The organism is Burkholderia sp. BCC1972, assembly GCF_905339605.1.
GTDB lineage: Bacteria > Pseudomonadota > Gammaproteobacteria > Burkholderiales > Burkholderiaceae > Burkholderia.
Genome location: NZ_CAJPGH010000011.1, coordinates 1 through 57,671 on the forward strand (window position 1 = coordinate 1; position 57,671 = coordinate 57,671).

General features: G+C 66.7%; 45 protein-coding genes, 2 tRNA genes and 2 pseudogenes (1 of these 49 running past the window's edge). 32 read left to right on the plus strand and 17 right to left on the minus strand.

The features are described from left to right. A pseudogene (locus U5798_RS17210) lies at window positions 1-313 on the plus strand (aspartate aminotransferase family protein); the annotation flags it as partial. A gap of 148 nt (window positions 314-461) precedes the next feature. Here the strand turns inward: U5798_RS17210 and U5798_RS17215 are convergent. From U5798_RS17215 to U5798_RS17225, 3 genes are all read right to left on the minus strand, one after another. Continuing rightward, complete coding sequence (locus U5798_RS17215; RefSeq protein ID WP_322082729.1) at window positions 462-1,004, minus strand: hypothetical protein; 543 nt, start codon at window positions 1,002-1,004, stop codon at window positions 462-464. Between the two features lie 507 nt (window positions 1,005-1,511). Next, window positions 1,512-1,586 (minus strand) — tRNA-Val (locus U5798_RS17220). 98 nt (window positions 1,587-1,684) lie between these two features. Beyond that, window positions 1,685-2,587, minus strand: coding sequence for a LysR family transcriptional regulator (locus U5798_RS17225; protein ID WP_322082730.1), 903 nt, complete (start codon window positions 2,585-2,587; stop codon window positions 1,685-1,687). 172 nt (window positions 2,588-2,759) lie between these two features. Here U5798_RS17225 and U5798_RS17230 point away from each other — a divergent pair, with 172 nt between their 5' ends. From U5798_RS17230 to U5798_RS17240, 3 genes are all read left to right on the plus strand, one after another. Continuing rightward, on the plus strand, window positions 2,760-4,511 hold the full coding sequence (locus tag U5798_RS17230; RefSeq protein ID WP_322082731.1) for an acyl-CoA dehydrogenase family protein: 1,752 nt from the start codon (window positions 2,760-2,762) through the stop codon (window positions 4,509-4,511). Next, window positions 4,508-5,728, plus strand: coding sequence for a CoA transferase (locus U5798_RS17235; RefSeq protein WP_322082732.1), 1,221 nt, complete (start codon window positions 4,508-4,510; stop codon window positions 5,726-5,728). Before U5798_RS17230 ends, U5798_RS17235 begins: the two co-directional genes overlap by 4 nt. Before the next feature lie 176 nt (window positions 5,729-5,904). Then, entirely contained in the window at window positions 5,905-7,317 is a 1,413-nt protein-coding gene (locus U5798_RS17240; RefSeq protein WP_322082733.1) for an MFS transporter, read from the plus strand. Between the two features lie 201 nt (window positions 7,318-7,518). On the opposite strand, the gene U5798_RS17245 is transcribed toward U5798_RS17240, so the two are convergent. Both U5798_RS17245 and argA read right to left on the minus strand, forming a co-directional pair. Next, on the minus strand, window positions 7,519-7,794 hold the full coding sequence (locus U5798_RS17245; RefSeq protein WP_006478357.1) for an oxidative damage protection protein: 276 nt from the start codon (window positions 7,792-7,794) through the stop codon (window positions 7,519-7,521). A 50-nt stretch (window positions 7,795-7,844) separates the two neighbouring features. Continuing rightward, window positions 7,845-9,224, minus strand: a complete 1,380-nt coding sequence (gene argA, locus U5798_RS17250) for an amino-acid N-acetyltransferase (protein ID WP_014896599.1) — start codon at window positions 9,222-9,224, stop codon at window positions 7,845-7,847. A 23-nt stretch (window positions 9,225-9,247) separates the two neighbouring features. On the opposite strand from argA, the gene hrpA reads away from it, so the two are divergent. The 5 genes from hrpA (at window position 9,248) to U5798_RS17275 (ending at window position 17,376) form a co-directional block, all read left to right on the plus strand. Beyond that, window positions 9,248-13,465: an ATP-dependent RNA helicase HrpA gene (gene hrpA / locus U5798_RS17255; protein WP_322082734.1), complete on the plus strand. Its 4,218-nt coding sequence runs from the start codon at window positions 9,248-9,250 to the stop codon at window positions 13,463-13,465. Between the two features lie 179 nt (window positions 13,466-13,644). Next, window positions 13,645-14,634, plus strand: coding sequence for a beta-propeller fold lactonase family protein (locus tag U5798_RS17260; protein WP_124455475.1), 990 nt, complete (start codon window positions 13,645-13,647; stop codon window positions 14,632-14,634). Window positions 14,635-14,650: 16 nt separating this feature from the next. Continuing rightward, the gene (locus U5798_RS17265) at window positions 14,651-15,625 is read left to right on the plus strand and encodes a sterol desaturase family protein (RefSeq protein WP_124455474.1); all 975 of its coding nucleotides are present in this window, start codon (window positions 14,651-14,653) and stop codon (window positions 15,623-15,625) included. 111 nt (window positions 15,626-15,736) lie between these two features. Then, entirely contained in the window at window positions 15,737-16,564 is an 828-nt protein-coding gene (locus tag U5798_RS17270) for an EI24 domain-containing protein (RefSeq protein WP_322082735.1), read from the plus strand. Beyond that, window positions 16,561-17,376: a competence/damage-inducible protein A gene (locus U5798_RS17275; protein ID WP_322082736.1), complete on the plus strand. Its 816-nt coding sequence runs from the start codon at window positions 16,561-16,563 to the stop codon at window positions 17,374-17,376. The genes U5798_RS17270 and U5798_RS17275 overlap by 4 nt, the downstream gene beginning before the upstream one ends. A gap of 115 nt (window positions 17,377-17,491) precedes the next feature. Here the strand turns inward: U5798_RS17275 and U5798_RS17280 are convergent, their stop codons facing one another. Beyond that, window positions 17,492-17,956 carry a rhodanese-like domain-containing protein gene (locus U5798_RS17280; RefSeq protein ID WP_124455471.1) on the minus strand — a complete coding sequence of 155 codons (465 nt, stop codon included), beginning with the start codon at window positions 17,954-17,956 and terminating at the stop codon, window positions 17,492-17,494. A gap of 407 nt (window positions 17,957-18,363) precedes the next feature. Here U5798_RS17280 and glnA point away from each other — a divergent pair, with 407 nt between their 5' ends. From glnA to U5798_RS17300, 4 genes are all read left to right on the plus strand, one after another. Continuing rightward, complete coding sequence (gene glnA, locus U5798_RS17285) at window positions 18,364-19,779, plus strand: type I glutamate--ammonia ligase (protein WP_124455470.1); 1,416 nt, start codon at window positions 18,364-18,366, stop codon at window positions 19,777-19,779. 160 nt (window positions 19,780-19,939) lie between these two features. Further along, the gene (gene glnL, locus U5798_RS17290) at window positions 19,940-21,082 is read left to right on the plus strand and encodes a nitrogen regulation protein NR(II) (RefSeq protein WP_031399495.1); all 1,143 of its coding nucleotides are present in this window, start codon (window positions 19,940-19,942) and stop codon (window positions 21,080-21,082) included. Window positions 21,083-21,127: 45 nt separating this feature from the next. After that, complete coding sequence (ntrC, locus tag U5798_RS17295) at window positions 21,128-22,645, plus strand: nitrogen regulation protein NR(I) (RefSeq protein WP_322082737.1); 1,518 nt, start codon at window positions 21,128-21,130, stop codon at window positions 22,643-22,645. An 89-nt stretch (window positions 22,646-22,734) separates the two neighbouring features. Continuing rightward, window positions 22,735-24,843 (plus strand): prolyl oligopeptidase family serine peptidase, encoded by a 2,109-nt coding sequence (locus U5798_RS17300; RefSeq protein ID WP_322082738.1) that lies wholly within the window; start codon window positions 22,735-22,737, stop codon window positions 24,841-24,843. A 19-nt stretch (window positions 24,844-24,862) separates the two neighbouring features. Here the strand turns inward: U5798_RS17300 and xth are convergent, their stop codons facing one another. Continuing rightward, the gene (gene xth / locus U5798_RS17305; RefSeq protein WP_124455467.1) at window positions 24,863-25,639 is read right to left on the minus strand and encodes an exodeoxyribonuclease III; all 777 of its coding nucleotides are present in this window, start codon (window positions 25,637-25,639) and stop codon (window positions 24,863-24,865) included. Between the two features lie 183 nt (window positions 25,640-25,822). Here xth and U5798_RS17310 point away from each other — a divergent pair. Beyond that, a tRNA-Met gene (locus U5798_RS17310) sits at window positions 25,823-25,899 on the plus strand. A 108-nt stretch (window positions 25,900-26,007) separates the two neighbouring features. Here U5798_RS17310 and U5798_RS17315 read toward each other — a convergent pair. Further along, window positions 26,008-26,700 (minus strand): aspartate/glutamate racemase family protein, encoded by a 693-nt coding sequence (locus U5798_RS17315; RefSeq protein ID WP_124455466.1) that lies wholly within the window; start codon window positions 26,698-26,700, stop codon window positions 26,008-26,010. Window positions 26,701-26,851: 151 nt separating this feature from the next. Here U5798_RS17315 and dinB point away from each other — a divergent pair, with 151 nt between their 5' ends. Further along, window positions 26,852-28,015, plus strand: coding sequence for a DNA polymerase IV (gene dinB, locus U5798_RS17320; protein WP_124455465.1), 1,164 nt, complete (start codon window positions 26,852-26,854; stop codon window positions 28,013-28,015). 58 nt (window positions 28,016-28,073) lie between these two features. On the opposite strand, the gene U5798_RS17325 is transcribed toward dinB, so the two are convergent. The 4 genes from U5798_RS17325 to fixL form a co-directional block, all read right to left on the minus strand. Further along, complete coding sequence (locus U5798_RS17325) at window positions 28,074-30,161, minus strand: M3 family metallopeptidase (protein ID WP_124455464.1); 2,088 nt, start codon at window positions 30,159-30,161, stop codon at window positions 28,074-28,076. A 262-nt stretch (window positions 30,162-30,423) separates the two neighbouring features. Then, window positions 30,424-31,284: a bifunctional methylenetetrahydrofolate dehydrogenase/methenyltetrahydrofolate cyclohydrolase FolD gene (folD, locus tag U5798_RS17330; RefSeq protein ID WP_124455463.1), complete on the minus strand. Its 861-nt coding sequence runs from the start codon at window positions 31,282-31,284 to the stop codon at window positions 30,424-30,426. A 246-nt stretch (window positions 31,285-31,530) separates the two neighbouring features. Then, the gene (gene fixJ, locus U5798_RS17335; protein ID WP_006493245.1) at window positions 31,531-32,169 is read right to left on the minus strand and encodes an oxygen response regulator transcription factor FixJ; all 639 of its coding nucleotides are present in this window, start codon (window positions 32,167-32,169) and stop codon (window positions 31,531-31,533) included. Beyond that, entirely contained in the window at window positions 32,166-34,682 is a 2,517-nt protein-coding gene (gene fixL / locus U5798_RS17340; RefSeq protein ID WP_124455462.1) for an oxygen sensor histidine kinase FixL, read from the minus strand. Before fixL ends, fixJ begins: the two co-directional genes overlap by 4 nt. On the opposite strand from fixL, the pseudogene U5798_RS37135 reads away from it, so the two are divergent. The 4 genes and pseudogenes from U5798_RS37135 to lpdA form a co-directional block, all read left to right on the plus strand. Then, window positions 34,602-34,819, plus strand: a pseudogene (locus U5798_RS37135) (hypothetical protein); the annotation flags it as partial. The gene fixL and the pseudogene U5798_RS37135 overlap by 81 nt on opposite strands. A 136-nt stretch (window positions 34,820-34,955) precedes the next feature. Then, a complete protein-coding gene (gene aceE / locus U5798_RS17345; RefSeq protein WP_322082739.1) occupies window positions 34,956-37,652 on the plus strand; it encodes a pyruvate dehydrogenase (acetyl-transferring), homodimeric type in 2,697 nt (898 codons plus the stop codon). 68 nt (window positions 37,653-37,720) lie between these two features. Next, window positions 37,721-39,370, plus strand: coding sequence for a dihydrolipoyllysine-residue acetyltransferase (gene aceF / locus U5798_RS17350; protein ID WP_322082740.1), 1,650 nt, complete (start codon window positions 37,721-37,723; stop codon window positions 39,368-39,370). 281 nt (window positions 39,371-39,651) lie between these two features. Next, on the plus strand, window positions 39,652-41,424 hold the full coding sequence (gene lpdA / locus U5798_RS17355; protein WP_322082741.1) for a dihydrolipoyl dehydrogenase: 1,773 nt from the start codon (window positions 39,652-39,654) through the stop codon (window positions 41,422-41,424). Between the two features lie 206 nt (window positions 41,425-41,630). Here lpdA and U5798_RS17360 read toward each other — a convergent pair whose 3' ends face one another. Next, window positions 41,631-42,197 carry a phasin family protein gene (locus U5798_RS17360; protein ID WP_006481973.1) on the minus strand — a complete coding sequence of 189 codons (567 nt, stop codon included), beginning with the start codon at window positions 42,195-42,197 and terminating at the stop codon, window positions 41,631-41,633. Window positions 42,198-42,851: 654 nt separating this feature from the next. Between U5798_RS17360 and pbpG the strand changes: the two genes are divergently transcribed. Then, a complete protein-coding gene (gene pbpG, locus U5798_RS17365) occupies window positions 42,852-44,021 on the plus strand; it encodes a D-alanyl-D-alanine endopeptidase (RefSeq protein WP_322082742.1) in 1,170 nt (389 codons plus the stop codon). Window positions 44,022-44,127: 106 nt separating this feature from the next. Here pbpG and U5798_RS17370 read toward each other — a convergent pair whose 3' ends face one another. After that, window positions 44,128-44,937, minus strand: a complete 810-nt coding sequence (locus U5798_RS17370) for an IclR family transcriptional regulator (protein WP_059233713.1) — start codon at window positions 44,935-44,937, stop codon at window positions 44,128-44,130. Between the two features lie 183 nt (window positions 44,938-45,120). On the opposite strand from U5798_RS17370, the gene U5798_RS17375 reads away from it, so the two are divergent. The 12 genes from U5798_RS17375 to iscX all read left to right on the plus strand — a co-directional run bounded on the left by U5798_RS17375 (window position 45,121) and on the right by iscX (window position 54,249). Then, window positions 45,121-45,843: a (Fe-S)-binding protein gene (locus tag U5798_RS17375; RefSeq protein WP_322082743.1), complete on the plus strand. Its 723-nt coding sequence runs from the start codon at window positions 45,121-45,123 to the stop codon at window positions 45,841-45,843. A gap of 35 nt (window positions 45,844-45,878) precedes the next feature. Then, window positions 45,879-47,291 carry a lactate utilization protein B gene (locus U5798_RS17380; protein WP_124455454.1) on the plus strand — a complete coding sequence of 471 codons (1,413 nt, stop codon included), beginning with the start codon at window positions 45,879-45,881 and terminating at the stop codon, window positions 47,289-47,291. A gap of 129 nt (window positions 47,292-47,420) precedes the next feature. After that, window positions 47,421-47,648 carry a hypothetical protein gene (locus U5798_RS17385; RefSeq protein ID WP_124455453.1) on the plus strand — a complete coding sequence of 76 codons (228 nt, stop codon included), beginning with the start codon at window positions 47,421-47,423 and terminating at the stop codon, window positions 47,646-47,648. A 101-nt stretch (window positions 47,649-47,749) separates the two neighbouring features. Continuing rightward, window positions 47,750-48,232 carry a low molecular weight protein-tyrosine-phosphatase gene (locus tag U5798_RS17390; RefSeq protein ID WP_124455452.1) on the plus strand — a complete coding sequence of 161 codons (483 nt, stop codon included), beginning with the start codon at window positions 47,750-47,752 and terminating at the stop codon, window positions 48,230-48,232. Window positions 48,233-48,346: 114 nt separating this feature from the next. Then, window positions 48,347-48,886: a Fe-S cluster assembly transcriptional regulator IscR gene (iscR, locus tag U5798_RS17395; protein ID WP_009691731.1), complete on the plus strand. Its 540-nt coding sequence runs from the start codon at window positions 48,347-48,349 to the stop codon at window positions 48,884-48,886. A gap of 69 nt (window positions 48,887-48,955) precedes the next feature. Next, window positions 48,956-50,179 carry an IscS subfamily cysteine desulfurase gene (locus tag U5798_RS17400; RefSeq protein ID WP_124455451.1) on the plus strand — a complete coding sequence of 408 codons (1,224 nt, stop codon included), beginning with the start codon at window positions 48,956-48,958 and terminating at the stop codon, window positions 50,177-50,179. Window positions 50,180-50,246: 67 nt separating this feature from the next. Continuing rightward, complete coding sequence (gene iscU, locus U5798_RS17405) at window positions 50,247-50,654, plus strand: Fe-S cluster assembly scaffold IscU (RefSeq protein WP_006481982.1); 408 nt, start codon at window positions 50,247-50,249, stop codon at window positions 50,652-50,654. A 65-nt stretch (window positions 50,655-50,719) separates the two neighbouring features. Further along, complete coding sequence (iscA, locus tag U5798_RS17410; RefSeq protein ID WP_012492710.1) at window positions 50,720-51,043, plus strand: iron-sulfur cluster assembly protein IscA; 324 nt, start codon at window positions 50,720-50,722, stop codon at window positions 51,041-51,043. A 94-nt stretch (window positions 51,044-51,137) separates the two neighbouring features. Then, on the plus strand, window positions 51,138-51,665 hold the full coding sequence (hscB, locus tag U5798_RS17415; protein WP_124455486.1) for a Fe-S protein assembly co-chaperone HscB: 528 nt from the start codon (window positions 51,138-51,140) through the stop codon (window positions 51,663-51,665). A gap of 54 nt (window positions 51,666-51,719) precedes the next feature. Then, a complete protein-coding gene (gene hscA, locus U5798_RS17420) occupies window positions 51,720-53,588 on the plus strand; it encodes a Fe-S protein assembly chaperone HscA (protein ID WP_124455450.1) in 1,869 nt (622 codons plus the stop codon). A gap of 90 nt (window positions 53,589-53,678) precedes the next feature. After that, window positions 53,679-54,020, plus strand: a complete 342-nt coding sequence (gene fdx, locus U5798_RS17425) for an ISC system 2Fe-2S type ferredoxin (protein ID WP_006478392.1) — start codon at window positions 53,679-53,681, stop codon at window positions 54,018-54,020. 19 nt (window positions 54,021-54,039) lie between these two features. Next, window positions 54,040-54,249, plus strand: coding sequence for a Fe-S cluster assembly protein IscX (gene iscX / locus U5798_RS17430; RefSeq protein ID WP_322082744.1), 210 nt, complete (start codon window positions 54,040-54,042; stop codon window positions 54,247-54,249). A 145-nt stretch (window positions 54,250-54,394) separates the two neighbouring features. Here the strand turns inward: iscX and U5798_RS17435 are convergent, their stop codons facing one another. The 3 genes from U5798_RS17435 to prfB form a co-directional block, all read right to left on the minus strand. Further along, window positions 54,395-55,138: a glycine zipper 2TM domain-containing protein gene (locus U5798_RS17435; RefSeq protein ID WP_322082745.1), complete on the minus strand. Its 744-nt coding sequence runs from the start codon at window positions 55,136-55,138 to the stop codon at window positions 54,395-54,397. 346 nt (window positions 55,139-55,484) lie between these two features. Beyond that, window positions 55,485-57,011, minus strand: coding sequence for a lysine--tRNA ligase (gene lysS / locus U5798_RS17440; protein WP_043190322.1), 1,527 nt, complete (start codon window positions 57,009-57,011; stop codon window positions 55,485-55,487). A 73-nt stretch (window positions 57,012-57,084) separates the two neighbouring features. Continuing rightward, the gene (gene prfB, locus U5798_RS17445; protein WP_124455448.1) for a peptide chain release factor 2 occupies window positions 57,085-57,671 on the minus strand (it continues 518 nt past the right edge of the window). Within the gene, window positions 57,085-57,671 belong to an annotated coding region that runs on past the window's edge; the region does not span the whole gene.

The window sequence follows — 57,671 nt, forward strand, 5'->3', positions numbered from 1 at the left end:
TATCGGCCCGTATTTCCAGCGCCGGCTGCGCGACGCGCTGGGTGATCATCCGGTCGTCGGCGAGATTGCGGGCACGGGGCTGGTCGCGGGCGTTCAGCTTGCGCGCGACCGCGGCCGGCGCGAGCGGTTCAGTGCGGATGTCGATATCGGTACGATCTGCCGCGACTTCTGCTTCAACGGCAACCTGATCATGCGCGCGACCGGCGACCGGATGCTGCTGTCGCCGCCGCTCGTGATTCGCGAGGCGGAGGTCGACGAGATCGTCGACAAGGCGAAGCAGGCGTTCGATGCGACGGCGGAGCGGGTGGGGTAGCCGTGCGACGATTCGGCCGCGCCCCTACCGGCCCGAATGAAATGCCTGATCTTTGTTTCGTGCGTTGAACCGGGAGACGGCGTTGCGGCGCTCAATGCGCGAAGAAATGGGAGATTTTTCCGCTGATGACGTATTTCCCTGATTTGCGTCAACCGATAGCCACGGAGACCCGGCTGCCGGCGAGCATCTTGTTCGCTCGACGCACAAACATCCAGTGCCAAACCCAGAGGAAAACCGCAACTCCGCCGGCGATGGAGCCAATGGCATTGGGTATCAACGAAAGAACCTGGGCAAGACACCACCCGATGCCGCTGATCCGGCCGAACGAGCGCAAACCCGACAGAGCCGGATTGATATGAGACTCCGCTTCCAGGGACTTCGCAACGTTGGAAATAATGAAGAAGTCCTCGATGAAGTTGTATGGCAAGAGGAACATCAGCCAGACGCTGTTGGATTCGGCCACACGCGATCCTCGGTCGACCGATTTCAGCGTAGTCCTGAGGTCGCTCGCGTAGGCATAGACCAGGGCCAGGAAAACCGCGATGACGACGATGCTGCCGATTGGCCCAAGCATCTCTATCTCGCCGAGAACGCCCCTGTCTTCTGACGGATAGATAAATGGATAGGCGAGTCCAAAGGCAATGGGGATGCTCAGAATGACTTTGAGAATGGTCAGTGCAGGTGTGCTCATGTGTATCGGATGGAATAGGTGCGTTGTCACATGCAGCATAGCGAACGATCATCCTCGCCGTGCGACTTTGTCCTGGTATTTGCCGCCTTCTCTCACGACGCTAGCCGAGTCGGTGTCTTCGATTGACCCAACCGGGGGGGGCGACCACGTGTCTGCGCCCACGCCAACGGCGGGCCGAGATGGGATGGGGGCGTCAAGGCGCGACGCGCCGTTGTTGGCCCCCGCATGCGGGGCGTGCCAAGTGAGGCAAGCCGAGAGAGCATGAGACAAACCGGGCACTATGCATCGCTGCGATGCCGAGCGACATCAGGTCATGGAAACCGCGCTGCCGAGCGCGAGAGTCGATCAGTCCAGACTATGTGGTTCTTGTTGTGTCCGGGCTTATTGTCTGAGTGCGCCACGTCTGCGCCAAAAGGCTCAATTCGCCAAGTTCGGCTGCAAAGAAAAAGGCCCTCGGCTTACGCCTGAGGGCCTTTGTTCTTCGGGCTTCACACACCGATGAATCCTTGGTGGGCGGTACTGGGATCGAACCAGTGACCCCTGCCGTGTGAAGGCAGTGCTCTACCGCTGAGCTAACCGCCCAAAGAAGAATGAAATTATGTCAGAGCTTTTGGGGTTCGTAAAGCACTTTCTGCAAATTTTTTTCAAATGCCCGCAAGCCCCCGCCGTTGTCCGCCTGCTCAGCCCGCGAGCGCAGGCAGCCCGTCGATCGACGCGCGCACGTAGTCGGCGAACTGCAGCGCGACCGGCTCGGCGGCGCCGCTGCGCTTCAGCGCGAGCGTGCGCGATTCGAGCGATGCATCCTTCAGCGGCCGGAACGCGAGCCGGTCGCTCTTCGCCTGCTGCAGCACGCGCGGCACCAGCGCAACGCCCATCCCGAACTCGATCATCGACAGGATCGTCTGCCACAGCCGCGCTTCGTGGCGGATCAGCGGACTGAATCCCGCGTTCACGCACTGCGCGATGATCAGGTCGTGATAGTGCGGCGCCGCTTCGCGCGGAAACAGGATGAACGGTTCCGCTGCGAGCGCGGTCAGCGCGACCTGCTTGCGCCGGGCGAGCGGATGCGTGGCCGGCAGGCAGCACACGAACGGCTCCGCATAGACGGGCACCGATTCGACCTCGGGCGGGAAGTGGCCCCAGTGCGCGTAGCCGAGATCGATCTGGCCGCGCTGGATCGCCTGCACCTGCGCCTGCGTGTTCATCTCGCTCAGCACGACCTCGACGCCCGGGTAGTCGGCCTCGAAGCGCCGTACCGCAGCGGGCAACCCGCGATACAGCATCGAATGGACGAAGCCGATCCGCAGCCGGCCCGCGAGGCCCGACGCGGAGCGCACCGTCAGCCGCTCGGCTTCGGCCGCCTGCAGCAGCAGACGGCGCGCTTCGCCGAGCAGCACCTCGCCCGCGTTGGTCAGCGCGACGGCCTTGTTGGTGCGCGAGAACAGCTGCACGCCGAGCGCGTCCTCGAACTTGCGGATGTCGAAACTCAGCGCCGGCTGCGAGATGAACAGGCGTTTCGCCGCGCGCCCGAAATGCAGTTCCTCGGCGACCGCCACGAAGTAGCGCAACTGCCTCAGTTCCATGGTGTCTCCTCCCGGCGTCGGCATCGATAAGCAATATCTATCGTACCGGATAAATCGTGTATTGGACGTTTATCGATCGCGCGCCTACGCTCTGCGGAAGGCTTCGCGCGGGACTGGCCGGGCGCCGCTGCGGCGCTCCCGCCGACGTGCAGGCAACCCAGGAGACGCATGCATGAACGACACCGCTCGCACGCCGGACGCCGGCGCATCCAACATCCCCGACAGCCGGGGCATCAATTTCTTTACCGCCGACCCTGATCTCGGCGCATTGCTGAAGCTGCATCTCGGCGACGCGCGCTATGCGGCACTCGAGCCGCGGCTGCGCGCGCTCGGCGCACGCGTGTCGGGCGAGCTCGACGAATGGGCGTCGCGTGCGGACAAGCATCCACCCGTGCTCGAGCACCGCAACCGGCGCGGCGAGGCCGTGCAGCGGATCGACAAGGATCCCGCCTATGTCGCGCTCGAACGCGTCGCGTATGCGGAGCTCGGGCTCGCATCGCTCAGTCACGGGGCCGAAACCGTGCCGCCGCTCGTCAAGTACGCGTTGACGTTCCTGTTCGTGCAGGCGGAATTCGGTCTGTGCTGCCCGGTCAGCATGACCGATTCGCTGACGCGCACGTTGCGCCGCTTCGGCGATCCGGCGCTCGTCGCGCGCTACCTGCCGATGCTTGCATCGCGTGACTTCGACACGTTGTACCAGGGCGCGATGTTCATGACCGAGCAGGCGGCCGGCTCCGACGTCGCGAGGATCGCGACGCGCGCCGTGCGCGAGACGGACGCACAGGGCGAGACCGTCTGGCGCCTGACCGGCGACAAGTGGTTCTGCTCGAACGCGGACGCCGATCTCGCGATGGTCCTCGCGCGGCCCGACGGCGCGCCGGACGGCATCAAGGGTCTTGCGCTGTTCCTGCTGCCGAAGACGCTGCCGGACGGCACGCGCAACCGCTATCGGATCGTGCGCCTGAAGGACAAGCTCGGCAGCCGTTCGATGGCGAGCGGCGAGATCGCGCTCGAAGGCGCGCAGGCGTACCTGATCGGCGAGATCGGCCGCGGTTTCCACCAGATGGCCGACATGATCAACATGTCGCGGCTGTCGAACGGCGTGCGCGCGGCGGGGCTGATGCGGCGCGCGCTGAACGAGGCGCTGCACGTTGCCGCGCATCGCGAGGCGTTCGGCCGCAAGCTGATCGAGATGCCGCTGATGCAGCGCCAGCTGATGAAGATGCTGCTGCCGGCCGAAGCCGCCCGCGCGATGTTCATGCAGATTGCGCTGCTGCTGCCGCAGGCCGATGGCGGTGACGAGCAGGCCGCGCGCTGCGTGCGGATCCTGACGCCGCTGATCAAGTTCCGCGCGTGCCGCGACGCGCGCCGCGTGACGGGCGATGCAATGGAAGTGCGCGGCGGCACGGGCTACATCGAGGAATGGAGCGACGCACGGCTCGTGCGCGACGCGCATCTGGGCTCGATCTGGGAAGGCACGAGCAACATCGTCGCGCTGGACGTCGCGCGGGCCGCGCAGCGCGAGCATGCGCTCGATGCGCTGCGCGCGTTCCTGGGCGACCGTCTGGGTGCAGCACCGCTGCCCGATGCGAGCCGCGCGGCGCTGCGGCGCATTCTCGCGCGCGCCTGCGATGCGCTGGCGCGGGTCGCGGCGGAAGGCGACGACGCACGCGTGCGGCAGGCCGCGTCCGCGCTGTACTACGCGAGCGCGGCCGTGCTGATGGCCTGCGAGGGCGTGGGTCTTGCACCGGATTACCGGCGCCTCGCGCTCGCGCACCTGATCGTGCGCCACAAGCTGCTGCCGGTCGATCCGCTCGCGCCGGCGTCGCGCGACGACGAGCCGGCCGCGTTTGATGCGCTGCTGCGCGGCGCCCCGGTCACGCTCGACACGGCGCTCGACCTGCTGCCGGAGGTCGAACGATGAGCGCGACGAACGCGACGAACGCGACCCGCGGCGCACTGGACGGCCTGAGAGTCGTCGACCTGAGCCGCGTGCTCGGCGGCCCGTACTGCACGCAGGCGCTCGCCGACCACGGTGCGACGGTGGTCAAGATCGAGCCGCCTGCCGGCGATGAAACCCGCGGCTGGGGGCCGCCGTTCCTCGGCGACACGGCCTGGTACTTCATGGGCGTCAACCGCAACAAGGAAGGGCTCGCACTCGACCTGTCGCGCGACGAAGGGCGCGCGATCCTGTGGCGCCTGCTCGAAGAGGCCGACGTGCTCGTCGAGAACTTCAAGCCCGGCACGCTCGCGCGCTGGGGGATGGACTATGCGCGCGACCTGCAGCCGCGCTTCCCGCGGCTGATCCACTGCGCGGTGACGGGCTTCGGCGACGACGGCCCGCTCGGCGGGCTGCCCGGCTACGACGCGGTGATCCAGGCGATGGCCGGGCTGATGAGCGTCAACGGCGAACGCGACGGCGACGCGACGCGCATCGGCCTGCCGATCGTCGACATGGTCACGGGGCTCAACGCGCTCGCCGGCATCCTGCTGGCGCTTGCCGAGCGCGAGAAGAGCGGGCACGGGCAGTCGATCGACATCGCGCTGTACGACTGCGGCGTGTCGCTGCTGCATCCGCATCTGCCGAACTTCTTCGGTTCCGGGCGCGTGCCGGAGCGCAGCGGCAACGCGCATCCGAACATCGCGCCGTACGACAGCTACCGCACGGCGACCGTGCCGATCTTCCTCGCGGTCGGCAACGACCGGCAGTTCGCGCGGCTCGTCGCGCATCTCGGTGCGCCGGCGCTCGCCGGCGACGCGCGCTTCGTCGACAACCGCAGCCGCTGCGCGCACCGGCCCGAGCTGAAGGCCGAACTGGAAGCGCGGCTCGCCGCGCACGCATGCGAGCCGCTCGCACACGACCTGATGGCGGCCGGCGTGCCGTGCGGGCCGGTACGGACGGTGGCCGACGTCGCGCACGATCCGCATGCGCTGCACCGGAATCTGTTCGTCGAGATCGGCGCGTATCGCGGCACCGCGTCGCCGGTGAAGCTGTCGCGCACGCCGGCCACCTATCGTTCGCTGCCGCCCGCGCTCGGTCGCGACACGCGCGCGGTGCTCGACCGGCTCGGCGTCGATCGCGCGCTTCAGCAGCAACTGCTCGACGCCGGCGTGCTGAAGGTCGCGCCGGACGAGACGTGACGGGCCGACGGCATCAGCCGATGAGCGTCGTCTCGAACCGACCGATCGCAACATCAACATCAACATCAACCTCGAACTACGCAACGTAGCGCAACCCCGCTAGCCGGCGGCGCAAGGCCGGCCATCCGGCAACGCGCGCGACAGTCGCGCCGCCGATCATAAACATGGAGACATCGATGAGCCGTCCGCAATCCCCGAGCGCCGCGCAGCCGCGGCCTGGCCGCGCCGCATTCGCGGCGTTCGTCGGCACCACGATCGAGTGGTACGACTTCTACATCTACGGCACCGCCGCCGCGCTCGTGTTCGGCAAGGTGTTCTTTTCGAGCACGATGGATCCCGGCGTCGCGACGCTGCTCGCGTTCGTCACGTTCTGGGCCGGCTTCGCCGCGCGGCCGCTCGGCGGCATCGTGTTCGGGCATCTCGGCGATCGCGTCGGCCGCAAGACCGCGCTCGTGATCACGCTGGTGATGATGGGGCTCGCGACGACCGGCATCGGCCTGCTGCCCGGCTATGCGCAAATCGGCGTCTGGGCGCCGGCCGGCCTCGTCGTGCTGCGCGTGCTGCAGGGCATCGCGGTCGGCGGCGAGTGGGGCGGCGCGGTGCTGATCGCGAGCGAGAATGCGCCCAAGCACCGCAGCATCCTGTACGCGGCGTTCGCGCAGCAGGGCTCGCCCACCGGCAACCTGCTGGCCACGGCCGCGTTCTTCGCGCTGAGCACGCTACCGACGCCGTCGTTCCTGATGTGGGGCTGGCGCATTCCGTTCCTGCTGTCGGCCGTGCTCGTGATCATCGGCATGGTGATCCGGCTGAAGCTCGAGGAATCGGCCGACATGCAACGCGTACTCGCGCGCAAGCGCACGGTGAAGCTGCCGCTGCGCGACGTCGTGCGCGATCACTGGGTGGTCGTGCTGCTCGCGGCCGGTACGCTGCCGGTGATCAACGTCACGTATTTCCGCAGTACGTTCGCACTGTCGTGGGCGACGAAGGAACTCGGCTACGCGCAGGGCACGTTTCTCGGCATCCTGTCGATCTCGCTCGTCGTGCAGTTCCTGATGCAGCCGGTCGGCGCATGGTTCGTATCGAAGGTCGACATGCGGCGCGCGATGTGCTGGATCCTGATTCCGGAGATCGTGCTGATGCCGGTGATGTTCCATGCGCTCGCGACGCGTTCGTACGCGGTCGCCGTCGCGGGCATGTGCATCTCGACGATTCCGTCGGCGATGTTCTACGGCGCGGTCGGCGGCGTGCTCGCGCGCGTGTTCCCGGCCAACATCCGCTATACGGGCCTGTCGCTCGCGTATCAGCTGAGCGCGCTGGTCGTCGGCGGCGGCACGCCGGTGCTCGCGCAGGCGATCCTCAACACGACGGGCAGCATCGTCGGCGTCGCGGTCGCGTCGGGGCTGTATGCGCTCGTGTCGCTCGCTTGCATGCTGGCGCTGCTCAATCGCACCGGGTATCGCGCCGACGAGCTGTCGACGGCCGAGCGCAGCGATGCGGCCGAGTGGGAGACCGAAAGTACGGCGGCAGGGAGTCCGAACGGCGACGCCGCGCAACCCGACGATCGCGGCACGTTGAAACCTGCGGGTTGAGCCGGGTGGGCTGGCGCGACGCGGCAACGTGGCAACGTGGCGATTCCGCGGCATCGGGCGCCGGGCGGATCGCGCGTCGCGTTGCGTCGGCTCTCGCCGGATCGGGTGGCCCAAAAGCAAACGGCACCGTGCGAGACACGGTGCCGTTTGCTTCACGTCGCGACGAGATCGGCACGGCCGGCCGTCGCGAGTCGCGTCGCTTTAGCCTTCCGTCGGCGGCACGTAGCCGGACGCCTGGTCCGCGCCGTCGCCGAAGAAGTACTTTTCCGTCTGCTTCATCAGGTACTGGCGCGCGCGCGGGTCGGCCATGTTCAGGCGGTTTTCGTTGATCAGCATCGTCTGCTGCTTGAGCCAGCCCTGCCACGCTTCCTTCGAGACGCTCTCGTAAATGCGCTTGCCGAGTTCGCCCGGCAGCGGCGGGAAATCGAGGCCTTCGGCTTCCTTGCCGAGCTTCGCGCATTGGATCATTCGAGCCATCGTGTACTTCTCCTGTAATCGGTCTGGGGGGAGGGCAGTCGTGCCTGCGCTCAGAGCTGCTTCATCAGCACGAGCGACTTGCGCTGCCAGTTATAGAGTTTGCGGCGGTCTTCCGGCAGGTCGTCGACGCTGACCTTGACGAAGCCGCGCTTGAGGAACCAGTGCTCGGTGCGCGTCGTGAGCACGAAGATGTGCGTGAGGCCGCGCGCGCGGGCGCGCTGCTCGATGCGCTTGAGCAGGCGTTCGCCGTCGCCCGAGCCTTGCGCTTCCGGCGCGACCGTCAGGCACGCCATCTCGCCGATCTTCTCCTGCTGGTACGGGTACAGCGCCGCACAGCCGAACAGCACGCCATCGTGCTCGATCACCGAGAAGTGGTCGATGTCGCGTTCGATCTGGTGGCGGCCGCGTCGTACCAGCGTGCCGTCCGACTCGAGCGGCTCGATCAGCGACAGGATGCCGCCGACGTCGTCCGGCGTCGCCTCGCGCAGGCTCTCGAGGTTCTCGTACGAGATCATCGTGCCGACGCCGTCGTGCAGGAACAGTTCGAGCAGCATGCTGCCGTCGAGCGACTGCGGGATCAGGTGGGCCCGTGTCACGCCGCCGCGACACGCGCGGATCGAGTGCTTCAGGAAGAACGCGTCGTCGCCCTGGACGTTGCCGGAATCGAGCAGCTCGGCCGCCGCGTCGAGCGACATTTCGCGCACCAGCTCGCCTTCGTCGTCGACGATGCCGGGCGCTTCGGTCAGGAAGATGATCTTGTCGGCGCGCAGTGCGATCGCGGCCGCCGACGCGACGTCTTCCATCGACAGGTTGAATGCCTCACCGGTCGGCGAGAAACCGAGCGGCGACAGCAGCACGAGCTTGCGGCTCGCGAGCGAATGACGGATCGATTCGGCGTCGATCTTGCGCACGATGCCCGTGTGCGCGAAATCGACCCCGTCGAGAATCCCCACCGGCCGTGCGGTCACGAAGTTGCCCGACACGACGCTGATGTGCGCGTGCGCCATCGGCGAGTTCGGCAAACCCTGGCTGATCGCGGCCTCGATGTCGAGACGCACTTCGCCGGCCGCTTCCTTCGCGGATTCGAGCGCGCGCGCATCGGTAATGCGCAGGCCGTGCGAAAACTCGGATTCGACACCGTGCAGGCTCAGCTGCTCCTCGACCTGCGGGCGCGAGCCGTGCACGAGCACGATCTGGATGCCCATCGCCTGCAGGAGCGCGATGTCGGACACGAGCGCGTTCAGCAGCCCCTGCTGCACCACCTCGCCCCCGAACCCCACGACGAACGTGCTGTTGCGGAACTTGTGGATATAGGGCGCGACGGAGCGCATCCAGTCGACGAACTGCGCGTGGCTGGCGGCCGAATCGTCGGCGGCCGGCGGCGTCGCGGCGCCGGTCTGGGCGGGAGGGAGGTCGGTTTGGGAATTCATGGGCGGGATTATAATGCGCCCCCATGTCGAATGTTTCTAAAAGTCCCGCGCCGACGCGGGCCAATACGCCGTCGGCCCGGCACCCGGATGGTGCGGCCGATGCGCGCGAGCAGCCGGGCCAGCCGCCGCGCCAGCAGCAGGACAAGCCGGCGGGCACGCCGGCACCCGCACCGCGCGGGCCGCGCAGCGACGAACGGCGCGGCGATGCGCGCCAGCCGGCCGCGAAGGGCGCACCGCAGGCACCGGGCGAGCGCCCGCCGCGCCGCGAGCGTCCGCCGCGCGCCGTCGTCGCACCGAATCCCGTTCCGCCGATCACGTATCCCGAAAGCCTGCCCGTGTCGGGCAAGCGCGACGAAATCGCGCGCGCGATCGCCGGTCATCAGGTTGTCATCGTCTGCGGCGAAACGGGGTCGGGCAAGACCACCCAGCTGCCGAAGATCTGTCTCGATCTCGGCCGCGGCCTCGGCGCCGGCGGCACGGGCCTGATCGGCCATACGCAGCCGCGCCGGCTCGCCGCGTCGTCGACCGGCCGCCGGATCGCCGAGGAACTCGGCACGCCGTTCGGCGAGGTGGTCGGCTACAAGGTGCGGTTTACCGACAATCTCGCGCCGGGCGCATCCGTGAAGCTGATGACGGACGGCATCCTGCTCGCCGAGACGCAGACCGATCCGCTGCTGAAGGCGTACGACACGCTGATCATCGACGAGGCGCACGAGCGCAGCCTGAACATCGACTTCCTGCTCGGCTACCTGAAGGAAATCCTGCCGCGGCGGCCGGACCTGAAGCTGATCGTCACGTCCGCGACGATCGACGCCGATCGCTTCGCGCGCCATTTCGGCACCGACGAGCGCCCGGCGCCCGTGATCGAGGTGAGCGGGCGGCTGTATCCGGTCGAGATGCGCTACCGCCCGGTGGCCGAGGATCGCCCGGCCGTGAAGAACGCCGAAGGCACGGGCGGCCGCGACCGCGTGAAGACCGCGCGCGAAGCCGAGCGCGACCTGATGGACGCGATCGTCGACGCGGTCGACGAGCTGTGCCGCGAAGGCCCCGGCGACGTGCTGGTGTTCCTGCCCGGCGAGCGCGAGATCCGCGAGGCGGCCGAGGCGCTGCGCAAGCACCACCCGCCGCACACCGAGATCCTGCCGTTGTTCGCGCGGCTCTCGGCGGCCGACCAGGACAAGGTATTCAAGGCGTCGAACGCGCGCCGGATCGTGCTCGCGACCAACGTGGCCGAAACGTCGCTGACGGTGCCGGGCATCCGCTACGTGGTCGACACGGGTCTCGCGCGCGTGAAGCGCTATTCGTACCGGAACAAGGTCGAGCAGCTGCAGGTCGAGTCGATCTCGCAGGCGGCCGCGAACCAGCGCGCGGGCCGTTGCGGCCGCGTGGCCGACGGCGTCTGCATCCGCTTGTACGAGGAAAGTGACTACCAGGCGCGCGCGCGCTTCACCGATCCGGAAATCCTGCGCTCGTCGCTCGCGTCGGTGATCCTGCGGATGAAGTCGCTGCACCTGACGGCGATCGAGTCGTTCCCGTTCCTCGAACCGCCGCCCGGCCGTGCGATCGCGGACGGCTATCAGTTGCTCAACGAACTCGGCGCGGTCGACGACGACAACGCGCTGACGCCGCTCGGTCGCGAACTCGCGCGGCTGCCGCTCGACCCGCGCGTCGGCCGGATGATTCTCGCCGCGCGCGACCAGCAGTCGCTGCGCGAGGTGCTGATCATCGCGAGCGCGCTGTCCGTGCAGGACCCGCGCGACCGGCCGATCGAAGCGCAGGAGCAGGCCGACCAGGCACACCGACGGTTTGCCGACGAGCGTTCCGAATTCCTGCAGTGGCTGAAGATCTGGGCGTGGTTCGAAGAGGCCGTCGCGCACAAGAAGTCGAATCGCCAGCTGATCGACGCGTGCCGGCAGAACTTCCTGTCGCACCTGCGGCTGCGCGAGTGGCGCGACGTCCACTCGCAGCTGCTGACCGTCGTGCGCGAGCACGGCTGGCGCCTGAACGAAGTCGAGGCGACCTATGAACAGGTCCATCTGGCCCTGTTGACGGGCCTGCTCGGCAACCTCGGCCTGAAAGCCGACGACGATCCGCACTATCTCGGCGCGCGCGGGATCAAGTTCTACCTGTGGCCGGGCTCCGTGCTCGCGAAGAAGGCCGGCCGCTGGGTGATGGCGGCCGAGCTCGTCGAGACGAGCCGGCTGTACGCGCGCTGCCTCGCGAAGATCGAGCCCGAATGGGTCGAGAAGATCGGTGCGCACCTGCTGAAGAAATCGCTGTCGGAACCGCACTGGGAGAAACGTCCGGCGCAGGTCAGCGCGTACGAGCGCGCGACGCTGTACGGGCTGCCGATCTATCACCGCCGGCGCGTCGCGTTCGGCAGGCAGGATCCGGCGCGCGCACGCGAGCTGTTCATCCGCGGCGCGCTGGTCGAAGGCGAGTTCGACACGAAGCTGCCGTTCTTCGCGCACAACCGCAAGCTGCTCGCCGACATCGAGCAGCTCGAGCACAAGTCGCGCCGGCAGGACGTGCTGGTCGACGACGAGCTGATCTACGCGTACTACGACCAGGCGATCCCGGAAGGGATCCACACGGGCGTCGCGTTCGAGCGCTGGTATCGCGACGAGGTGAAGAAGGGCGGCCAGGCGGAGGACAAGCAACGGCTGCTGTACCTGTCGCGCGACGACCTGATGCGTCACGAGGCGGCCGGCGTGACGACCGAGCTGTTCCCGAAGCGCGCGACGATGGCCGGCGTCGAGATGGCGCTCACGTACCACTTCGAGCCCGGCACGCCGCGCGACGGCGTGACGCTCGCGGTGCCGTTGTACGCGCTGAACCAGGTCGATGCGCGGCGCTGCGAGTGGCTCGTGCCGGGGATGCTGAAGGAAAAGGTGCAGCTGCTGCTGAAGTCGCTGCCGCAGAAGCTGCGCCGCCACTGCGTGCCGCTGCCCGAGTACGCGGCCGGCTTCGTCGAGCGGATGGGCCGCGAGCGCTTCGGCGCGGGCGGGCTCGTCGAGGCGCTGATCGCCGACGTGCGCGGCGAGACGCAAATCGCGATGAAAACGGCCGACTTCAAGCTTGAGACGTTGCCCGCGCACCTGTTCATGAATTTCAAGGTGATCGACGAGCACGGCCGCCAGCTGGCGATGGGGCGCAATCTCGCGCAGCTTCGCCAGGAACTCGGCGCGCAGGCGCAGCAGCAGTTCCAGAAGATCGCGGCGGCGTCGACGATCGCGCCGGGCGGCGACGCCGATGCCGGCCAGCCGGTCGGCCAGGCGTCGGCGGCTGCTGCCGCGGCCGGTGCAGCCGGTGCCGCCGGCCGCAACGCGAGGGCAGGCAAGGGCGCGGCGCCGCAGACGGCCGCTCCGGCGGAAGCCGGCGCGACGGCGCTGTACGAGAACCTGACGACCTGGAATTTCGGCAAGCTGCCCGAGCTGCTGGAAATCCGCCGGCGCGGCCAGACGCTGTACGGCTACCCGGCGCTCGTCGACCGCGGCACGCATTGCGACGTCGAGGTGTTCGATTCGCCGGAGGAGGCCGCACGCATCCACCGGGCCGGCCTGCGGCGGCTGTTCGCGCTGCAGCTGAAGGAGCCGATCAAGTTCCTCGAGAAGAACCTGCCGGGCCTGCGCGAGATGGCGATGCAGTACATGTCGCTCGGCACGCAGGACGAGCTGCGCGACCAGCTGATCGACACGGCGCTCGATCGCGCGTGCCTGCAGGACCCGCTGCCCGACGACGACGCGAGCTTCCACGCGCGCCGCGACGAGGGCCGCAGCCGCCTGAACCTGCTCGCGCAGGAAATCGCGCGGCTGGTCGGCCAGATCCTGGCCGAGTACGCGGGGCTCGTGAAGAAGCTCGCGCAGGCGAAGCCGTTCGCGCACGCGCATGCCGACCTGCAGCAGCAGCTCGCCGCGCTGGTCGGCAAGCGCTTCGTGATCGACACGCCTTACACGCAGCTGGCGCACTTTCCGCGCTACCTGAAGGGCATCGCGCTGCGGATCGACAAGCTGAAGGCCGATCCGGCGCGCGACGCGAAGCAGTCGGCCGACCTGTTGCCGCTCGCCCAGCAGTACCAGCGTGCGGTGTCGCAGCGCGGCGGCGTCGCCGACCCGCGGCTCGCGGAATTCCGCTGGCTGCTCGAGGAACTGCGGATTTCGCTGTTCGCGCAGGAACTGCGCACGCCGATGCCTGTCTCTGTCAAGCGTCTGCACAAGGTGTGGGAGTCGATGCAGCGCTAGCGCAACATCGGCGTCCCGGCCTGCACCGGCGGCCGGCCCCGGCCGGCCGCGCGGCGCCTGCCGCGGCGGCTCATCCGGCTGCCGCGGCAGCCGGCGAAGTGGCGCAATACCGGCCTGGGTCAACCGGAGGGGCCCGCCGAACGTTCTACAATGACAGCTGTTCCACGACGTGAGTCTTCATGCGCACTTTCCTTTCCTTCGGCCGCACGCTTGCGCTGGCCGCCGCCGTGCTGGCGCCCGCCGCACACGCGAATAACGTGATCGTCCTCAACTCGGCCGAAGCGACGCTTTCCCTGATCGACCAGCAGACCCGCGAAGTCGTCTCCACGATGCCGACCGGCAAGGAACCGCACCATTTGATGGCGACGCCGGACAATTCGTCCCTGATCGTCGCAAATTCGGTCTCGAACAGCCTGATGTTCGTCGATCCGAAGACCGGCAAGCTGCAGCGCACGGTCGAAGGCATCGAGGATCCGTACCAGCTCGGCTTCTCGCCCGACAAGAAGTGGTTCGTGTCGACCGGGCTGCGCCTCGACCGGCTCGACATCTACAGCTACGACGGCCGCGACCTGCATCTCGTGAAGCGCCTGCCGCTCGCGGTGATGCCGAGCCACCTCGCATTCACGAAGGACAGCAAGACCGTGCTCGTGTCGCTGCAGGTGTCCGGCGAGATCGCGGCGGTCGACCTCGCGACGCAGACGGTCAAGTGGAAGATGCCGGTCGGCAAGGTGCCGGCGGGCCTGTGGATGACGCCGGACGACAAATACCTGCTGGTCGGCATGACGGGCGCCGATTACATCGCGGTGGTCGACTGGCGCAATCAGAAGGTCGTGAAGACGATCCAGACCGGCAAGGGCGCGCACAACTTCCGCTCGCTCGCGGACGGCACGCACGTCGCGATCACGAACCGGGTCGCGAACACGATCAGCATCATCGACGAGATCACGCTCACCAAGGTCGGCGACATCACCGGCCTGCTGCCGGGCCCGGACGACATGGAGCTGTCCGCCGACAAGAAGACGCTGTGGGTGACGTTCCGCTTCGCGAAGAAGGTCGGGATCATCGATCTCGCCTCGCGCAAGCTGGTGCAGACGATCTCCGTCGGCCGCTCGCCGCACGGCATCTACTTCTACGACCGCGCGCCGTGGAAGGCGGCGAACGGCGCGTGACGGGCGGAGGCGGACGATGCTGCACCTGATCGATGCGTTCGTGTCGGACATCCAGACCTGGCTGTACGTCGACGTCGTGCAGCCGCTCCTCTTCAAGTTCAACCTGATGGACTATGACGAGGACACCTACGACGCACTGTACTGGGTGATCATCGGCGCGCTGCAGATGGTGCTGATGTTCGCGCTGCTGCGCCCGCTCGAGGCGCTGCTGCCGGTCGAGCGCTGGAAGAACCGCCGCGCGGTGCGGGTCGACGTGATCTACACGGCGATCTCGAAGCTCGGCATCTACACGCTGTTCTTCTTCTTCGCGCTGCAGCCGGTGTTCGACAACTTCCAGGCGTGGCTGCGCCTGCACGGCGTCGCGAACGTGAACCTCGACTATCTGTGGCCGGGCGTGACGTCGAAGCCGATCATCGCGTTCGCGATCTACCTCGTCGTGCTCGATTTCGCCGGCTACTGGTATCACCGCTGGCAGCACAAGTTCGGCATCTGGTGGGAACTGCACGCGGTCCATCATAGCCAGCGGCAGATGTCGCTGTGGTGCGACGACCGCAACCACTTGCTCGACGACGTGATCCAGTCGTGCTTCTTCGCGGCGATCGCGCTCGTGATCGGCGTGACGCCGTCGCAGTTCGTCGTGCTGACCGCGGTCACGAACTTCATGCAGAGCATCCAGCATACGAATGCGCGCCTGTCGTTCGGCTGGCTCGGCGAGCGCCTGCTCGTCAGCCCGATCTTCCACCGGCGCCACCACGCGGTCGGCTACGGTCATGAAGGCACCAAGTACGGCTGCAACTTCGGCGTGCTGTTCCCGTGGTGGGACATGATGTTCGGCACCGCGTCGTGGAACCGCACGGTCGAGCCGACCGGCATCCGCGAGCAGGTCGAGGGCGTGTCCTACGGCGACGGCTTCTGGTCGCAGCACGGCCTCGCGTTCGTGCGGATCTTCCGGCGCCTGTTCCCCGCCAAGCGCGGCGCGGCGTCGGCCTGACGCAATTCCGCTCCCGTTGAACGGCATTCCCACACGGCCCGCATGCGCTTCGGCGCATGCGGGCCGTGTGGTTTATCCTTTCCCCGTTTTTCTCCGTCGATACAGGCTCGCATGAACGACTTGCTGCGCTCTTTCGTCCGGGCGCTCGCCAGCGCGCTGCACCCGCGCATGCTGTGGCTCACCCTGATGCCGTTCGTCGTCTCGGCGCTGCTGTGGGGCGCCGTGCTGTGGTTCTCGTGGCAGACGCTGCTGGATCTCGCGCGCGGCGCGCTCGACGGCTTCGTGCTGACGGCGATGCTGTATCGCGCGTTCGACGCGATCGGCATGTCGCAGCTGCATGCGGTCGTCGCGCCGTTCGTGGTCGTGTCGCTCGCGATCCCGCTGATCGTGCTGACGGTGCTGCTGCTGATCGCGACGATCTCGATGCCGGTCGTGATCAAGCACCTGTCGAACCGGCAGTTCGTGGCGCTCGAGCCGAAGCGCGGCGGCACCTTCCTCGGCAGCGCGTTCAATTCGCTCGGCGCGGCGTTCGTCGGCGTCGTGCTGCTGGTCGTCACGATCCCGCTGTGGCTGATTCCGCCGTTCTTCGCGCTGCTGCCGCCGGTGATCTGGGGCTGGCTCACGTACCGCGTGATGACCTACGACGCGCTCGCGCTGCACGCGAGCCGCGACGAGCGCCGTGCGGTCGTGCGGCAGCACCGCTGGCCGCTGATCGGCATCGGCGTCGCGACCGGGCTGCTCGGCACGGTGCCGACCTTCGTATGGGTCTCGTCGATCTGGATGATGGTGCTGTTTCCGTTCGTCGCGGCCGCCATGATCTGGGTATACGCTTTCATCCTCGTCTTCTCGGCGCTGTGGTTCGGGCACTATTGCCTGCGCGCGCTGGAGGACCTGCGCGCGAGCGCGCGCGCCACCGCAATCGACATGGGGCAGGCATGAGCATCGGCATCATCATCATCGGCGATGAAATCCTTTCGGGCCGCCGGCAGGACAAGCATCTGGCGAAGGTCATCGCGCTGCTCGGCGCGCGCGGCCTCGCGCTCGACTGGGCCGAATACGTCGGCGACGATCCGGCGCGCATCACGGCGACGCTCGCGCGTGCGATCGCGTCGGGCGACATCGTGTTCTCGACCGGCGGGATCGGCGCGACGCCGGACGACCACACGCGCCAGTGCGCGGCCGCCGCGCTCGGCGTGCCGCTCGAACTGCACCCGGAAGCGAAGTTGCTGATTGCGGAGCGGATCCGCGAAACGCACACCGATCCGGCCACGCCGGTCGACTTCGAGTCGCCGGAGAACCAGCACCGCTTCAACATGGGCGTGTTCCCGGCTGGCGCGACGATCATCCCGAACGGCTATAACCGCATCCCCGGCTTCTCTGTCGGCGACCTGCATTTCGTGCCGGGCTTCCCCGTGATGGCCTGGCCGATGATCGAATGGGTGCTCGACACGAAGTACGCGCACCTGCATCACGCGACGCCGCACGCGGAACGCTCGCTGTACGTGTTCGAGCTGCCCGAATCGACGCTCACGCCGCTGATGGAGCGCATCGAGCGCGATTTCCCGGGCGTGCGCGTGTTCAGCCTGCCGAGCGTCGGCGACGCGGAGCGCGGCGGCATCTATGCACGCCGTCACATCGACCTCGGCGTGAAGGGCGAGCCGGAAGCGGTCGCGGCCGCGTTCGTGAAGCTGCGTGAAGGTGTGCACCTGCTCGGCGGCGACGTCGTCGAGCCCGACACGCCGCACGCCTGAGCGGCCCGCCACGCGGCCGCACAAAAGCCACGGGCCGCGCAACGCGGCCCGTCATCGGCATGTCATCGCCCGGCTCGACGATGAGAGTGTCGTCGTCGGTCGGTGCACCGCGCCGTCAGGCGCCGATCCACGGCAGTTTGCGGAAGCACCAGCCGTCGACCGTCTTGCGGTGGCCTTCGGCATCCTTCGCGCCCTCGAAGCCTTCGAGCAGGTCGAAGGCCTTCGTGAAGCCGGCCTGTGCGGACGCGACCGCGGCGAGCTTCGAGCGCGCGGCGCTGCGGCACAGGAACAGGATCGGCGTATCGGCCGGAAGGGCCGCCTTCAGTTCGTTGACGAATTCGGCGTTCGGCACGCCGCCCGGGTAGCGCGTCCATTCGAGGTGCAGGTACTGACCGTCGCCGACGAGCGGGCGGCCGATCCAGTCGAGTTCGGCGCGCGTGCGCACGTCGACGAGGCGCGCGGACGGGTCGAGCTGCAGCAGTTCGAATGCCTCGACCGGCAGCAGCGCGCCGGCGTAGTTGAGCGCGTCGTGTGCGCGGCGTTCGTCGGCCTTCGCGTAAAGCTGGTCGAGCGTACTCATGGCAGGGAGTCTCCGTATCGGTCAAACGATCATTCTAGCGCGGCGTCGCGGCACGGACGCCCGCATGCGGTGCGGTGCACGCGTGGCCCACGCGTTCACCAAAAGAGTGCAGAATGGCGTGCATGCACCAGAATGATTCCGTGACGGCAACGGGCTGTGGCGATTGCACCATGACAGTGCTTTCGACGAGCGACCGGTGTGGCGCGAAGCCCCGGAATCGCGCAGCACAGCCCTGTCGTGGCGAGCTCTGGCGCGATTTGCGCCCGGCGTTTGAAAAGGTGGCACGGAAGCTGCTATATAGAATTCGGTCGAATCGGGGCGCGCTGCGCCAAAGCAAGACCCCGGTCAGCTCGATAAACGAGGCGGTTCCCAGTCCGCCGGAATTGTTCTAATCAGGAGAAGAGGTTATGAGTAAAACCGTCGCCGACGTCATGCAACTCGTGAAGGACGAGGACTGCAAGTTTGTCGATTTCCGCTTCACGGACACGCGCGGCAAGGAGCAGCACGTCTCGGTGCCGGTTTCGGCATTCGACGAAGACAAGTTCGAAAGCGGTCATGCATTCGACGGCTCGTCGATCGCGGGCTGGAAGGGCATCGAGGCGTCGGACATGCTGCTCATGCCGGATCCGAACGCAGCCTTCGTCGACCCGTTCTACGAAGAGTCGACCCTCGTGCTGACCTGCGACGTGGTCGAGCCGGCCGACGGCAAGGGCTATGAGCGCGATCCGCGCTCGCTCGCGAAGCGCGCCGAAGCGTACCTGAAGAGCACGGGCATCGGCGACACGGCCTACTTCGGTCCGGAACCGGAATTCTTCATTTTCGACTCGGTCCAGTGGAACACGGACATGTCGGGCTGCTTCGTGAAGATCAACTCGGAAGAAGCACCGTGGTCGTCGGCCAAGGAATTCGAAGGCGGCAACACGGGCCACCGTCCGGGCACGAAGGGCGGCTACTTCCCGGTCGCACCGGTCGACACGTTCCAGGACATGCGTTCGGAAATGTGCCTGCTGCTCGAACAGCTCGGCATCCCGGTCGAAGTGCACCACCACGAAGTGGCGGGCCAGGGCCAGAACGAAATCGGCACGAAGTTCTCGACGCTGGTTCAGCGCGCCGACTGGACGCAATGGTCGAAGTACATCATCCATAACGTCGCGCACTCGTACGGCAAGACGGCGACGTTCATGCCGAAGCCGGTCGTCGGCGACAACGGTTCGGGCATGCACGTTCACCAGTCGATCTGGAAGGACGGCCAGAACCTGTTCGCGGGCAACGGCTACGCCGGCCTGTCGGAACTGGCGCTGTTCTACATCGGCGGCATCATCAAGCACGCCCGTGCACTGAACGCGATCACGAACCCGACGACGAACTCGTACAAGCGCCTGGTCCCGCACTTCGAAGCACCGGTCAAGCTCGCTTACTCGGCGCGTAACCGTTCGGCATCGATCCGCATTCCGCACGTGTCGAACCCGAAGGGCCGCCGTATCGAAACGCGCTTCCCGGATCCGATGGCGAACCCGTACCTGCTGTTCTCGGCACTGATGATGGCGGGCCTCGACGGGATCCAGAACAAGATCCATCCGGGCGAAGCCGCGGACAAGAACCTGTACGACCTGCCGCCGGAAGAGGATGCAAAGATCCCGACCGTCTGCGCAGGCCTCGACCAGGCAATCGAAGCGCTCGACAAGGATCGCGAGTTCCTGACCCGTGGCGGCGTGTTCACGGACGGCATGCTCGACGCGTACCTCGCGCTGAAGGAGCAGGAGCTGGCGAAGTTCCGCATGACGACGCACCCGATCGAGTTCGAGATGTACTACTCGCTCTAATCGGCGATGGCGCTTCGATTCAGCGCCGTCATGCCGGTTCGTTCCCGTCGCGCGGCCCGCGGCGGGAGCGGCGGAGTCTGAAAGGGGACGGCGTCCGGCCGTCCCTTTTTTGTTCCGACGATTTTCATTTTTGGCCCGGTGAGGCGCGACAAGCACGCAGATGGTTCTGAAGAATCTGATCAAGGCGAGAACGGGGCAGCCCGAGCGACTGACGGACGACGAGCGGCTCGCACGCTCGGGCCTGCTGGCGGGGCTGGAAGCGCTGCCGACGGTCGTGATCGTGCTCGACCGCAAGACGCTGCGGATCGCGTTCGCGAACCCGTCGGCGGAGGCGATGCTCGACATCTCGCGACGGCAGCTCGCGCAGCGGCCGTGGGGCGAGATTTTCCCGAACGCGAACGAACTGGCGTCGACGATCACGGCGATCGGCGAGGAACGCTTTCATGCGACGCACCTCGATACCGTGCTCGACCGGCCCGGCCGCGAACCGCTGCACGTGCACGCGATCGTCGGCTTCCTCGAGACGGCGCCCGATTTCGTGCTCGTCGAGCTGTTCGAGAACGAACGGCAGTCGCGCACCGACCGGGAAGAGCGCATCCACGACCTGACCGCGGTCAACAAGCAACTGATCCGCAACCTCGCGCACGAGATCAAGAATCCGCTCGGCGGCATTCGAGGCGCAGCCCAGCTGCTCGAATTCGAACTGGGCGAGCGCGAGCGCGGCGAGTTGCGCGAATACACGCAGGTGATCATCAAGGAGTCCGATCGCCTGCAGACGCTCGTCGACCGGTTGCTGGAGCCGCACCGGCATCCGCACATCGTCGGCGACGTGAACATTCATGAAGTGTGCGAACGCGTGCGCGCGGTGATGCTCGCGGAATTCCCGCGCGGGCTCACGATCGAGCGCGACTACGATGTGAGCGTGCCGGACCTGCGCGGCGACAAGGAGCAGTTGATCCAGGCGCTGCTCAACATCGTCCGCAACGCGGCGCAGGCGCTGCGCGAGCGGATCGCGCAGGGCGACGCGAAGATCGAACTGCGCACGCGCATCGCGCGCAAGGTGACGATCGCGAAGCGCCTGTACCGGCTGGCACTGGACTTGCACGTGATCGACAACGGGCCCGGCATTCCGGAAGAGATCCGCGACCGGATCTTCTATCCGCTCGTGTCCGGGCGCGAGGACGGCAGCGGCCTCGGTCTCACGCTCGCGCAGACCTTCGTGCAGCAGCACGACGGGATGATCGAGGTCGAAAGCCGGCCCGGACGTACCGAGTTTCAGATTCTGCTGCCGCTCGACCATTGAGCGGCGACTTGCGATTCACCGGATTCACCCATACCTGACCGACCTATGAAGCCGATCTGGATAGTAGACGACGACCAATCGATCCGCTGGGTGCTCGAAAAGGCACTCGCCCGGGACAGCTTCGCGACGAAGAGCTTCGCGAACGTGCGCGACGCGCTGGCCGCGCTCGACCACGAGACGCCGCAGGTGCTCGTGTCCGACATCCGGATGCCGGGCGGCTCGGGCCTCGAGTTGCTGCAGGCGATGCACGAGCGGCTGCCGGGCCTGCCCGTCATCATCATGACGGCGTTCTCCGATCTCGACAGCGCCGTCGCGGCGTTCCAGGGCGGCGCGTTCGAATATCTCGCGAAGCCGTTCGATGTCGACAAGGCCGTCGAGCTGATCCGCCGTGCGGTGGAAGAAAGCCTGCGCGGCGGCGCGCCGCAGGACGAGCGCGTGGCCGAGGCGCCCGAGATGCTCGGCCAGGCCCCCGCGATGCAGGACATGTTCCGCGCGATCGGCCGACTGTCGCATTCGGCCGCGACCGTGCTGATCACCGGCGAGTCGGGCACCGGCAAGGAGCTCGTCGCCCGTGCGCTGCATCGCCACAGCCCGCGCGCGAACGGGCCGTTCATCGCGCTGAACACCGCGGCGATTCCGAAGGACCTGCTCGAGTCCGAGCTGTTCGGCCATGAGCGCGGCGCGTTCACCGGTGCGCAGACGACCCGGCAGGGCCGCTTCGAGCAAGCCGAGAACGGCACGCTGTTCCTCGACGAAATCGGCGACATGCCGTTCGACCTGCAGACGCGCCTGTTGCGCGTGCTGTCGGACGGGCAGTTCTATCGCGTCGGCGGGCACAACCCGCTGCGCGCGAACGTGCGCGTGATCGCCGCGACGCACCAGAATCTCGAATCGCGCGTGCGGCAGGGGCTGTTCCGCGAGGACCTTTACCACCGGCTCAACGTGATCCGGCTGCGCCTGCCGCCGTTGCGCGAACGCAGCGAGGACATCGCGCTGCTCACGCGCCACTTCCTGCAGAAGAGTGCCCGCGATCTCGGCGTCGAGCCGAAGCGCGTGTCCGACGAAGCGCTCGCGTACCTGACGTCGCTCGCGTTTCCCGGCAACGTGCGGCAGCTCGAGAACCTCGCGAACTGGCTGACCGTGATGGCGCCGGCGCAGACGGTCGAGGTCAAGGACCTGCCGCCCGACCTCGTGCCGGGCGGTGCGCCGGTCGTCGCGACGGGTGACGGCGCGGATGCGCCCGGCAGCAGCGGCAACGCGGCGGCCGGAACGTCCGTGCTCGGTGCCGCGCCGGTGGCGAGCACGCCCGTCGCGGCCGCGCCGAACGGCGGCGCGCCGGCCGGCTACCCGCTGTGGGAGCACGGGCTGCGTACCGAAGTCGCGCGGCTGTTGCGCGAGAATTCGGCCGACGTGATGGACGAGCTCGCGCGTCGCTTCGAGGCGGCCGTGATCCGCGAGGCGCTCGACTTCACGCGCGGCCGCAAGGTCGAGGCCGCGGAGCGGCTCGGCATCGGCCGCAACACGATCACGCGCAAGATCCAGGAACTCCATCTGGAGCCCTGAGCACGATTTGCGGCATGCGCGGGCGTCGCGCATGCCGCGATCGGACATAATCGCGGTTTGCACGCAGCTTGCCATTCCGCCGATCCGCAATGTCCGATTCCTTCCGCTGGCCCACCGAGGCCGACCCGTTCCGTTTCCTCGAAGCGCTCGACAGCAAGCGCGCCCGCACGTGGGTCGACGAGCAGAATGCGCGCACGCGCGCCGCGCTGCGCGACGACGACGCGTATCGCGCGCTGACCGCACGTCTCGCCAAGGCCTATCTGCCGCGCGAACGCCCGGTGATTCCGACCCGCTGGCGCGACTGGGCGTACGACCTGTGGCAGGACGATCTCCATCCGAAGGGGCTGTGGCGCCGCACGCGCTGGGACGACTGGCGTGCCGGTCGACCTGCGTGGGAAACGCTGCTCGACGTCGACGCGCTCGGTGCCGAGGAGGGCGAGTCATGGGTGTTCGAGCAGGACGCGATCCTGTACCCGGACGGCGATCGCGCGTTGCTGTCGCTGTCGCCGGGCGGCGCCGACGCGGTCGTCGTGCGCGAATTCGATCTCGTCGAACGCCGTTTCGTCGATGGCGGTTTCACGATCGACGAGCCGGGCCATCACACGGTCGGCTGGATCGACCGCGACACCGTTTACGTGAGCTGGGATCGCGGCGAAGCGCATGCGACCGCGGCCGGCTATCCGTACGAAGCACGGCGCTGGGTGCGCGGCACGGCGCTCGCCGATGCGCCCGTCGTCTTCAGCGGCGAACCCGACGACATCAGTGCCGGCGCGTGGTTCGATCCGATCGACCGTCGCCACGTCGCGTGGCGCAGCGTCGACTTCTTCGACGCGCATGCGTATTGGCTGACCGACGCCGGCGAGTGGGCGCGCTACGACGTGCCGACGCATGTCGAAGTCGGGTTCTGGGAAGGCTGGCTCGTGCTGGAGCCGCGCCTCGACTGGGACTGCGATGGCGTGCGCCATGCGGGCGGCTCGCTGCTCGCGATCCGCGAGCAGGCGTTCCTGGCCGGGTCGCGCGAATTCACGACGCTGTTTGCGCCGCAGCCGACGACGTCCGCGTGCACGTGGACGCACACGCGCACCACGCTGATCGCGAGCTGGCTCGACGACGTGCACAACCGCACGATGCTGTGGCAACCGCGACAGGCCGACGACGGCACGTGGGTGTGGGACGCGCGGCCGTTCGAATGGACGGGCGACGCGCAGATCGACGTCGAGCCCGTCGAGGCGACGCTGAACGACGAGGTGTACGTCGATGTCGACACCTATCTCGATCCGCCCGAATGCTGGCTGGCCGATCTCGCCGATCGTGCGGACGATGCGCCGTCGCGCCGCGTGCTGCTCGACCGGCCGCCGGTGCAGTTCGATGCGGCCGGGCTCGTCGTGCGCCGCGCGAGCGCGCGTTCGCGGGACGGCACGGTGGTGCCGTACACGCTGATCGGGCCGCGCGATGCGCTCGATCCGGCCGAAGGTGCCACGCGCGTCGCGCGGCCGTGTTTGCTGTCGGGCTACGGCGGCTTTGCGATCCCGAACCTGCCGGGCTACAGCGACGCGTTCGGCATCGGTTGGCTCGAACGCGGCGGCGTGATGGCGTTCGCGCATATCCGCGGCGGCGGCGAGTTCGGGCCGCGCTGGCACGTCGACGCGCAGCGCGAGCACCGGCAGCGTTCATTCGACGATTTCATCGCGGTGGCCGAGGATCTGGCCGCGACCGGCGTGACGACGGCCGCTCAGCTCGGGATCGAGGGCGGCAGCAACGGTGGCTTGCTGGTCGCCGCGTGCATGATGCAGCGGCCCGAGTTGTTCGGCGCGGTGCTGTGCCGCGTGCCGCTGCTCGACATGCAGCGCTATCCGAAGCTGCACGCGGGTGCTGCGTGGCTCGACGAATACGGCGACCCGGACGATCCGGGCGAGGGTGCGGCGCTGGCCGCGTATTCGCCTTATCACCGCGTGCGCGAAGGCGTCGCGTATCCGCCGCTGCTGCTGACGACGTCGACGCGCGACGACCGCGTGCATCCCGCGCATGCGCGCAAGATGGCCGCACGCATGCATGCGCTCGGTCACGAACGGGTGTGGTACTGGGAGAACACCGACGGCGGTCACGGCAGTGCCGACGATCTGGAGCGCGCGGAAGCCGATGCGGCCGAGTTCGGCTTCCTGTGGACCCATCTCGGGCCGGCGCCCGCGCGGCGCTGAGCGCGGGCGGACTGGACGATCAGCCGACGACCGCGACGACGGGCGTGTGGTCGGACGGCTGTTCCCACGTGCGCGGCGTGCGGTCGACCTCGCACGACGTGCATGTCTGCGCGAGCGCCGGCGACAGCAGGATGTGGTCGATGCGCAGCCCCGCGTTGCGGCGGAACGCCATCATCCGGTAGTCCCACCACGTGAAGGTCTTCTCGGGCTGCTCGAAGCGGCGGAACGCGTCGACGAAGCCGAGTTCGATCAGTTGCGCGAAGTGCGCGCGCTCCTGCGGCGACACGAGGTTCTGGCCTTCCCATTTCGCGGGATCGTGCACGTCGCGGTCTTCCGGCGCGATGTTGTAGTCGCCGAGCAGCGCGAGCTTCGGGAAGCGCTGCAACTCGGCGCGCATCCACGCCTGCAGTGCATCGAGCCACTGCATCTTGTAGACGAACTTGTCGGAGTCGGGCGCCTGGCCGTTCGGGAAGTACGCGGACACGATGCGCACGCCGTCGACCGTCGCGGCGACCACGCGCTGCTGCGGATCGTCGAAGCCGGGGATATTGCGCACGACGTCCGATTCGTCGACGGTCAGCGACTCGCGCGCGAGGATCGCGACGCCGTTGTAGGTCTTCTGGCCCGTGAACCAGCTGCGGTAGCCGATCGCCTCGAGATCGGCGCGCGGGAATTTCTCGTCAGGCAGCTTCAGTTCCTGCAGGCACAGCACGTCGGTGCCGCTGTGCGCGAGCCAGTCGAGCACATGCTGCTTGCGGACGTTGAGCGAGTTGACGTTCCAGGTGGCAATTTTCATGAACGGGAGTGTGCGTGCGGCGTGAATGCGAAGGCCGCCATCTTACCGCGAGCATGGGGTGCGAACGCGCGCAATGCGCGACGCGGAGCAGTGGGCGTGCGACGCTGCCTGGAAGGGGAGAGAAGAAATTGTGACAAAAGTATTGACGTGAGTACTCCCTCACCCTATAATTTATTTCTCTGACGCGGGGTGGAGCAGTCTGGCAGCTCGTCGGGCTCATAACCCGAAGGTCGTAGGTTCAAATCCTACCCCCGCAACCAAGCACACCAGACGATGTGCAGCGCAAGTGACCGATGCGCGCTTCGTCGACAGGAACCCGGCCTCGTGCCGGGTTTTTTGTTTTCTGCGCGCGATATTCGTTGCCGCGGTTATCGCGCAGCCCACTCCACGGCCGCCTTCGCATGCAGCGCGGTCGTGTCGAACACCGGCAGCGGCGAATCGTCCGCGCCGATCAGCAGCGTGATCTCCGTGCAGCCGAGGATCACGGCCTGCGCGCCGCGCTTTGCCAGCGCCTCGATGATCGACACATACGTCGCACGCGATTGCGCCGCGACGATGCCGTGGCACAGCTCGTCGTAAATGATCCGGTGCACGTCGTCGCGCCCGCGTTCGTCCGGCACGAGCACGTCCAGCCCGAATTTCTCGCGCAACCGCTCCGCGTAGAACGGCAACTCCATCGTGTAGCGCGTGCCGAGCAGTGCGACGCGCTCGACGCCCGCGTCGCGCAGCGCGCTGCCGGTCGGATCGGCGATGTGCAGGAACGGCAGCATCACCGCGGCCTCGATCGCGTCGTGCACGCGATGCATCGTATTGGTCGTCAGCACGACGAGGTCGGCGCCGGCCGCCTCGAGCTGCCGTGCCGCGTCGGCCATCCGTTCGCCGAGCGCCGCCCAGTCGTGCGTGCGCTGCAGCGCTTCGATTTCCGCGAAATCGACCGTGACGAGCACGCTCTTCGCGTTGTGATGGCCGCCGTGCAGCGCCTTCGAATGCCGGTTGATCATCCGGTAGTACTCGGCCGACGATTCCCAGCTCATGCCGCCGATCAGTCCGATCGTCTTCATCCGTCACCTTCTCGTTTCGTGTGTCGCGGCAGACGAGTATAGGTGCGGCGGCCCGCACCCGGCCGGTACGATCCGCGCAAAGCGGGCCGGTACGGCGCAGGCGGGCGCGGGCGACCGGTTTCTGCCGCACGCGACAGTTGAAACCGGCACTGTGTTTTTGTACAGTATCGGCACCGTGAACCCGACCACCATTCCGCCCGCCGATCCGCACGTGCCGCCGCCGGGCGACGCGCTGCCGCGCATGCGCAAGATCATTCACTGCGACTGCGACTGCTTCTACGCATCGGTCGAGATGCGCGACGACCCGTCGCTGCGCAATCGGCCGCTCGCGGTCGGCGGCCGGCCCGACCAGCGCGGCGTGATTGCGACCTGCAACTACGAGGCGCGGCGCTACGGCGTGCATTCGGCGATGTCGTCGGCACTCGCGATGCGCAAGTGCCCGGACCTGCTGATCCTGCCGTCCGCGATGGACAAATACCGCGCGGCGTCGCGGCAGATCATGGCGATCTATCGCGACTACACGCCCGACGTCGAGCCGCTGTCGCTCGACGAGGCGTACCTCGACGTCAGCGGGTCGCAGCGGTGCCAGGGCAGTGCGACGCTGATCGCGCGCGAGATCCGCCAGCGTGTGTTCGACACGGTCGGCGTGACCGTCTCGGCCGGCGTCGCGCCGAACAAGTTCATCGCGAAGATCGCGTCGGACTGGAACAAGCCGGATGGCCTGTTCGTCGTGCGGCCGCACGAGATCGACGCGTTCGTCGCGGCGCTGCCGGTGCGCAAGCTGCACGGCGTCGGCAAGGTGACGGCCACGCGGCTCGACCGGCTCGGCATCCAGACCTGCGCGCAGTTGCGCGACTGGCCGCTGATCGACCTGCACCGCGAGTTCGGTGCATTCGGGCGGCGGCTGTACGAACTGTCGCGCGGGATCGACGAACGGCCCGTGCAGGCCGACCAGGAGCGCAAGTCGGTCAGTGTCGAGACGACCTACGTGACCGACCTGACGACGCTCGAGCAATGCGCGGACGAGATTTGCCGCCTCGTCGTGCAGCTCGACGCGCGGATTGCGCGCGCAGGCGCCGCGCGGTCGATCCGCAAGCTGTACGTGAAGATCCGCTTCGCCGATTTCCAGCGCACGACGGTCGAGTGCGTGGCCGACGCGACCAATGCGGAGACGGCCGTCACGCTGCTCGCGAAGGGGCTGCAGCGGCGCGCGCAGGCCGTGCGGCTGCTCGGCGTCGGCGTGCGCATCGACGAGGACACGGCCGAGCGTCACGGGCAGTTCTCGCTGTTCGACGAAGACGCGCCCGCGCCATGAAAAAAGGCACCGCCGAAGCGGTGCCTGTCGATGCAGCCGGAAAGGCCGGGCGGCGCGCTCAGTGTGCGGGCGCGGCCATCCCGTTGTGGCGCAGCAGCGCGTCGATTTCCGGCTCGCGGCCGCGGAACGCCTTGAACGAATCCATCGCCGGGCGGCTGCCGCCGACCTCGAGGATCTCGCGGCGATAGCGCGTGCCGGTGGCCGCGTCGAGCACGCTGCCGCTCTTGGCGGCCGCTTCCTCGAACGCCGCGTACGCGTCGGCCGACAGCACCTCGGCCCACTTGTAGCTGTAGTAGCCGGCTGCGTAGCCGCCCGCGAAGATGTGGCTGAACGTGTTCGGCCAGCGCGAGAACGCCGCCTGCGGGATCACGTGATAGCGCTCGTTGATCTCGCGCGCGAAGGCGGTCACGCCGGTGGCGCCGGCCGGGTCGAAGTCGACGTGCAGCAGCATGTCGAACATCGAGAACACGATCTGGCGCAGCGTGCCGAGCCCGCTCTGGAAATTCTTCGCGGCGATCATCTTGTCGAACAGCTCGCGCGGCAGCGTGGCGCCCGTGTCGACGTGCGACGACATCGACGACAGCACGTCCCATTCCCAGCAGAAGTTTTCCATGAACTGCGACGGCAGCTCGACCGCATCCCATTCGACGCCGTTGATGCCCGACACGCCGAGCTCGTCGACGCGCGTGAGCATGTGGTGCAGCCCGTGGCCGAATTCGTGGAACAGCGTGATGACTTCGTCGTGCGTGAAGCACGCGGGCTTGCCGCCGATCGGTGCCGAGAAGTTGCAGGTGAGGTACGCAACCGGCGTCTGCACGTCGCTGCCGCGCTTCGCGCGCGAGCGCGCGTCGTCCATCCAGGCGCCGCCGCGCTTGCCTTCGCGCGCATACAGGTCGAGATAGAACTGCGCGACGAGCGAGCCGTCGCGGTTCTCGACGCGGAAGAAGCGCACGTCCTTGTGCCATACCGGCGCGTCGTCCGGCTTGATGCGCACGCCGAACAGCGTCTCGGTGACGGTGAACAGGCCCTTCAGCACGGCCGGCTCGGGGAAGTACTGCTTGACCTCGTTTTCCGAGAACGCGTAGCGCTGCTGGCGCAGCTTTTCGGCCGCGTATGCCACGTCCCACGGCGCGAGTTCCGTCAGGCCGAGTTCCTTCGCGGCGAATGCGCGCAGCTCGTCCCAGTCCTTGTCTGCGTGCGGGCGCGCGCGCGTGGCGAGATCCTCGAGGAATGCAATGACCTGCTGCGGCGATTCGGCCATCTTCGGCGCGAGCGACACTTCCGCGAAGTTGCGGTAGCCGAGCATCTGCGCCTCTTCGCGGCGCAGCTTCAGCTCGTCGGCGACGATCGCCGTGTTGTCCCATTCGGCCTTGCCGTCGCCATACTGCGGCCCGAGCTCCGACGCGCGCGTCGCATACGCGCGGTAGAGCGTCTCGCGCAGCGCGCGGTTGTCCGCGTACTGCAGCACCGGGAAGTACGACGGGAAGTGCAGCGTGAATTTCCAGCCGTCCTTGCCGTCCTTCTGCGCGGCTTCGCGGGCAGCCTCGATCGCGTCGCCGGGCAGGCCGGCCAGGTCGGCTTCGTTCTCGACGAAGTACGCGTACGCGTTGGTGGCGTCGAGCACGTGGTCGGAAAATGCCTTCGACAGCGCGGCCTGCTGTTCCTGCAGTTCGGCGAAACGCGGCTTCTGGTCCTCGGGCAGCTCGGCGCCCGACAGGCGGAAATCGCGCAGCGCGTTGTCGAGGATCTTCTTGCGCTCGGCGGACAGCGTCGCATATTCGGCGCTCGCGGCGATCGCTTTGTACTTCTCGTACAGCGCGAGATTCTGTCCGACGCTCGACCAGAACTCGGTCACGCGCGGCAGGTTTTCACCGTAGGCGGCGCGCAGTTCGGGCGTGTCGGCGACCGCGTTCAGGTGGCCGACGATGCTCCATGCGCGGCCGAGCGGCTCCGTGGCCTGCTCGACCGTCTCGACGACGGCAGCCCAGGTCGACGGCGTCGCGCTCGCGCTCGCGGCTTCGACCGCGCGGCTGGCTGCGTCGAGCAGCGTATCGAGCGCGGGCGTCACGTGCTCCGGGCGGATCTCGCCGAAACGGGGCAGGCCGGAGAAGTCGAGGAGCGGATTGGTGTTGGCGCTGGCGGACATAAGACTCCCTGTCTGTTGCCGGATGAACCGGGATGAAAAGGGTAACGGCGGCGGGGCGCGACGGCGCCCGATACCGACATTATTGGGGCGCATCGTGCGCTTTCCAATCGTTAGTTTCTAATGACGCGATTGACGCAGGGTCGGATGGGGGCAACGGGCATCCGGCGATCGGCGAGGGGGCGGCCGGCGCGGTGCAGCCGCGGCGACGCGGCTGGCGGGACGCCGGCGCACGGAACCGTGCGCCGGCTGAACGGGCAGGGGGTCAGGCGGCCGCGTCGGCGGCGCGCTCGGCCGCTTCGATCGTGTTGATCAGCAGCATCGTGATGGTCATCGGGCCGACGCCGCCCGGCACCGGCGTGATATGGCCGGCCACTTCCTTCACGCCCGCGAAATCGACGTCGCCGCACAGCTTGCCGGCGTCGTCGCGGTTCATGCCGACGTCGATCACCGTTGCCCCCGGCTTCACCATGTCGGCGGTCAGGATGTTGCGCTTGCCGACCGCCGCGACCACGATATCGGCCTCACGCGTGTGCGCGGCGAGGTCGCGCGTCTTGCTGTGGCAGATCGTCACGGTCGCGCCGGCGTCGAGCAGCATCATCGCCATCGGCTTGCCGACGATGTTCGAACGGCCGATCACGACCGCGTTCGCACCTTGCAGCGCGATGCCGTGCGCCTCGAACATCTTCATCACGCCGTACGGCGTGCACGGGCGGAACAGCGGCTTGCCGGTCATCAGCGCGCCCGCGTTCGCGACGTGGAAGCCGTCGACGTCCTTCTCCGGTGCGATCGCCTCGATCACCTTGTGGCTGTCGATATGCGCCGGCAGCGGCAGCTGGACGAGGATGCCGTGGATCTTCGGGTCGCGGTTCAGTTCGTCGATGCGCGCGAGCAGGTCGGCTTCCGACAGCGTGGCCGGGTATGCATCCTTCTGCGAGAAGAAGCCGTTGTCCTCGCACGCCTTGATCTTGTTGCGCACGTAGACTTCGCTCGCCGGGTTTGCGCCGACGAGGATCACCGCGAGGCCGGGCTGGTGGCCGCGTGCGGTCAGGGCGGCGGCGCGTTCGGCGGCCTGCGCGCGCAGGGTCTTCGAAAGGGCGTTGCCGTCGATGAGGAGGGCTGTCATGGTGGTGGGTCCTGCCGGGAAGTTGGAATGCGGGCGTGCGGCACCCGAAGCGCCGCAGCAAAGCACGCAATTATACCGTTCGCCTGCTGCCGTCCGACAGGGAATCAGCGAGAAGCGTCATGGCCGCAGCGCGCGTGCGCCGGGAGAAAAGGCCGCCGCCGCGCGAGTGGGCCGCATCGCGCGGGGCGGCAGACGCCGCTGGCGGGCCGCAGGGCGGGCAAGCGCCGCCGCGGCCGCTGAAGACGCTCAGGCCTGCTTCTTCGACAGCGCGAGGCGCAGCAGGTCGGCCACCGTGTTGACGTTGAGCTTTTCCATGATGTTCGCGCGGTGCGCCTCGACCGTCTTGATGCTGATGCCGAGATCGTCGGCGATCTGCTTGTTCAGGCGGCCCGCGATGATGCGTTCGAGCACTTGCTGCTCGCGCGCGGTCAGCTTCGACAGGCGTTCGCTCGCGGCACGCTGTTCCTGGACGCTCTTGCTTTCGCTTCGGGCCTTGTCGAGCATCCGCTCGACGAGCTTGCGCAGCTCGGCTTCGTCGAACGGTTTCTCGATAAAGTCCATCGCACCCTTTTTCATCGTCGACACGGCCATCGGCACGTCGCCGTGACCCGTGACGAAAATGATCGGCAGCGCGGCATTGTCGGCGATCAGGCGTTCCTGCAGCTCAAGACCGCTCATGCCCGACATCCGCACATCGAGGATCAGGCAGGCGATCTGGCCGGCCTGCTGCGCCGGCTGGTAGGCATCGAGGAACTGCTCGGCGCTCGAGAAGCATTGCACGCGATAGCCGTTCGCCTCCAGCAGCCAGCGCAGCGAGTCCCGTACGGCCTCGTCGTCGTCGACGACAAAGACGGTTTCCTGAGTGGTGGTGACAGGGCTATTCATAGTTCTCCCGTAACGGTATGTGATGCCGATGCCTCGCGCCCCCCTTGGCCGAGATCAGCGGGTTCCCCAATGGGCAGGCTGCAGTGGAACGTCGCGCCGGAAATGCGGCCATCCGGCTCGACGTTGTTGACCACCCACAGACGCCCCCGATGCGATTCGATGATCGAACGGCAGATATTCAGCCCCATGCCCATGCCATCGGACTTGGTGCTGTAAAACGGTTCAAACAGGCGCTCGGCGGTCGCTTCGTCGACGCCCGGACCCTGGTCGATCACGCGGATGTCGACGAAGCCCGCATCGATGTCGGCGACGACGCGGATCACGCCGTCCGCCGACGCCGGCTTCACGTCGGCCATCGCCTCGGCCGCGTTCTTCATCAGGTTCATCAGCACCTGTTCGATCAGCACGGGGTCGACATAAATAATAGGCATTCTTGCGAGGATTTCCGTGACGATCCGGATCCTGCGCTTCCTGGCCTCGATTTCGGCGAGCCCGACTGCGTCGGCGACGATGTCCGCGACCCTTGCCGGCTGGCGTTTCGGCTCGCTGCGCTTCACGAATTCGCGGATCCGCTTGACGATCATCCCGGCGCGCAGCGCCTGCTGCGCGGTCTTTTCCAGCGCGGGCTGCAGCGTCTCGGGCGTGCCGCGGCCGCTCTTGACGAGCGCGAGCGTGCCCGAGCAGTAGTTGTTGATCGCGGCGAGCGGCTGGTTCAATTCGTGTGCAATCGACGACGCCATTTCACCCATCGTCATCAATCGGCTCGTGAACTGCAGCTTTTCTTCCTGCTGGTGCGCGAGTTCCTGCGCCTTCTTGCGGGTCGTGATGTCGGTCGCGATCTGCATCTGCGCGAGGTGGCCGTCGACCCACTGGATGTACTGGCGGCGCACTTCGAACCATTTCTGGATGCTCTCGACGTACACCTCCTGCGCATCGGCCGTGCTGCTCGTCAGCGCGGCGGCCGGCAGGCCCGCGAACGCGTCGACCATGTCGATCGAGTCGGACGAGGCCTGCGCGCGGTCGAAGCCGCCGCCCGACAGCTCGAGATGGCCGTCCGGGCGGATGCCGAACAGGTGGCGGTAGTAGCGGTTCGCGAACAGCAGCTCGGCTTCGTCGGCGGCCAGCACCGACACCGCTGCGTCGAGGCTTTCGAGCACGGTCGTGAAGCGCTCGTGCGCGGCCGCGAGTTCCTCGCGGGCGCGCTTCGGCTCGGTGATGTCGGTCATCGACGACATCCAGCCGGTCTGGCGGCCCGAGCTGTCGATCAGCGGCGACACGTACAGGCGCGCATGGAACAGCGTGCCGTTCTTGCGCCGCACGCGCAGCTCGAAGCCCGAGCTCGGCGCCTTGCCGCGCAGCGTCATGTCGAGCTGGCGCTGCATTTCCGGGTACGCGTCGCGCGGCCAGTACGGGAACGGCGCGACCTTGCCGACGAGGTCGGTTTCGTCCCAGCCCGTCATCCGGCAGAACGCGGGGTTCACGTGCGTGATGCGGCCGTGCATGTCGAGCACGCGCATGCCGATCAGCACCGAGTTTTCCATCGCGCGGCGGAAGAACGCTTCCGCGTACAGCGCCTGCTGCGCCTCGAAGCGCTGGCGCGTGTGCTTCCACAGGCTCCAGAGGCTCCACAGCACGAAGCACGACAGGCCGGCGACGAGCCACACGAGCGTATTGTTGGTCAGGTTCGTGAGCTGCGGGAACGCGTACACGCGTACCGTCAGCCCCTGGCCGGGCGGATCGAGCGGAAGATCGTAGTGCGAGTCGCGCGGCAGGCGCGGGCGCGTCGACGTGGACGACAGCTCGCGGTTGTTCGAGTCGGTGATCGAGATCTTGTACTTCGACGACAGTTCCTGCGGGATGTCGTGCTTCAGGATGCCTTCGACCGAGAACACCGCGGCGATCGAGCCGAGATATTCGCGGTCGCCGCGCATCACGGGCGTCTGCAGCGTGATGAAGCCGTTGCCGAAGTCGTCGTAGATCAGCGGCGAATAGGCCTGGCGGCGCGTGCTGCGCGCCTCGTCGTACGCGCCGCGCACGGCTTCCTGCATCTGCGCGTCGCCGGGCTTCGCGAGCCGCTGGCCGAGCAGCGGCGGATGCACGGTCGGCCAGCGCTGCACGCCGGGCGCGGTGTACCAGTTCAGGTAGAGGATTTCCGGATGCGTCTGCATCACGTCTGCGACGGCCATCTGGAACGCGTTCTGGTCGAGGCGGCCCGACGCGAGATCGCGCGACAGCGCCTGCAGCTGTTCCTGCGCGCCCGTCATCGACAGGCGGATCTGCTGCTGCGCCCATGCGACGTTGCGGAAGAGGGTGTCTTCCTGCTGCTGCTGTTCGCGGCGATTGAGGCTCCACAAGATGAGGCTCATCACCACGAGGAACACCAGGATCGACAGCAGCGGCGTCAGCAAATAGGAATTGGACCACCACGGTCCGTGGTGCCAACGGGACGGCTGCGACTCCGCCGGCGGGCCCGACGGTCGCGCCGAGCGTGCGAAAAGCCGATCGGTCAACATGGCAGGATTGTAGCGCAGCGCAATACATGGAAAACCTGTACCGGATATGTTGAACGGAAACGGATTTGTTCCGCTGCCGCGTGCCGGAGCGCCCCGAAACATGGGTGCAGCGCAGCAATATTCCGCATTGCGAGAAAAGATCTCATAATTCGAAAATTTTGTTGCGCAGCCCCGTGCACGCTCATTACAATCCGCTGGAGCTTGCCCGCAGCCGGCCGCGTCGCGTCGTCTGCATGAGAGCGATCCTCATATTCCAGGACCCAGGAGACGAGAATGTCCGCTGTACCGAACGAAGTGATGAAGTATGTCGCCGCCGAACGTGACGACGACCCGCAAGAAACCGTCGAGTGGCTGGAGTCGCTCGATGGCGTGATCTCCTCCGTGGGCACCGGCCGCGCGCATTACCTGATCGAAAAGCAAATCGAGTTCGCCCGCATGCACGGCGAACACCTGCCGTTCTCCGCCAACACCCCGTACATCAACACGATTCCGGTCGAAGCCCAGGCGAAGATCCCGGGCGACCAGGACCTCGAGCACCGCATCCGTTCGTACACGCGCTGGAACGCGCTGGCGATGGTGCTGCGTGCAGGCAAGGACACGAACGTCGGCGGCCACATCGCATCGTTCGCATCGGCCGCGACGCTCTATGACGTCGGCTACAACCATTTCTGGCACGCAGCGTCCGACCAGCACGGCGGCGATCTCGTGTTCGTGCAGGGCCACTCGTCGCCGGGCGTGTACTCGCGCGCGTTCCTGCTCGGCCGCCTGAAGGAAGAGCAGCTCGACAACTTCCGCCAGGAAGTCGACGGCAAGGGCATCTCGTCGTACCCGCACCCGTGGCTGATGCCGGACTTCTGGCAGTTCCCGACCGTGTCGATGGGTCTCGGCCCGATCATGGCGATCTACCAGGCGCGCTTCATGAAGTACCTGGAGGCACGCGGCATCACGAAGACGGAAGGCCGCAAGGTGTGGGCATTCCTCGGCGACGGCGAGACGGACGAACCGGAATCGCTCGGCGCGATCGGGATGGCGAGCCGCGAGAAGCTCGACAACCTCGTGTTCGTGATCAACTGCAACCTGCAGCGTCTCGACGGCCCGGTGCGCGGCAACGGCAAGATCATCCAGGAACTCGAATCGGAATTCCGCGGCGCCGGCTGGAACGTGATCAAGGTCATCTGGGGCAGCCGCTGGGATGCGCTGTTCGCGCGCGACAAGTCGGGCGCGCTGATGCGCCGCATGATGGACGTCGTCGACGGCGAGTACCAGACGTACAAGTCGGAATCCGGCGCGTTCGTGCGCGAGCACTTCTTCAACACACCTGAGCTGAAGGCGCTCGTCGCCGACTGGTCGGACGACGACATCTGGGCGCTGAACCGCGGCGGCCACGATCCGCACAAGATCTACGCGGCCTTCCACGAAGCCACGAACACGAAGGGCGCGCCGACCGTCATCCTCGCGAAGACCATCAAGGGCTACGGGATGGGCGAGTCGGGCCAGGCAATGAACATCACGCACCAGCAGAAGAAGCTGCCGGTCGAGCAACTGAAGAAGTTCCGTGACCAGTTCCGCCTGCCGATCACCGACGAGCAGATCGCCGACGTGCCGTACCTGAAGTTCGAGGAAGGCTCGAAGGAGCTCGAATACATGCGCAAGCAGCGCATGGATCTCGGCGGCTACCTGCCGCATCGCCGCGAGAAGGCGACGTCGCTGCCGGTGCCGGCGCTCGACGCGTTCGAGCCGCTCTTGAAGGGCACGGGCGAAGGCCGCGAGATCTCGACGACGATGGCGTTCGTGCGGATCCTGAACATCCTGCTGAAGGACAAGGCGCTGGGCAAGCGCGTCGTGCCGATCGTCCCGGACGAATCGCGTACGTTCGGCATGGAAGGCCTGTTCCGCCAGATCGGCATCTGGAATCAGCAGGGCCAGAAGTACGTGCCGGAAGATTCCGACCAGCTGATGTTCTACAAGGAATCGGAAACCGGCCAGATCCTGCAGGAAGGCATCAACGAAGCGGGCGGCATGTGCGACTGGATCGCTGCGGCGACGTCGTACTCGACGCACGGCGAGATCATGGTGCCGTTCTACATCTTCTATTCGATGTTCGGCTTCCAGCGGATCGGCGACCTCGCCTGGGCCGCGGGCGACATGCGTTCGCGCGGCTTCCTGCTCGGCGGCACCGCGGGCCGCACGACGCTGAACGGCGAAGGCCTGCAGCACGAAGACGGCCACTCGCTCCTGTGGGCGGCATCGGTGCCGAACTGCGTGAGCTACGACCCGACGTTCGGCTATGAACTCGCCGTGATCATCCAGGACGGCCTGCGCCGCATGGTGCAGGACCAGGAAGACGTGTACTACTACATCACGGTGATGAACGAGAACTACGAGCACCCGGCGATTCCGCAGGGCGACCACGTAGCGGCCGACATCATCAAGGGCATGTACGCGTTCCGCAAGGCCGACGCCGACAAGAAGGCGCCGCGCGTCCAGCTGCTCGGCGCGGGCACGATCTTCAACGAAGTGATCGCCGCGGCCGACCTGCTGAAGAACGACTGGGGTGTCGCTGCCGACCTGTGGAGCGTGCCGAGCTTCACCGAGCTCGCGCGTGAAGGCCATCAGGTCGAGCGCTGGAACCTGCTCCATCCGACCGAAGAGCGTCGCCTGTCGCACGTGCAGAAGTGCCTGAAGGACACGCAGGGCCCGGTCATCGCATCGACCGACTACGTCCGTGCGCTGGTCGACCAGATCCGCGGCCAGGTCGATCGCCGCTTCGTCGTGCTGGGCACCGACGGCTTCGGCCGCTCGGATACCCGCGAGAAGCTCCGTCACTTCTTCGAAGTCGACCGTCACTGGGTCACCGTCGCCGCGCTCAACGCGCTGGCCGACGAAGGCACGATCGAGCGCAAGGTGGTCGCGGACGCGATTGCCAAGTACAACCTCGATCCGTCCAAGCCCAACCCGATGACCGTTTAACGCACACGCCGTGTGATGCCGCGCGCCGCTCCCGCGAGGAGCGCGCGCGGCCATGGAGACAGAAACAGATGAGTCAAGCGATCGAAGTGAAGGTGCCGGATATCGGCGATTACAAGGACGTGCCGGTGATCGAGATCGGCGTGAAGGTCGGCGATACGGTCGAGCCCGAGCAGTCGCTCGTCACGCTCGAGTCGGACAAGGCGACGATGGACGTGCCGAGCCCGGTTGGCGGCGTCGTGAAGGAAATCAAGGTCAAGGTGGGCGATTCCGTGTCGGAAGGCTCGCTGATCATCCTGCTCGAAGGCGGCGCCGCGGCGCAGGCGAACGGCGCGGCTGCGCCTGCCGCCGCTCCGGCTCCGGCGGCAGCGCCGGCCCCGGCCGCGGCAGCCCCGGCGGCCGCACCGGCAGCAGCCGGCGGCACGCTCGAGGTGAAGGTGCCCGACATCGGCGACTACAAGGACGTGCCGGTGATCGAGATCGGCGTGAAAGTCGGCGACACGGTCGAGAAGGAGCAGTCGCTCGTCACGCTCGAATCGGACAAGGCGACGATGGACGTGCCGAGCCCGGCCGCTGGCGTCGTGAAGGACATCAAGGTCAAGGTGGGCGATTCGGTATCGGAAGGCACGCTGATCGTGCTGCTCGAAGCCGCAGGCGCACCGGCTGCCGCTCCGCAGGCGAGCGCACCGGCTCCGGCCGCTGCCGCGCCGGCGCCGGCTGCTGCACCGGCACCCGCGCAGGCTGCGCCGGCACCGGCTGCCGCGGCCCCGGCCCCGGCCGCTGCGCCGTCGGGCGAATACCGCGCGAGCCACGCATCGCCGTCGGTGCGCAAGTTCGCGCGCGAACTCGGCGTCGAAGTCGCACGCGTGCAGGGTTCGGGTCCGAAGGGCCGCATTACGAAGGAAGACGTCACGGGCTTCGTGAAGGGGGTGATGACCGGCCAGCGTGCGGCACCGGCTGCGGCAGCCGCACCGGCCGGCGGCGGCGAGCTGAACCTGCTGCCGTGGCCGAAGGTCGACTTCTCGAAGTTCGGCCCGTTCGAGGCGAAGCCGCTGTCGCGCATCAAGAAGATCTCGGGCGCGAACCTGCATCGCAACTGGGTGATGATCCCGCACGTCACGAACAACGACGAAGCGGACATCACCGAGCTCGAAGCGCTGCGTGTCCAGCTGAACAAGGAAAACGAGAAGGCGGGCGTGAAGTTCACGATGCTCGCGTTCGTGATCAAGGCAGTCGTCGCCGCACTGAAGAAATTCCCGACCTTCAACGCGAGCCTCGACGGCGACAACCTCGTGTTCAAGCAGTACTTCCACGTCGGTTTCGCGGCCGATACGCCGAACGGCCTCGTCGTGCCGGTGATCCGCGATGCGGACAAGAAGGGTCTCGTCGACATCGCGAAGGAAATGAGCGACCTGTCGAAGGCCGCGCGCGAAGGCAAGCTGAAGCCGGACCAGATGCAGGGCGGCTGCTTCTCGATCTCGTCGCTCGGCGGGATCGGCGGCACCAACTTCACGCCGATCATCAACGCGCCGGAAGTGGCGATCCTCGGGTTGTCGCGCGGGCAGATGAAGCCGGTGTGGGACGGCAAGCAGTTCGTGCCGCGTCTCATGCTGCCGCTGTCGCTGTCGTATGACCATCGCGTCATCGATGGCGCCGAAGCCGCGCGGTTCAATGCGTATCTCGGCGCGTTGCTCGGCGATTTCCGTCGCATCGCTCTTTGATGAGCGGGGAGGTGGCTCGCGGGGGCGTGGGTTCTTTGTTTGTTATCCGCGCCCTGTCGTTGAACCTGTATTGCTGACGGTCTGCTAGCGTCGCCCCTGCGCGGGGCGGCGGTCACTTTTCTTTGTCTTCCAAAGAAAAGTAACCAAAAGAAAGGCGCGTCCTTGGGCGGACAGCAAAGGTGGTCCTGCCCAGGTTCGCGTTCTTTTGTCAGGCCGTCGTTGCGGGTTTTTTCTGCGGGTTCCTCCCCCTCTGTCTGCAGTCAATCAAGAAGGGGACAGTAATGAGTCTCATCGAAGTCAAGGTTCCGGATATCGGCGATTTCAGCGGCGTCGACGTCATCGAAGTCAACGTCAAACCCGGCGACGTGATCGAAAAAGAGCAAACGCTCATCACGCTCGAATCCGATAAAGCCTCCATGGAAGTGCCCAGCGACGTCGCCGGCACCGTCAAGGAAATCAAGGTCAAAGCCGGCGAGAAAGTCTCGCAAGGCACCGTCATCGCCATCGTCGAAGCATCGGCAGGCGCCGCCGCTCCCGCGCCCGCGAAAGCGCCCGAAGCGCCGAAGCCCGCAGCCGCCGCACCGGCTCCGGCCGCCGCCGCGCCGGCGCCCGCGCCGCAAGCCGGCAGCTACAGCGGTGCCGCCGACATCGAGTGCGACATGCTCGTGCTCGGCGCCGGCCCCGGCGGCTACTCGGCCGCGTTCCGCGCCGCCGACCTCGGCATGAAGACCGTACTCGTCGAACGCTATTCGACGCTCGGCGGCGTGTGTTTGAACGTCGGTTGCATCCCGTCGAAGGCGCTGCTGCACACGTCGCTCGTCGTCGAGGAAGCCGCGGCGCTTGCGTCGCACGGCATCACGTTCGGCAAGCCGCAAGTCGACCTCGACAAGCTGCGCGACTTCAAGGGCGGCGTCGTCAAGAAACTGACGACGGGCCTCGCCGGCATGGCCAAGGCACGCAAGGTCGAAGTGGTCACGGGCGTCGGCGCATTCGTCGACCCGTTCCACATGGAAGTGCAGGGCGAAAACGGCAAGAAGGTCGTCAAGTTCAAGCAGGCGATCATCGCCGCAGGCTCGCAAGCCGTGAAGCTGCCGTTCATGCCGGAAGACCCGCGCGTCGTCGATTCGACCGGCGCACTCGAACTGCGCCAACTGCCCAAGCGCATGCTCGTGATCGGCGGCGGCATCATCGGCCTCGAAATGGCCACGGTGTACTCGACGCTCGGCGCCGAGATCGACGTCGTCGAAATGATGGACGGCCTGATGATGGGCGCCGACCGCGATCTCGTGAAGGTCTGGGAAAAGTACAACGCGAAGCGCTTCGGCAACGTGATGCTGAAGACCAAGACGGTCGGCGCGGAAGCGAAGGAAGACGGCATCTACGTGAAGTTCGAGGGCGAGAAGGCGCCGGCGGAAGCGCAGCGCTACGACCTCGTGCTGGTGGCGGTGGGCCGCAGCCCGAACGGCAAGAAGATCGGTGCCGACAAGGCCGGCGTCGCGGTCACGGATCGCGGCTTCATCGACGTCGACAAGCAGATGCGCACGAACGTGCCGCACATCTTCGCGATCGGCGACATCGTCGGCCAGCCGATGCTCGCGCACAAGGCGGTGCATGAAGGCCACGTCGCCGCGGAAGCCGCGCACGGCGAGAAGGCATACTTCGACGCGCTGCAGATCCCGTCGGTGGCGTACACCGATCCGGAAGTGGCGTGGGCCGGCAAGACGGAAGACCAGTGCAAGGCCGAAGGCATCAAGTACGGCAAGGCCGTGTTCCCGTGGGCCGCGTCGGGCCGCGCGATCGCGAACGGCCGCGACGAAGGCTTCACGAAGCTGATCTTCGACGAGGAAACCCACCGCGTGATCGGTGGCGCCATCGTCGGCCTGAACGCGGGCGACCTGATCAGCGAAGTGTGCCTCGCCGTCGAGATGGGCGCGGACGCGGAAGACATCGGCAAGACGATCCATCCGCACCCGACGCTCGGCGAATCGGTCGGCATGGCCGCCGAACTGTACGAAGGCGTCTGTACGGACCTGCCGCCGCAACGCAAGAAGTAACGCGACGCGCACGGCCGGCCATGCGCCGGCCACAAAAAACGCCGCCGCCCGGGCAGTCCGGACGGCGGCGTTTTCTTTTGCCTGCGGCCGCTGCAGCGATCAAACCGCTCGGTCGAGCGCGGCGAGCGGCGGGCCGTTCGCGCACGTTCCGGCGCCGGAAACGAAAAAGCCGCGCTGGGCGCGGCTCTTTCAGGAGCAGGGGACGCTTACGCGGCCGGCTTGCTCGAACGACGTGCGGCAGCGGCGGTAGCAGCCTTCGTTGCGACGGCAGCAGCAGCGTTGAAGTTCGTTTCGGCGATTTCGACGGCTTGCTTCGTGGCCTTCTGAACCGTTTCGTACGTGGTGTTCGCAGCGTTCAGTGCCGACTTCAGCGCGGCGACAGCCGTTTCCGAACCGGCCGGGGCGTTCTTCGCGACGTTGTCGACGAGTGCCTGGACCTTCTTGTTCTGCTCTTCGAATTGCGCTTCGGCAACCTTCGCGAACTCGGCTTGCGTCGACGATGCGATTTCATACAGGTGACGGCCGTACGACAGCACCTTTTCAGCGACCGGCTGCGACAGGCTGGCTTGCAGTGCGATCAGTTCCTGAGCGTCCTTCACCGACAGCAGGCGCTGTGCGTTTTCCTGGCCCTCGGCCAGCGTCGACTTCACGACCTGCAGGTTGAGTTCGATCAGCTTTTCGACGCCTTCGAATGCCTTGGTCGTCAGACCGAACAGGCTTTCGAGGTTGGCTTTTTGTGCAGCGGCGATTTGCTCGGGGGTCAGCAAGGACATGTCAAGCTCCTGAAAAGCGATCGCGTCGATCGCAGGGATAAAGGGCACTACGCTGGGGAACCTCGGATGCGCGTGCTTTGTGCAACGCAGCAATGAGGCCTATTTTAGGGCAGAGGAAGCGGATGTCAAGTACTTTTTGTGCGTTGCACAATCATCGTAAATTATCGATAAAACAACGAGTTATCGTGGCCGTTCGGAATCGGTTTCATGCGTAATCCCAGATGGTGCGCACGAGCGCGGGGCAAGCGCGGCGCACCATGATCATGCACAGGTAAACCTGACAGGCCCATGGAACGTTATCCTTCTGTTCCTGTCGAAAAGCGCGCCGTTTCGATGCGCGTGCCGTGGCGACGTGCCGCCGCCACGGTCGAGACCGGCGCCCTTGGCACGCCGAGCACCGGATACGTAGTTTCCCCGCTTTAAATCGCCTCCAAAGTGACGTTATCTCAATTAACCGTGTGGTAATCGGGAGACGGGCGCTGTCGGGCAGTGCACCCATGAGTTTTTTCGATGGGGGCGGGAGGGTTCATTGGTCTGAGGTTGACCGACCCTTACATTCCGGTTTAACGACGATCGGTAAGTGCCTAATATTGCTCTTTTTTTCAGCTTTAACTACACTTGCGGAAACCTCCCGCCCGCTTTGTCCAGACCCCAATGAAAGCCGAATCGTTTTCACCGCGCAGATTGTTGCAGAGCATGACGCTCGGCACGGCTGTGTCGGTCGCAGTCGCCTTGCTGGCGACCACAGCGTCCGTCGCGCCTGCTGACGCCTTTGCCGCCACTGCGAAGACCCAACAAGCCGCCAAGAAAAAGGCCGTCGCTCCTGCTTCGTCAGCGAAGAAGAAGTCGGCCAAGGCGACGTCCGACAAATCCGCCAAGGTCGCCGAGGCCGATGCGCCGCGCGCGAAGGCGTCGCGAAAGCGGGTGACGCTCGCCGCGAACAACCTGCATGGCGGCCACCGCGGCGCGGTCCGGAAGGTCGCGTTCCAGCCGCGCCGTCCGACGGTCGGCCAGGCGTTCGGCCTGCACGACACGCCCGACGCGCTCGCGCTGCGTTCGAGCGTCGCGTACGTCGTCGACCAGAATTCCGGGGAGCCGCTGTTCGACAAGAATTCGCACGCCGTCGTGCCGATCGCGTCGATCTCGAAGCTGATGACGGCGATGGTCGTGCTCGACTCGAAGTCGCCGATGACCGACCAGATCGAAGTCACCGACGAAGACCGCGACTACGAGAAGGGCACGGGCTCGCGCCTGTCGGTCGGCTCGGTGCTGTCGCGCGAGGACATGCTGCACATCGCGCTGATGGCGTCGGAAAACCGCGCGGCCGCGTCGCTGTCGCGTTATTACCCGGGCGGCCGTCCGGCGTTCATCGCCGCGATGAACGCGAAGGCGAAGGCGCTCGGCATGACCGATACGCACTTCGAGAATTCGACGGGCCTGTCGAGTTCGAACGTGTCGAGCGCACGTGACCTCGTGAAGATGGTCAATGCGGCGTACCAGTACCCGATGATCCGTCAATTCTCGACCGATCGCACGTACGAGGTGTACACGGGCAAGCGCAACCTGGTCTACAACAGCACCAATGCGCTGATCCGCGGCAACGGCTCGTGGGACATCGGCCTGCAGAAGACGGGCTTCATCAACGAAGCAGGCGAATGCCTCGTGATGCAGGCGACGATCCACGGCCGGCCGATGGTGATGGTGCTGCTCGACTCGTACGGCAAGTACTCGCGCTTCGCCGACGCATCGCGCCTGCGAAACTGGCTCGACGCCGGTGGCGGCGAGCGCCTGACGGCAGCCAACACGCCGAACGGCGGCACCTGATCGCATCGCGGCGGTTCGCCGCCGCTTTGCAGGCGCAAAGGAAAAAGCCCCGCAATCGCGGGGCTTTTTTTCGTCGGGAAAAAAACCGGGGTGGGCGAGGGCGGGCTTACGCCTGCCGCTGCAGTCCGTCCACGTCTTTCGAGGGCGCGGGCCGGTAGCCGAGCGATTCCGAGATGGTGAGCGCCGTGCGACTCAACTGGCCGAGCCACGCGTCTTGCAGGCGGTCGGCCGGTGCCGACAGCGACAGGCCCGCGACGAGCTTGCCCGAATCGTCGTAGATGCCGGCCGCGATGCAGCGCACGCCGAGCTCCAGCTCCTCGTTGTCGCGCGCGCACGATTGCTGGCGGACGATCGTGAGCTCGCGCTCGAGCTTCGCGATGTCGGTGATGCTGTTCTGCGTATGGCCGGACAGCCCCGTGCGCGTTGCATAGGCGCGCACGCGCGACGTTTCGTCGGCCGCGAGGAACAGCTTGCCGACCGACGTGAGGTGCAGCGGCGCGCGGCCGCCGATCGCGCGGACGACCTGCATCCCCGAGCGTTCGGAATACGCGCGCTCGATGTAGACGATCTCGTCGCCCTGCCGTACCGACAGGTTCACGGTCTGCCCGGTGAGGCGGTGCAGTTCGCGCATCGGCATCAGCGCCGCGTCGCGCACCGACAGGCGCGCCTTCACGAGGTTGCCGAGCTCCAGCAGCCGCATGCCGAGGCGGTAGGTGCCGGGATCGGAACGGTCGACGAGGCGACAGGTCACCATGTCGTTGAGGATGCGGTGCGCGGTCGACGGGTGCAGCTCCGTGCGCTGCGCCAGTTCCTTCAGGCTGACAGGATCGCTGTGCGCGGCGAGCGCGTCCAGCAACCGCATCATGCGTTCGATCACCTGGATCGACGTTTTTGAATCCGGGGTGGGTTGGCTCATGTCGGGGGAGAAATCGGTTGACGCGTCAAGCGGTGTTGCAACGATTGTATCTCGTATCGTGAAAAAAGCGAACGCCGTTCGAGGAAGTCCTCGTTTCTCGCGCGGCCGGGTTGCGCGCGAGCCGGCGTTGGTCTTGCCAGCCAAACGGCGGATAATGAGAGCCGTTTTCTCGAAGGAGCACGTATGCGAGTCGGTTTGTTCGTGACCTGCCTGGTCGATCTGATGCGCCCCGAAATTGGTTTCTCGGCGCTGAAGCTGATTCGCGACGCCGGCTACGAGGTGATCGTGCCGCCCGCGCAGACCTGCTGCGGCCAGCCCGCCTACAATTCGGGCGACCGCGCACTGGCGCGCGATCTCGCCGAAAAGACGCTGCGCGAGTTCGAGCAGTTCGATTACGTCGTCGCGCCGTCGGGTTCGTGCGGCGGGATGATTCGCGCGCACTACGGCGACCTGTTCCGCGACGACCCCGAACTGATGGGGCGCTACACGCGGTTCCAGCAGAAAGTCTACGAACTGACCGATTTCCTCGCGAACGTCGCTAAGGTGTCGCTCGCGCCGGGCGAATTCACCGGGCCCGTCACCTATCACGACTCGTGCTCGGGCCTGCGCGAGCTCGGCGTGAAGGCGCAGCCGCGCGCGCTGCTCGCGCAGCGCGGCGTCGCGGTCACCGAGATGAAGGACTGCGAGCACTGCTGCGGCTTCGGCGGCACGTTTGCGGTCAAGTACGACGACATCTCGGCGGCCATCGCGGACGAGAAATGCGCGAACGTGCGCGCATCGGGCACGGGCGCCGTCGTGCTCGGCGATCTCGGCTGCATGCTGAACATCGAAGGGCGGTTGCGCCGCACCGGCGACCGCGACACGCGCGTGCTGCACGTCGCGCAGGTGCTGGCGGGCGACGTCTGACGCCCGGTTCCGCTCACTTTTCCCCCGATACCGCGATGCAAGTCCAATCGATGCATTTCAAGGCGCGCGCCGGCCAGAAGCTGGCCGACCAGCGCCTGCAGCAGAACCTGAAGAAGCTGTCGACGAAGTTCGTGTCCGCGCGCGCCGACGCGATGACCGCGATCGACTTCCCGGCCACGCGCGCCGCGCTCAAGGCACGCCGCAACCGTGCGCTGGAAAACCTCGATGTCTGGCTCGAGGCGTTCGAGCGCGAGGCGACGCGGCGCGGCACGACGGTGCTGTTCGCCGAGACGACCGCGGATGCCGCGCGGCTCGTCGCCGACATCGCGCGCCGGCACGACGTGAAGAAGGTCATCAAGACCAAGTCGATGGTGTCGGAGGAAATGCGCCTGAACGCGGTGCTCGCGGAGATGGGCGTGCAGTCGATCGAGACGGACCTCGGCGAATACATCCTGCAGATCAACGATAACGAGCCGCCGAGCCACATCATTGCGCCCGTCGTGCACAAGGACAAGGACGAGATCGCCGACCTGTTCGCGCGTACGCACCACCGCGAGCGGCTCACCGAGATCCCGGACATGACGCGCGAGGCGCGCGAGGTGCTGCGCCCGCATTTCATGTCGGCCGACATGGGCGTGACGGGCGGCAACTTCGTGATCGCCGAGACGGGCTCGGTCGCGATCGTGACGAACGAAGGGAACGAGGGCATGTGCACGGTGATGCCGCGCGTGCACGTGGCGGTGACAGGCATCGAGAAGGTGCTGCCGACGCTCGAGGATCTCGCGACCGCGATGCGACTGCTGCCGCGTTCCGCGACGGGGCAGAAGACGTCGAACTATTTCTCGCTGCTGACCGGCCCGCGCGGGCCCGGCGACGAGGATGGTCCCGAGCACAACTACGTGGTGCTGGTCGACGGCGGCCGCACGGGCCTGATCGGCGGCGAGTTCCAGGACATGCTGCGCTGCATCCGCTGCGGCGCGTGCATGAACCACTGCCCGGTGTACCAGAAGGTCGGCGGCCACGCGTACGGCTGGGTCTATCCGGGGCCGATGGGGTCGGTGCTGACGCCGAGCTACGTCGGGCTCGACCGCACGCTCGACCTGCCGCAGGCCGCGACGCTGTGCGGCGAATGCGACAGCGTGTGCCCGGCCGGCATTCCGTTGTCGCACCTGCTGCGCACGCTGCGCGAGAAGCAGGTCGAGCGGCACCTGCGGCCGTGGCGCGAGCGGGCGGCGCTCGCCGCGTGGGGCTTCTTCGCGCGGCGGCCGATGCTGTACGCGCTGACGACCAAGCTCGCGGTGCGCGTCCTCGAGCGCTTGGGCGGCAGCGGCGGCATGCTGCGGCGCCTGCCGATGATGGGCGGCTGGATGGATACGCGCGACATGCCGACGCCGACCGGGCGCACGTTCCGCGAGCTGTACGCGGCGTCCCAGAGCCACCTCGGCTGACGACTGTTCATCGGGCGGCAACAGTGCGTTCGCTATTTGCATATTTATCTCGATAGATGCGGTCTATAGAATCCTGTCTGTAGTCCCCGGAAGTGGATTTCGGGGTACCCGGTCAAGGAGGTTCGCATCATGAGAAAGACAATATCGATGTACTGGCCGCTGGCAATCGTCGTCCCGCTGGCAGCGGCAGCCTATCTGCATGCGATGGCCGATGCGCCGTCGCGTGGCCCGCTGGCGGTGCACCAGGCGTCTGCCGAGCTGGCGCGCGCGGTGTCGTTCGGGCTGGTCGGCGACGCGGCCAAGCCGCTGCCGGCGGCAGCCGGCGACGTCGTGCTCGCCGCGCCGAAGGCGCTGTAATGCACGGCGCCGTCGCTTTGCGCGGCGGCGCGATTTCGGCCGTCTTTGTATAATGGCCGGCTATTTCCTCACGCGGTCCGCCGCAACTTCCCGATAGTGCGATGACCCGCGTTGCGATCTGTTTCGTCTGTCTCGGCAACATCTGCCGCTCGCCCACCGCGGAAGGCGTGATGCGCCACCAGGTCGACGCGGCCGCGCTGGCCGACCGGATCGCGATCGATTCGGCCGGCACCGGCGACTGGCACGTGGGCGAGCCGCCCGATACGCGGGCGCAGGCAGCCGCGCTCGGCCGCGGCTACGACTTGTCGGCGCTGCGCGCGCGGCAGGTGAGCGCGGCGGATTTCGAGCGCTTCGACCTGCTGCTGGCGATGGACGAGGCGAATCTCGCGGAATTGCGGCGGCGCTGCCCGCCGCAGCATCGCGACAAGGTGCGCCTGCTGATGGAGTTCGCGCCGGGATCGGGCGAAACCGAAGTGGCCGACCCGTATTTCGGCGGCGCGCAGGGGTTCGAACAGGTGCTCGACCAGGTCGAGCGCGCGTGCGCGGGCCTGCTGGAAACGCTTCGGGCCCGTACGGCGCGCTGATCGCACGGTATTCAGCGGTCTGCGAATACCCTTTCAAAGACATGGATACTTGACTAAAATCGTCAAATATTTATACTTGACCAAAATCGTCAAGATTGCAGTCCCCTAGACACCATGAGACTCACCACCAAAGGCCGTTTCGCCGTCACGGCGATGATTGACTTGGCACTGCGCCAGGAGCAGGGCCCGGTGACGCTTGCAGGCATCAGCCAGCGCCAGCGGATTTCGCTCTCGTATCTCGAACAGCTGTTCGGCAAGCTGCGCAGGCATGAAATCGTCGAATCCGTGCGCGGCCCGGGCGGCGGCTACAACCTCGCGCGTCGCGCGCAGGACGTCACCGTTGCCGACATCATCATCGCGGTCGATGAACCGCTCGATGCCACGCAGTGCGGCGGCAAGGGCACGTGCGACGGCTCGAAGCAGCCCGACGGCCATTGCATGACGCACGAGCTGTGGTCGACCCTGAACCAGAAGATGGTCGAATACCTCGACTCCGTGTCGCTGCAGGATCTCGTCGATCAGCAGCGTGCACGCGAGGGCGCCCCTGCGGTGCTGCGCGATCGCCGCACACCGGAGCCCGTCGCCGCACCGGCCGAGCCCGTGCGCACGATGCCGCTCGGCCCCAATTCGGTGTTCAACATCGCGAGTTCGTGAGCGCGAAGGCGCCCGCCATACCCCATAACGCACATAGTTAGTCCCTGCACAGAATACCCGGAGCGACAGATGACCCAAGAGACTCTCCACCTGCCCATCTACATGGATTACAGCGCGACGACGCCGGTCGATCCGCGCGTGGTCGACAAGATGGTGCCGTACCTGCGCGAGCAGTTCGGCAACCCGGCGTCGCGCAGCCACGCTTACGGCTGGGACGCGGAGCGTGCGGTCGAAGAGGCGCGCGAACAGGTGGCCGCACTCGTGAACGCCGATCCGCGCGAGATCATCTGGACGTCCGGCGCAACCGAATCGGACAACCTCGCGATCAAGGGTGCCGCGAACTTCTACAAGGGCAAGGGCAAGCACATCATCACGGTGAAGACCGAGCACAAGGCCGTGCTCGATACGTGCCGCGAGCTCGAGCGCGACGGTTTCGAAGTCACCTACCTCGACGTGAAGGATGACGGCCTGATCGACCTCGACGTGTTCAAGGCCGCACTGCGCCCGGACACGATCCTCGTGTCGGTGATGCACGTGAACAACGAGATCGGCGTGATCCAGGACATCGAGACCATCGGCGAGATCTGCCGCGAGAAGGGCATCGTGTTCCACGTCGACGCCGCGCAGTCGACCGGCAAGGTCGTGATCGACCTCGCGAAGCTGAAGGTCGACCTGATGTCGTTCTCGGCGCACAAGACCTACGGCCCGAAGGGCATCGGCGCGCTGTACGTGCGCCGCAAGCCGCGCGTGCGCATCGAAGCGCAGATGCACGGCGGCGGCCACGAGCGCGGCATGCGTTCGGGCACGCTGGCGACGCACCAGATCGTCGGCATGGGCGAAGCGTTCCGCATCGCCCGCGAAGAAATGGCGACCGAGAACGAGCGCATCCGCATGCTGCGCGACAAGCTGCTGCGCGGCCTGTCGCAGATCGAGGAAACCTACGTGAACGGCGACATGGAACACCGTGTCCCGCACAACCTGAACATCAGCTTCAACTTCGTCGAAGGCGAGTCGCTGATCATGGCGATCAAGGACGTCGCGGTGTCGTCGGGCTCCGCATGCACGTCGGCGTCGCTCGAGCCGTCGTACGTACTGCGTGCACTGGGCCGCAACGACGAACTCGCGCACAGCTCGATCCGCTTCACGGTCGGCCGCTTCACGACGGAGCAGGAAGTCGACTTCGTGATCAATCTGCTGAACAGCAAGATCGCGAAGCTGCGCGAACTGTCGCCGCTTTGGGAAATGCACCAGGAAGGCATCGATCTGTCGACGATCGAATGGGCCGCACACTAATACCGCATTGAATGCACCCGCGGGCGGATTGACGCACGCAGACGTAACGAGTCAAGGAGTCTGAGTCATGTCTTACAGCAACAAGGTTCTGGATCACTACGAAAACCCGCGCAACGTCGGTTCGTTCGCGAAGGACGACGACACGGTCGGCACGGGCATGGTCGGCGCGCCGGCGTGCGGCGACGTGATGAAGCTGCAGATCCGCGTCGGCGCGGACGGCGTGATCGAAGACGCGAAGTTCAAGACCTACGGTTGCGGTTCGGCGATCGCGTCGAGCTCGCTCGTCACCGAGTGGGTGAAGGGCAAGACGCTCGACGAAGCACTGTCGATCAAGAACACGCAGATCGCCGAGGAACTCGCGCTGCCGCCGGTGAAGATTCACTGCTCGATCCTCGCGGAAGACGCGATCAAGGCAGCCGTGGCCGACTACAAGAAGCGCCACGACACCAAGGAAGGCGATCAGGCAGCAGCCTGAGCGGCATCGAGCGGCTAGAGAAGGAAACGCGGCGGGCCCGGGCGGCGCGCCGCGGCAAGGACATCATGGCAATTACACTGACCGAAAAAGCAGCACAGCACGTTCAGAAATACCTCGTCCGTCGCGGCAAGGGTATGGGCCTGCGGCTTGGCGTTCGCACGACCGGGTGCTCGGGGCTCGCGTACAAGCTCGAGTATGTCGACGAGCTGGCTCCCGAGGATCAGGTGTTCGAGAGCCATGGCGTGAAGGTGATCGTCGATCCGAAGAGCCTCGCGTACATCGACGGCACCGAGCTCGACTTCGCCCGCGAAGGCCTGAACGAAGGGTTCAAGTTCAACAACCCGAACGTGAAGGACGAGTGCGGTTGCGGCGAATCGTTCCGCGTGTGACGCGGATCTCCGCGCGATGCGGGCAAGAGGCGGCACGGGCCGCCTTTTTAATGTGCGGCGTTTGCCGCGCGACGAACCGGAATTGAACGCGACGATGGTCTCGCTGAAAGACAGCCACTTCGACCTGTTTCACCTGCCGGCGCAATTCGCGCTCGACGAAACGGCGCTCGACGCCGCCTACCGGACGGTGCAGACGCAGGTGCATCCGGACCGCTTCGCGGCGGCCGGCGATGCGCAGAAGCGCATCGCGATGCAATGGGCCACCCGCGCGAACGAGGCGTATCGCACGCTGCGCGATCCGCTGAAGCGCGCGTCCTACCTGCTGTCGCTGCGCGGCGTCGACATCGGCGCGGAAAACAACACGGCGATGGAGCCAGCGTTCCTGATGCAGCAGATGGAGTGGCGCGAAGGCATCGAGGATGCCGCGGCCGCCCGCAACGTCGACGCGCTCGACGGGTTGCTCGCCGAGTTGCGCGACGAGAAGCGCGTGCGCGTCGAGCGCCTCGGCACGCTGCTCGACAGCGGCGCCGACCAGGCCGCCGCGGAAGCCGTGCGCCAGCTGATGTTCATCGAACGCGTCGCGTCGGAAGTGGGCGCGCAGATCGAGCGCCTCGAAACTTAACCGCGTGCCTCGCGGCACGCGCAGCAAACGGGCCGAGCGCCCGAACGAACCAAGATGGCTTTACTGCAAATTTCCGAACCGGGCATGGCGCCGGCGCCGCACCAGCGGCGACTCGCCGTCGGGATCGATCTCGGCACGACGAACTCGCTCGTCGCGGCCGTGCGCAACAGCGTGCCGGAAGTGCTGCCGGACGAGGCGGGCCGCGTGCTGCTGCCGTCGGTGGTCCGCTACCTCGAGAAGGGCGGCCGTCGCATCGGCCACGAAGCGAAGGAGCAGGCCGCCACCGATCCGCGCAACACGATCGTGTCGGTCAAGCGTTTCATGGGCCGCGGCAAGGCCGAGGTCGAAGGCGCGGCGAACGCGCCGTACGAATTCATCGACGCGCCGGGCATGGTGCAGATCCGTACCATCGACGGCGTGAAGAGCCCGGTCGAAGTGTCGGCCGAGATTCTCGCGACGCTGCGCTATCGCGCCGAGGATTCGCTTGGCGACGATCTGGTCGGCGCGGTGATCACGGTGCCTGCGTATTTCGACGACGCGCAGCGCCAGGCGACCAAGGATGCGGCGCGCCTCGCGGGCCTCAACGTGCTGCGCCTGCTGAACGAACCGACTGCCGCGGCGATCGCCTACGGCCTCGACAATGGCGCCGAAGGCCTCTACGCGGTGTACGACCTCGGCGGCGGCACGTTCGACCTGTCGATCCTGAAGCTGACGAAGGGCGTGTTCGAAGTGCTGGCTGCGGGCGGCGATTCCGCGCTCGGCGGCGACGATTTCGACCATGCGCTGTTCGGGCACGTGCTCGCGCAGGCCGGCATCGACGCGAAGACGCTGGCGCCCGAAGACGTTCGCCTGCTGCTCGACCGCGTGCGCGTGCTGAAGGAAGCGCTGTCCGCCGCGCCGCAGGCGTCGCTGGACGTCACGCTGTCGGGCGGTGCGCACCTCGTGCAGACGATTACGCACGACACGTTCGCGTCGCTCGTCGAGCCGCTCGTGCAGCGCACGCTCACGCCGACCCGCAAGGCGCTGCGCGACGCGCAGGTCACGCCGGCCGACATCAAGGGTGTCGTGCTGGTCGGCGGCGCGACGCGCATGCCGGTGATCCGCGACGCGGTCGCGAAATATTTCGGCCAGCCGCCGCTCGTGAACCTCGATCCGGACCAGGTCGTCGCGCTCGGCGCGGCGATCCAGGCCGACCTGCTCGCGGGCAATCGCGGTACCGGCGACGACTGGCTGCTGCTCGACGTGATTCCGCTGTCGCTCGGCGTCGAGACGATGGGCGGCCTCGTCGAGAAGATCATTCCGCGCAACTCGACGATTCCGATCGCGCGTGCGCAGGAATTCACGACCTTCAAGGACGGCCAGACGGCGATGGCGATCCACGTCGTGCAGGGCGAGCGCGAGCTCGTCGCCGACTGCCGGTCGCTCGCGCGCTTCGAGCTGCGCGGCATTCCGCCGATGACGGCCGGTGCCGCGCGCATTCGCGTGACCTATCAGGTCGACGCGGACGGCCTGCTGTCGGTGTTCGCACGCGAACAGCTGTCGGGCGTCGAGGCGTCGGTCGTCGTGAAGCCGTCGTACGGCCTCGCCGACGACGACATCGCGAAGATGCTCGAGGACAGCTTCAAGACGGCCGAAATCGACATGCGCGCGCGCGCGCTGCGCGAAGCGCAGGTCGAGGCCGAGCGGATGCTCGAGGCGACGCAGGCCGCGCTCGCGGCCGACGGCGAACTGCTCGATGCGGACGAGCGCACGCAGGTCGATACGCTTGCCGCCGCGCTGCGTGCGATCGTGCAGGGCGACGATACGAACGCGATCGAGGCGGCGACCAAGGCGCTGGCCGACGGCACCGACGAATTCGCGGCGCGCCGGATGGACAAGAGCATCAAGCGCGCGCTGTCGGGCCGCCGGCTCGACGAGATCTGAACTTGCGAACCGCGCATCGGCCGGCGACGGCCCGCGCGCGATGATGAACCGTGCGGCGCGTCGCGCCGCACCCTGACTGACGGAACGGACATGCCTCAACTGGTGGTGCTGCCTCACGTCGAACTGTGCCCGGATGGCGCAGTGATCGACGCGACGCCCGGCAAGAGTATCTGTGACAACCTGCTCGATCACGGGATCGAGATCGAGCACGCATGCGAGAAGTCGTGCGCCTGCACGACGTGCCACGTGGTGATCCGCGAGGGCTTCAACGACCTGACGCCGTCCGAAGAGGACGAAGACGATCTGCTGGACAAGGCGTGGGGCCTCGAGCCGACGTCGCGCCTGTCGTGCCAGGCGATCGTGAAGGAAGATTCGGACCTGGTGGTCGAGATCCCGAAGTACTCGATCAACCACGCGAAGGAAAACCACTGACCCAGACCGGAGGCAGGCGATGAAATGGACCGATTCGCGTGAAATAGCCATTGCGCTGGCGGACAAGCACCCGGACATCGACCCGCAGCGGATCAACTTCGTCGACCTGCGCCAGTGGGTGCTCGAACTCGACGGCTTCGACGACGATCCGGCGCACTCGGGCGAGAAGATCCTCGAAGCGATCCAGGCATACTGGATCGACGAGTCGGACTTCGACGACGAAGACTGACCGACCGGGTACCGCGTGCGCCGCATGGGTGCGCACGGCGCAATGAAAAAACGGCTCGCGAGCGATTGCTCACGAGCCGTTTTCGTTTTCAGGCCGCTTGCCCGCGCACGACATGCGGGCAGGGGGCACTGATACGATCAGGCGATTACGCGCCGACCAGCGTGCCGTTCTCGATCCGCACGCGCTGGCCCTGGCCGAACGGCGGCGGGTTGTGGTACGTGAACGTGCGCGTCGCGCCGTTCTCCATTTGCACTTGCACCTGATAGTCGGTTTCCGCGCGCACCTGCTTCTCGACCTGGTTGCCGGCGAGACCGCCACCCAGCGCGCCGATGATCGTCATCGCGGTGCGGCCGTTGCCGTGACCGAACTGGTTGCCGAGCAGGCCGCCGGCTGCAGCGCCGCCCACGGCGCCGATCCCCGAGCTCTGGCCCGGCGTGCGCGTCTGCGAGATCGCGACGACCGTGCCGCAGGTCTGGCAGTAGCTCTGGGCCGGCGTCGACGGCTGCTGCGCGTATTGCGGAGGCTGCGGCGCCGTCGTGTGACGGCGATGCGGCGCGGCCGGGCGCGGCGCGGGCTTCGGTTCAGCCTGCGCGATGGCGGCCTTCTGCTCGGCAGCCTTTTGCTGCGCGGCGGCCTGTTCGGCTGCCTGCTGCTGGGCTTGCGCGGCCAGCGCAGCGCTGGCGGCCGCGGCCGTATCGACGGCCGGCTGCGATGCGATCAGCGCGGCCTGGGTCTGGCCGTTCTGTGCGTTGTTGCTGTTGGCCTTCGGGAAGATGCCCGTGATCGCTGCCGTCGCCGCGAGGCTGGCGACGATGACGGCGCCGGCTGCGGTGGCGATGAGCGGGTGGAGGCGTTGCTTTTGCGGCGTGGTCTGATTCTGGCTGTCCATTTTTTTCTCCGGTGTCGATCCGGGTCGGCACTGCGGGCCGGACCGGATCCCACGCTCGGGAGCGAGCAGACCTGGCGTTCCTGCGCCTGGTTCTGGTCCCGTGGTCATGCGTGGTGACGCAACAGGAGTGTCATCCACCGGCGCGCGGCGCATCGTATCAAGGTGTAACGAATTGCAGCGGGGCGCACGCGCCCATGGCAGGGAAAACCCGCAGAAGGTAGGCGCGGCGAGGGAATAAAACGGGGGAGGATCGAAAGCCGGCGAACGCCGGCTGGCGGGACTTACGCGTCGTTACAAAGCTGACGCGTGCGCGCCGCGGGGCGCGGCGCACACGCGGGTGCGGCGATCAGTCTTCGCGGCGCAGGTGGGGGAACAGCAGCACGTCGCGGATCGTCGGGCTGTCGGTCAGCAGCATCACCAGACGGTCGATGCCGATCCCGCAGCCGCCGGTCGGAGGCATCCCGTATTCGAGCGCGCGGATGTAGTCGGCGTCGAAGAACATCGCTTCCTCGTCACCCGCATCCTTCTGCTCGACCTGCTTCTTGAAGCGCGCGGCCTGGTCTTCCGGATCGTTCAGCTCCGAGAAGCCGTTCGCGATCTCGCGGCCGGTCATGAACAGCTCGAAACGCTCGGTGATGCCCGGCACCGTATCCGATGCACGTGCGAGCGGCGACACCTCGACCGGGTAGTCGATGATGAACGTCGGCTCCCACAGTTGCGCTTCGGCCGTTTCCTCGAACAGCGCGAGCTGCAGCGCGCCGATGCCTGCGTTCAGGAACGCCGGCTGCGACACGTCGACGCCGAAGCGCTTCAGTTCGGTGCGCAGGAACGCGTCGTCCGACAACTGGCCGTCGGTGTAGTCCGGCGCGTACTTCTGGATGGCCTGCGTGATCGTCAGGCGATGGAACGGCTTCGCGAGGTCGAGCTCGCGGCCCTGGTACTGGATCGTCGCGGTGCCGAGCGCATCGATGGCCGCCTGGCGGATCAGTTGCTCGGTGAAGTCCATCAGCCAGCGGTAGTCGGTGTACGCGGCGTAGAACTCCATCATCGTGAATTCCGGGTTGTGACGCGGCGACACGCCTTCGTTCCGGAAGTTACGGTTGATCTCGAACACGCGTTCGAAGCCGCCGACGATCAGGCGCTTCAGGTACAGCTCCGGCGCGATGCGCAGGAACATCTGCATGTCGAGCGCATTGTGATGCGTGACGAACGGCTTTGCTGCCGCGCCGCCCGGGATCGGGTGCAGCATCGGCGTCTCGACTTCCATGAACTCGGCGTTGTCCATGAACTTGCGGATCGACGCGATCGTCTTCGTGCGGGCGCGGAACGTGTCGCGCGTTTCCGGCGTGACGATCAGGTCGACGTAGCGCTGGCGGTAGCGCATTTCCTGGTCGGACAGGCCGTGGAACTTGTCCGGCAGCGGACGCAGCGCCTTCGACAGCAGGCGCAGCTCCTTGCACTGGACCGACAGCTCGCCCTTGTTGGTGCGGAACAGCACGCCGCGCGCGGCAACGATGTCGCCGAGGTCCCACTTCTTGAATGCGTCGTAGGTTTCGGCGCCGACGTCGTTCGGCGTCACGAAGAACTGGATCTGGCCCGAACCGTCCTGCACCGTCGCGAAGCTCGCCTTGCCCATCACGCGCTTGAGCATCATGCGGCCGGCGACCGACACCTCGACCGGGTTCGCTTCGAGCGCGGCCTTGTCCGAGTCGGCGAATTTCGCCTGCAGGTCGGCTGCGTGGTGCTCGGGCCGGAAATCGTTCGGGTAGGCGACGCCTTGCTCGCGCAGGGCGCGCAGCTTCTCGCGGCGCTCGGCGATGATCTGGTTTTCGTCCGCCGTGACGGCGGGCTGCGTTTGGGTCGGTTCGGTCATGATGGTCGGAATTCGGAGTGGGTGCGGCAACGCAAACGGGAAGGGCGGCGCGGGCCAGGCCGCGCCGCGGCGCTTACACGCCCTGTTTGAGGCTCGCGCTGATGAAGTCGTCGAGATCGCCGTCGAGCACCGCACGCGTGTTGCTCATTTCGACGTTCGTACGCAGGTCCTTCACGCGGCTCTGGTCGAGCACGTACGAGCGGATCTGGTGGCCCCAGCCCACATCGGTCTTGCTCGATTCGAGCTTGTCCTGTTCGGCCTGGCGCTTGCGCATCTCGACTTCGTACAGGCGCGACTTCAGCATCGCCATCGCTTCGGCACGGTTGCGGTGCTGCGAGCGGTCGTTCTGGCACTGCACGACGATACCGGTCGGCATGTGCGTGATCCGCACCGCGGAGTCGGTCTTGTTGATGTGCTGGCCACCCGCGCCCGATGCGCGGTACGTGTCGATGCGCAGGTCGGCCGGGTTGATCTCGACTTCGATCGAGTCGTCGATTTCCGGATAGACGAACACCGACGAGAACGACGTGTGGCGGCCGCCCGACGAGTCGAACGGCGACTTGCGCACGAGGCGGTGGATGCCCGTCTCGGTCCGCAGGAAGCCGTACGCGTATTCGCCCGTGACCTTGACCGTCGCGTTCTTGATGCCGGCGACGTCGC

Bases quoted from the DNA above. Each gene is read 5' to 3' on its own strand.
- iscU (WP_006481982.1), top strand. From the start codon at position 50,247: ATGTCTTACAGCAACAAGGTTCTGGATCACTACGAAAACCCGCGCAAC.
- U5798_RS17270 (WP_322082735.1), top strand. From the start codon at position 15,737: ATGAACGACTTGCTGCGCTCTTTCGTCCGGGCGCTCGCCAGCGCGCTG.
- fdx (WP_006478392.1), top strand. From the start codon at position 53,679: ATGCCTCAACTGGTGGTGCTGCCTCACGTCGAACTGTGCCCGGATGGC.
- hscA (WP_124455450.1), top strand. From the start codon at position 51,720: ATGGCTTTACTGCAAATTTCCGAACCGGGCATGGCGCCGGCGCCGCAC.
- U5798_RS17325 (WP_124455464.1), bottom strand. From the start codon at position 30,161: ATGTCCGCCAGCGCCAACACCAATCCGCTCCTCGACTTCTCCGGCCTG.
- U5798_RS17370 (WP_059233713.1), bottom strand. From the start codon at position 44,937: ATGAGCCAACCCACCCCGGATTCAAAAACGTCGATCCAGGTGATCGAA.
- U5798_RS17315 (WP_124455466.1), bottom strand. From the start codon at position 26,700: ATGAAGACGATCGGACTGATCGGCGGCATGAGCTGGGAATCGTCGGCC.
- U5798_RS17215 (WP_322082729.1), bottom strand. From the start codon at position 1,004: ATGAGCACACCTGCACTGACCATTCTCAAAGTCATTCTGAGCATCCCC.
- U5798_RS17260 (WP_124455475.1), top strand. From the start codon at position 13,645: ATGCGCACTTTCCTTTCCTTCGGCCGCACGCTTGCGCTGGCCGCCGCC.
- U5798_RS17230 (WP_322082731.1), top strand. From the start codon at position 2,760: ATGAACGACACCGCTCGCACGCCGGACGCCGGCGCATCCAACATCCCC.
- fixL (WP_124455462.1), bottom strand. From the start codon at position 34,682: ATGTTGACCGATCGGCTTTTCGCACGCTCGGCGCGACCGTCGGGCCCG.
- hrpA (WP_322082734.1), top strand. From the start codon at position 9,248: ATGTCGAATGTTTCTAAAAGTCCCGCGCCGACGCGGGCCAATACGCCG.
- aceF (WP_322082740.1), top strand. From the start codon at position 37,721: ATGAGTCAAGCGATCGAAGTGAAGGTGCCGGATATCGGCGATTACAAG.
- glnA (WP_124455470.1), top strand. From the start codon at position 18,364: ATGAGTAAAACCGTCGCCGACGTCATGCAACTCGTGAAGGACGAGGAC.
- aceE (WP_322082739.1), top strand. From the start codon at position 34,956: ATGTCCGCTGTACCGAACGAAGTGATGAAGTATGTCGCCGCCGAACGT.
- lysS (WP_043190322.1), bottom strand. From the start codon at position 57,011: ATGACCGAACCGACCCAAACGCAGCCCGCCGTCACGGCGGACGAAAAC.
- U5798_RS17225 (WP_322082730.1), bottom strand. From the start codon at position 2,587: ATGGAACTGAGGCAGTTGCGCTACTTCGTGGCGGTCGCCGAGGAACTG.
- iscX (WP_322082744.1), top strand. From the start codon at position 54,040: ATGAAATGGACCGATTCGCGTGAAATAGCCATTGCGCTGGCGGACAAG.
- glnL (WP_031399495.1), top strand. From the start codon at position 19,940: ATGGTTCTGAAGAATCTGATCAAGGCGAGAACGGGGCAGCCCGAGCGA.
- folD (WP_124455463.1), bottom strand. From the start codon at position 31,284: ATGACAGCCCTCCTCATCGACGGCAACGCCCTTTCGAAGACCCTGCGC.
- ntrC (WP_322082737.1), top strand. From the start codon at position 21,128: ATGAAGCCGATCTGGATAGTAGACGACGACCAATCGATCCGCTGGGTG.
- U5798_RS17375 (WP_322082743.1), top strand. From the start codon at position 45,121: ATGCGAGTCGGTTTGTTCGTGACCTGCCTGGTCGATCTGATGCGCCCC.
- U5798_RS17245 (WP_006478357.1), bottom strand. From the start codon at position 7,794: ATGGCTCGAATGATCCAATGCGCGAAGCTCGGCAAGGAAGCCGAAGGC.
- argA (WP_014896599.1), bottom strand. From the start codon at position 9,224: ATGAATTCCCAAACCGACCTCCCTCCCGCCCAGACCGGCGCCGCGACG.
- U5798_RS17280 (WP_124455471.1), bottom strand. From the start codon at position 17,956: ATGAGTACGCTCGACCAGCTTTACGCGAAGGCCGACGAACGCCGCGCA.
- lpdA (WP_322082741.1), top strand. From the start codon at position 39,652: ATGAGTCTCATCGAAGTCAAGGTTCCGGATATCGGCGATTTCAGCGGC.
- fixJ (WP_006493245.1), bottom strand. From the start codon at position 32,169: ATGAATAGCCCTGTCACCACCACTCAGGAAACCGTCTTTGTCGTCGAC.
- U5798_RS17265 (WP_124455474.1), top strand. From the start codon at position 14,651: ATGCTGCACCTGATCGATGCGTTCGTGTCGGACATCCAGACCTGGCTG.
- xth (WP_124455467.1), bottom strand. From the start codon at position 25,639: ATGAAAATTGCCACCTGGAACGTCAACTCGCTCAACGTCCGCAAGCAG.
- U5798_RS17300 (WP_322082738.1), top strand. From the start codon at position 22,735: ATGTCCGATTCCTTCCGCTGGCCCACCGAGGCCGACCCGTTCCGTTTC.
- hscB (WP_124455486.1), top strand. From the start codon at position 51,138: ATGGTCTCGCTGAAAGACAGCCACTTCGACCTGTTTCACCTGCCGGCG.
- U5798_RS17235 (WP_322082732.1), top strand. From the start codon at position 4,508: ATGAGCGCGACGAACGCGACGAACGCGACCCGCGGCGCACTGGACGGC.
- U5798_RS17240 (WP_322082733.1), top strand. From the start codon at position 5,905: ATGAGCCGTCCGCAATCCCCGAGCGCCGCGCAGCCGCGGCCTGGCCGC.
- U5798_RS17390 (WP_124455452.1), top strand. From the start codon at position 47,750: ATGACCCGCGTTGCGATCTGTTTCGTCTGTCTCGGCAACATCTGCCGC.
- U5798_RS17275 (WP_322082736.1), top strand. From the start codon at position 16,561: ATGAGCATCGGCATCATCATCATCGGCGATGAAATCCTTTCGGGCCGC.
- iscR (WP_009691731.1), top strand. From the start codon at position 48,347: ATGAGACTCACCACCAAAGGCCGTTTCGCCGTCACGGCGATGATTGAC.
- iscA (WP_012492710.1), top strand. From the start codon at position 50,720: ATGGCAATTACACTGACCGAAAAAGCAGCACAGCACGTTCAGAAATAC.
- U5798_RS17400 (WP_124455451.1), top strand. From the start codon at position 48,956: ATGACCCAAGAGACTCTCCACCTGCCCATCTACATGGATTACAGCGCG.
- U5798_RS17380 (WP_124455454.1), top strand. From the start codon at position 45,879: ATGCAAGTCCAATCGATGCATTTCAAGGCGCGCGCCGGCCAGAAGCTG.
- pbpG (WP_322082742.1), top strand. From the start codon at position 42,852: ATGAAAGCCGAATCGTTTTCACCGCGCAGATTGTTGCAGAGCATGACG.
- U5798_RS17385 (WP_124455453.1), top strand. From the start codon at position 47,421: ATGAGAAAGACAATATCGATGTACTGGCCGCTGGCAATCGTCGTCCCG.
- U5798_RS17360 (WP_006481973.1), bottom strand. From the start codon at position 42,197: ATGTCCTTGCTGACCCCCGAGCAAATCGCCGCTGCACAAAAAGCCAAC.
- U5798_RS17435 (WP_322082745.1), bottom strand. From the start codon at position 55,138: ATGGACAGCCAGAATCAGACCACGCCGCAAAAGCAACGCCTCCACCCG.